The organism is Methylobacterium platani (assembly GCF_001653715.1).
Classification (GTDB): Bacteria; Pseudomonadota; Alphaproteobacteria; order Rhizobiales; family Beijerinckiaceae; genus Methylobacterium; species Methylobacterium platani.
The window spans coordinates 1-57,671 of the sequence record NZ_LWHQ01000059.1 but is presented as its reverse complement, the minus strand read 5'-3'; the positions used below and the strand labels follow the sequence as shown (position 1 = coordinate 57,671).

43 protein-coding genes (1 of these 43 running past the window's edge) are annotated in these 57,671 nt (G+C 70.8%); 23 read left to right on the top strand and 20 right to left on the bottom strand.

All coding sequences use genetic code 11. The features are described 5' to 3' along the window. Positions 1-566 carry the beginning of a tRNA guanosine(34) transglycosylase Tgt gene (gene tgt / locus A5481_RS26260; protein WP_048434971.1) on the bottom strand. The gene continues 568 nt to the left of window position 1, outside the view, so 566 of the gene's 1,134 nt are visible here — the first part of the coding sequence; it begins with the start codon at positions 564-566; the stop codon falls past the left edge of the window. Further along, positions 563-1,651 carry a tRNA preQ1(34) S-adenosylmethionine ribosyltransferase-isomerase QueA gene (queA, locus tag A5481_RS26255; RefSeq protein ID WP_048434970.1) on the bottom strand — a complete coding sequence of 363 codons (1,089 nt, stop codon included), beginning with the start codon at positions 1,649-1,651 and terminating at the stop codon, positions 563-565. The genes tgt and queA overlap by 4 nt, the downstream gene beginning before the upstream one ends. A gap of 109 nt (positions 1,652-1,760) precedes the next feature. On the opposite strand from queA, the gene A5481_RS26250 reads away from it, so the two are divergent. The 5 genes from A5481_RS26250 (at position 1,761) to A5481_RS26230 (ending at position 4,202) form a co-directional block, all read left to right on the top strand. Beyond that, on the top strand, positions 1,761-2,228 hold the full coding sequence (locus A5481_RS26250; protein ID WP_048434969.1) for a MarR family winged helix-turn-helix transcriptional regulator: 468 nt from the start codon (positions 1,761-1,763) through the stop codon (positions 2,226-2,228). Next, positions 2,225-2,521 carry an antibiotic biosynthesis monooxygenase family protein gene (locus A5481_RS26245; RefSeq protein WP_048434968.1) on the top strand — a complete coding sequence of 99 codons (297 nt, stop codon included), beginning with the start codon at positions 2,225-2,227 and terminating at the stop codon, positions 2,519-2,521. The genes A5481_RS26250 and A5481_RS26245 overlap by 4 nt, the downstream gene beginning before the upstream one ends. A gap of 70 nt (positions 2,522-2,591) precedes the next feature. Next, positions 2,592-2,795, top strand: a complete 204-nt coding sequence (locus A5481_RS26240; protein WP_048434967.1) for a hypothetical protein — start codon at positions 2,592-2,594, stop codon at positions 2,793-2,795. A gap of 142 nt (positions 2,796-2,937) precedes the next feature. After that, positions 2,938-3,825, top strand: a complete 888-nt coding sequence (locus A5481_RS26235) for a cation diffusion facilitator family transporter (RefSeq protein ID WP_048434966.1) — start codon at positions 2,938-2,940, stop codon at positions 3,823-3,825. An 80-nt stretch (positions 3,826-3,905) separates the two neighbouring features. Continuing rightward, positions 3,906-4,202 (top strand): alkylphosphonate utilization protein, encoded by a 297-nt coding sequence (locus A5481_RS26230; RefSeq protein ID WP_048434965.1) that lies wholly within the window; start codon positions 3,906-3,908, stop codon positions 4,200-4,202. 163 nt (positions 4,203-4,365) lie between these two features. Here A5481_RS26230 and A5481_RS26225 read toward each other — a convergent pair whose 3' ends face one another. The 7 genes from A5481_RS26225 to A5481_RS26195 all read right to left on the bottom strand — a co-directional run bounded on the left by A5481_RS26225 (position 4,366) and on the right by A5481_RS26195 (position 22,558). Then, complete coding sequence (locus A5481_RS26225) at positions 4,366-5,583, bottom strand: pyridoxal phosphate-dependent aminotransferase (RefSeq protein WP_048434964.1); 1,218 nt, start codon at positions 5,581-5,583, stop codon at positions 4,366-4,368. Between the two features lie 387 nt (positions 5,584-5,970). Further along, entirely contained in the window at positions 5,971-8,235 is a 2,265-nt protein-coding gene (glgB, locus tag A5481_RS26220) for a 1,4-alpha-glucan branching protein GlgB (RefSeq protein ID WP_156311911.1), read from the bottom strand. A gap of 213 nt (positions 8,236-8,448) precedes the next feature. Next, positions 8,449-11,712, bottom strand: coding sequence for a maltose alpha-D-glucosyltransferase (gene treS, locus A5481_RS26215; RefSeq protein WP_048434963.1), 3,264 nt, complete (start codon positions 11,710-11,712; stop codon positions 8,449-8,451). 151 nt (positions 11,713-11,863) lie between these two features. Next, positions 11,864-15,271, bottom strand: coding sequence for a maltotransferase domain-containing protein (locus A5481_RS26210; RefSeq protein ID WP_048434962.1), 3,408 nt, complete (start codon positions 15,269-15,271; stop codon positions 11,864-11,866). Between the two features lie 65 nt (positions 15,272-15,336). Beyond that, complete coding sequence (locus A5481_RS26205; RefSeq protein WP_048434961.1) at positions 15,337-20,259, bottom strand: malto-oligosyltrehalose synthase; 4,923 nt, start codon at positions 20,257-20,259, stop codon at positions 15,337-15,339. 1 nt (position 20,260) lies between these two features. Next, positions 20,261-22,081 carry a malto-oligosyltrehalose trehalohydrolase gene (treZ, locus tag A5481_RS26200; protein ID WP_048434960.1) on the bottom strand — a complete coding sequence of 607 codons (1,821 nt, stop codon included), beginning with the start codon at positions 22,079-22,081 and terminating at the stop codon, positions 20,261-20,263. 288 nt (positions 22,082-22,369) lie between these two features. Beyond that, complete coding sequence (locus A5481_RS26195) at positions 22,370-22,558, bottom strand: hypothetical protein (RefSeq protein ID WP_048434959.1); 189 nt, start codon at positions 22,556-22,558, stop codon at positions 22,370-22,372. Positions 22,559-22,862: 304 nt separating this feature from the next. Here A5481_RS26195 and parE point away from each other — a divergent pair, with 304 nt between their 5' ends. Further along, positions 22,863-24,992, top strand: a complete 2,130-nt coding sequence (gene parE / locus A5481_RS26190; protein ID WP_082173210.1) for a DNA topoisomerase IV subunit B — start codon at positions 22,863-22,865, stop codon at positions 24,990-24,992. Positions 24,993-25,301: 309 nt separating this feature from the next. Here the strand turns inward: parE and A5481_RS26185 are convergent, their stop codons facing one another. Continuing rightward, the gene (locus A5481_RS26185) at positions 25,302-26,165 is read right to left on the bottom strand and encodes an outer membrane protein (RefSeq protein WP_064504412.1); all 864 of its coding nucleotides are present in this window, start codon (positions 26,163-26,165) and stop codon (positions 25,302-25,304) included. 222 nt (positions 26,166-26,387) lie between these two features. Between A5481_RS26185 and A5481_RS26180 the strand changes: the two genes are divergently transcribed. The 3 genes from A5481_RS26180 (at position 26,388) to A5481_RS26170 (ending at position 29,642) form a co-directional block, all read left to right on the top strand. Next, positions 26,388-26,633, top strand: coding sequence for a hypothetical protein (locus tag A5481_RS26180; protein ID WP_048436008.1), 246 nt, complete (start codon positions 26,388-26,390; stop codon positions 26,631-26,633). Positions 26,634-26,894: 261 nt separating this feature from the next. After that, positions 26,895-28,454: a DEAD/DEAH box helicase gene (locus tag A5481_RS26175; RefSeq protein ID WP_048436009.1), complete on the top strand. Its 1,560-nt coding sequence runs from the start codon at positions 26,895-26,897 to the stop codon at positions 28,452-28,454. Between the two features lie 123 nt (positions 28,455-28,577). Continuing rightward, positions 28,578-29,642, top strand: coding sequence for a GGDEF domain-containing protein (locus A5481_RS26170; protein WP_048436010.1), 1,065 nt, complete (start codon positions 28,578-28,580; stop codon positions 29,640-29,642). A gap of 42 nt (positions 29,643-29,684) precedes the next feature. On the opposite strand, the gene sufA is transcribed toward A5481_RS26170, so the two are convergent. Then, positions 29,685-30,065, bottom strand: coding sequence for a Fe-S cluster assembly scaffold SufA (sufA, locus tag A5481_RS26165; protein WP_048436011.1), 381 nt, complete (start codon positions 30,063-30,065; stop codon positions 29,685-29,687). A gap of 133 nt (positions 30,066-30,198) precedes the next feature. Here sufA and A5481_RS26160 point away from each other — a divergent pair, with 133 nt between their 5' ends. Then, positions 30,199-30,792, top strand: a complete 594-nt coding sequence (locus tag A5481_RS26160; RefSeq protein ID WP_048436033.1) for a Uma2 family endonuclease — start codon at positions 30,199-30,201, stop codon at positions 30,790-30,792. 6 nt (positions 30,793-30,798) lie between these two features. On the opposite strand, the gene A5481_RS26155 is transcribed toward A5481_RS26160, so the two are convergent. The 6 genes from A5481_RS26155 to A5481_RS26130 all read right to left on the bottom strand — a co-directional run bounded on the left by A5481_RS26155 (position 30,799) and on the right by A5481_RS26130 (position 37,404). Beyond that, the gene (locus A5481_RS26155; RefSeq protein WP_082173361.1) at positions 30,799-31,188 is read right to left on the bottom strand and encodes an SUF system Fe-S cluster assembly protein; all 390 of its coding nucleotides are present in this window, start codon (positions 31,186-31,188) and stop codon (positions 30,799-30,801) included. Between the two features lie 7 nt (positions 31,189-31,195). Beyond that, positions 31,196-32,440, bottom strand: a complete 1,245-nt coding sequence (locus tag A5481_RS26150; RefSeq protein ID WP_048436012.1) for a cysteine desulfurase — start codon at positions 32,438-32,440, stop codon at positions 31,196-31,198. A gap of 65 nt (positions 32,441-32,505) precedes the next feature. Further along, positions 32,506-33,825, bottom strand: coding sequence for a SufB/SufD family protein (locus A5481_RS26145; protein WP_048436013.1), 1,320 nt, complete (start codon positions 33,823-33,825; stop codon positions 32,506-32,508). Positions 33,826-33,827: 2 nt separating this feature from the next. Continuing rightward, on the bottom strand, positions 33,828-34,580 hold the full coding sequence (gene sufC / locus A5481_RS26140) for a Fe-S cluster assembly ATPase SufC (protein ID WP_048436014.1): 753 nt from the start codon (positions 34,578-34,580) through the stop codon (positions 33,828-33,830). Positions 34,581-34,689: 109 nt separating this feature from the next. After that, on the bottom strand, positions 34,690-36,159 hold the full coding sequence (gene sufB, locus A5481_RS26135; RefSeq protein ID WP_048436015.1) for a Fe-S cluster assembly protein SufB: 1,470 nt from the start codon (positions 36,157-36,159) through the stop codon (positions 34,690-34,692). Positions 36,160-36,228: 69 nt separating this feature from the next. Further along, the gene (locus tag A5481_RS26130; protein WP_048436016.1) at positions 36,229-37,404 is read right to left on the bottom strand and encodes a cysteine desulfurase family protein; all 1,176 of its coding nucleotides are present in this window, start codon (positions 37,402-37,404) and stop codon (positions 36,229-36,231) included. Between the two features lie 255 nt (positions 37,405-37,659). Between A5481_RS26130 and A5481_RS26125 the strand changes: the two genes are divergently transcribed. Further along, positions 37,660-38,316 (top strand): alpha/beta hydrolase, encoded by a 657-nt coding sequence (locus A5481_RS26125; RefSeq protein ID WP_048436017.1) that lies wholly within the window; start codon positions 37,660-37,662, stop codon positions 38,314-38,316. Between the two features lie 92 nt (positions 38,317-38,408). Here the strand turns inward: A5481_RS26125 and A5481_RS26120 are convergent, their stop codons facing one another. Continuing rightward, positions 38,409-39,362 (bottom strand): polyphosphate kinase 2 family protein, encoded by a 954-nt coding sequence (locus A5481_RS26120; RefSeq protein WP_048436018.1) that lies wholly within the window; start codon positions 39,360-39,362, stop codon positions 38,409-38,411. A 95-nt stretch (positions 39,363-39,457) separates the two neighbouring features. On the opposite strand from A5481_RS26120, the gene A5481_RS26115 reads away from it, so the two are divergent. Together A5481_RS26115 and A5481_RS26110 are read left to right on the top strand one after the other, a co-directional pair. Continuing rightward, complete coding sequence (locus tag A5481_RS26115) at positions 39,458-40,051, top strand: histidine phosphatase family protein (protein WP_048436019.1); 594 nt, start codon at positions 39,458-39,460, stop codon at positions 40,049-40,051. Positions 40,052-40,229: 178 nt separating this feature from the next. Beyond that, positions 40,230-44,312 carry a Pls/PosA family non-ribosomal peptide synthetase gene (locus A5481_RS26110; RefSeq protein WP_048436020.1) on the top strand — a complete coding sequence of 1,361 codons (4,083 nt, stop codon included), beginning with the start codon at positions 40,230-40,232 and terminating at the stop codon, positions 44,310-44,312. Between the two features lie 47 nt (positions 44,313-44,359). Here the strand turns inward: A5481_RS26110 and A5481_RS26105 are convergent, their stop codons facing one another. Then, positions 44,360-44,749, bottom strand: coding sequence for a DUF3775 domain-containing protein (locus A5481_RS26105; protein ID WP_048436021.1), 390 nt, complete (start codon positions 44,747-44,749; stop codon positions 44,360-44,362). 134 nt (positions 44,750-44,883) lie between these two features. On the opposite strand from A5481_RS26105, the gene A5481_RS26100 reads away from it, so the two are divergent. Beyond that, entirely contained in the window at positions 44,884-45,633 is a 750-nt protein-coding gene (locus A5481_RS26100) for a sulfate transporter family protein (protein ID WP_048436022.1), read from the top strand. Between the two features lie 7 nt (positions 45,634-45,640). Here A5481_RS26100 and A5481_RS26095 read toward each other — a convergent pair whose 3' ends face one another. After that, the gene (locus tag A5481_RS26095; RefSeq protein WP_048436023.1) at positions 45,641-46,882 is read right to left on the bottom strand and encodes an NAD(P)/FAD-dependent oxidoreductase; all 1,242 of its coding nucleotides are present in this window, start codon (positions 46,880-46,882) and stop codon (positions 45,641-45,643) included. A gap of 135 nt (positions 46,883-47,017) precedes the next feature. Between A5481_RS26095 and A5481_RS26090 the strand changes: the two genes are divergently transcribed. The 9 genes from A5481_RS26090 to A5481_RS26050 all read left to right on the top strand — a co-directional run bounded on the left by A5481_RS26090 (position 47,018) and on the right by A5481_RS26050 (position 57,419). Further along, positions 47,018-48,640, top strand: a complete 1,623-nt coding sequence (locus tag A5481_RS26090; RefSeq protein ID WP_048436024.1) for an isovaleryl-CoA dehydrogenase — start codon at positions 47,018-47,020, stop codon at positions 48,638-48,640. Between the two features lie 323 nt (positions 48,641-48,963). Continuing rightward, positions 48,964-50,586: an ABC transporter substrate-binding protein gene (locus A5481_RS26085; RefSeq protein WP_048436025.1), complete on the top strand. Its 1,623-nt coding sequence runs from the start codon at positions 48,964-48,966 to the stop codon at positions 50,584-50,586. A 116-nt stretch (positions 50,587-50,702) separates the two neighbouring features. Then, positions 50,703-51,656: an ABC transporter permease gene (locus A5481_RS26080; protein ID WP_048436026.1), complete on the top strand. Its 954-nt coding sequence runs from the start codon at positions 50,703-50,705 to the stop codon at positions 51,654-51,656. A gap of 4 nt (positions 51,657-51,660) precedes the next feature. Further along, a complete protein-coding gene (locus A5481_RS26075) occupies positions 51,661-52,575 on the top strand; it encodes an ABC transporter permease (RefSeq protein ID WP_048436027.1) in 915 nt (304 codons plus the stop codon). Further along, complete coding sequence (locus A5481_RS26070; RefSeq protein ID WP_048436028.1) at positions 52,572-53,612, top strand: ABC transporter ATP-binding protein; 1,041 nt, start codon at positions 52,572-52,574, stop codon at positions 53,610-53,612. Before A5481_RS26075 ends, A5481_RS26070 begins: the two co-directional genes overlap by 4 nt. Positions 53,613-53,619: 7 nt before the next feature. After that, on the top strand, positions 53,620-54,633 hold the full coding sequence (locus A5481_RS26065) for an ABC transporter ATP-binding protein (RefSeq protein ID WP_048436029.1): 1,014 nt from the start codon (positions 53,620-53,622) through the stop codon (positions 54,631-54,633). A gap of 100 nt (positions 54,634-54,733) precedes the next feature. Further along, positions 54,734-55,939: an ABC transporter substrate-binding protein gene (locus tag A5481_RS26060; RefSeq protein WP_048436030.1), complete on the top strand. Its 1,206-nt coding sequence runs from the start codon at positions 54,734-54,736 to the stop codon at positions 55,937-55,939. Positions 55,940-56,043: 104 nt separating this feature from the next. Continuing rightward, positions 56,044-56,376 carry a (2Fe-2S) ferredoxin domain-containing protein gene (locus A5481_RS26055; RefSeq protein WP_048436031.1) on the top strand — a complete coding sequence of 111 codons (333 nt, stop codon included), beginning with the start codon at positions 56,044-56,046 and terminating at the stop codon, positions 56,374-56,376. Further along, entirely contained in the window at positions 56,373-57,419 is a 1,047-nt protein-coding gene (locus tag A5481_RS26050) for a lysylphosphatidylglycerol synthase domain-containing protein (RefSeq protein WP_048436032.1), read from the top strand. Before A5481_RS26055 ends, A5481_RS26050 begins: the two co-directional genes overlap by 4 nt. The last annotated feature ends 252 nt before the right edge of the window (positions 57,420-57,671 follow it).

Here is a 57,671-nt window from a genome sequence, read left to right as displayed (position 1 = left end):
ACGATGCCGAACATCGCCTTGCCCGGCTGGTCGCCGAAGGCGATGCGGCAGCGCTCGGCCCAGCGCAGGGACAGCCGCATCGCGCTCTCGATCGCCGATTCGGGCGCCGGGAGGCGCACGCATTCGTCGAGCTGCATCTGGATGTCGGAGCCGAGCAGGCCCTGGATCTCGATCGAGCGCTCGGGGCTCAGGAGATGCGTCGAGCCGTCGAGATGCGACTGGAACCGCACCCCGGTCTCGTCGAGCTTGCGAAGCCCTGCCAGCGACATGACCTGGAAGCCGCCGGAATCGGTCAGGATCGGGTAGGGCCACTGCATCATGGCGTGCAGGCCGCCGAGCCGCGCCACCCGTTCGGCGCCGGGGCGCAGCATCAGGTGGTAGGTGTTGCCGAGCACCACGTCGGCGCCGAGCGCCTTCACCTGCTCGGGATACATCGCCTTGACGGTGCCGGCGGTGCCGACCGGCATGAAGGCCGGGGTGCGGATGACGCCGCGCGGCATCCGGATCTCGCCGGTGCGGGCGGCTCCGTCGGTCGCCGCCACCGTGAACGTGAAAAGGTCGGTCATCGCGTCTCCGCCCGGAAGAGCAGGCTGCTATCGCCGTAGGAATAGAATCGGTAGCCGCGCGCGATCGCGGCCGCGTAGGCCGCCCGCATCGGCTCGAGCCCGGCGAAGGCCGAGACGAGCATGAACAGGGTCGAGCGCGGCAGGTGGAAGTTGGTCATCAGGACGTCCACCGCGCGGAAGCGGTAGCCCGGGGTGATGAAGATGTCGGTGGCACCGGTCCAGGGCGCGATGGTGCCGTCGGGCGTAGCCGCGCTCTCGAGGAGCCGCAGCGCCGTGGTGCCGACCGCGACGATGCGCCCGCCCGCCGCGCGCGCCCGGTTCAGCGCCTCGGCGGCCTGCGGGGTGATCTCGCCGATCTCCGCGTGCATCCGGTGCGCGTCGGTGTCGTCGGCCTTGACCGGCAGGAAGGTGCCGGCGCCGACATGGAGCGTCACCCGCACCTGCGGCAGGCCGGCGGCGTTGCAGGCGTCCAGCAGTTCGGGCGTGAAGTGCAGGCCGGCGGTCGGGGCCGCCACCGCCCCGGGCTCGCGGGCATAGACCGTCTGGTAGTCGGCGGCGTCCCGCGCGTCGGTCGGGCGCTTGGCGGCGATGTAGGGGGGCAGCGGCAGCTCGCCCAGCGCCGCCACCGCCTCGTCGAGGGCGGGCCCCGCGAGGTCGAAGGCGAAGGTGGTCTCGCCCCCCTCCCCGCGCTCGACGATCGTGGCGTCGAGGCGCGTGAGCGCGCAAGCCTCGCCCTCGCCGGCCTCGCCGAAGCTGACCCGGTCGCCGACCCGCAGGCGCTTGGCCGGGCGCGCGAAGGCCCGCCAGCGATCCGGGCTTTCCCGCAGGTGCAGCATCGCCTCGAGCCGCACCGGCTGGCCGTCCGACCGGTGGCGCAGGCCGCGCAGGCGGGCCGGGATCACCCGGGTGTCGTTGAAGACCAGCACGTCACCGGGGCGCAGCAGGCCGGGCAGGTCGCGCACCACCCGGTCCTCCGGGGGGCGGTCCGGGTACAGCAGCATCAGGCGGGCGCCGTCCCGCGGCACCGCGGGCCGGAGGGCGATGCTCTCCTCCGGCAGGTCGAAATCGAACAGGTCCACGCGCATGCGGCCCTTCAGCCAGGATTCCGCCGCGGGATCAATGGGGCACGGCACATCCGCCAATTGACAACATGTTGTCGTATCGGCATCATGATGTCGAAATCGAGGGGAAGCCATGTCCCGGGTCGAGGCCGCCACCGCGTTGATCCTGGAGGTGTTCCGCCTCAACGGCGCGCTGCTGGCCGCCGGCGACGGCCTCACCCGCGACCTCGGGCTCACCAGCGCCCGCTGGCAGGTGCTGGGTGCCGTGGCGCTGGCGGGCCGGCCGCTCACGGTGGCGGGGGCGGCCCGCGCCATGGGGCTGACCCGGCAGGCGGTTCGCCGGCTGGTGACCGAGCTGGCAGCGGACGGGTTCGTGGTGCTCGCACCCAACCCGGACCATCGCCGGGCCGCCCTGGTGGTGCTGACGGAGACCGGGCGGCGCGCCTTCGCGGCGGTCCAGGAGCGGCAGGCCGCCTGGGCGGAGCGCATCGCGGAGGGCTGCGCGCCCGCCGCCCTCGGCGAGGCGACGACCCTGCTCCGGCGCCTGCGCGCCGCGCTGGAGCGGGATGAGGAGCACGGCGCCGCGGAGGCGGAGTCATGAGCGACGTGGTGCTGATCAATTCCTTCGAGGTCGCCCCCGGGGACGAGGCGGCGGCGATCGCCTATTGGGAGCGGGCGGCCGAGCATCTGCGCCGCCAGCCGGGCTTCATCGACACGCGGCTGCACCGGACCGTGGCGCCCGGCGCCCGCTTCCTGCTCGTCAACGTCGCCACCTGGCGCTCGGCCGAGGATTTTCGGGCGGCGACGGCCGACCCCGCCTTCCGGGCCCTGGTCGGGCCGGAGATGGGGCGCTTCCCGCACCATCCGGGTCTCTACGAGGTGATCCGCACCTGAGGGCGCGGCGGGTGGCGCTTCCGGCTCCCGCGCCCCATCTGGAACGGCGTCGTCTCAGGAGTTCGCCGCCATGTCCAGCCATCCGACCCTCGATGCCGAGCTCGTCGTCTGGTGGGAGTGCGAGGCGGAGCGGCTGGAGAGCCTCGCATCCTCGGCCCGCTTCGGCGTCATGCGCCGGCACTACGCCCGCAAGGCCGCCGCGGCCCGGGCGCGGGCGCAGGTGAGCCGCCTGCGCGAGCAGGCCCGCGCCCCGGCCCGTCCGGTCTCGACCTGACGCAAAGGGAGCGGCCCGAGGCCCGAGGGTTTTAGCCCGGGCTATGACCTGTGCCGTGGCCTTCCGGCCCACGCCGCCTTATGGGAGCCGCGCCGCGGCGGCGTCCGTCGCGCCGCGGCCCAGATCTAGCCGGAACATCGTCATGGAACGCGCGCAAGCCGCCGCCCTCGCCAGTGCCGGGGTCGGTCTCCTGGTGCTCGCCCTCAAGTTCGGGGCCTGGTGGATCACCGGGAGCCTCGCGCTCTACTCGGACGCGCTCGAGAGCATCATCAACGTGGTGGCGGCGATGACGGCCTTCGTGGCCCTGCGCGTCGCCGCCCAGCCCGCCGACCAGGACCATCCCTACGGCCACCACAAGGCCGAGTACTTCTCGGCGGTGATCGAGGGGGCGCTCATCATCGTGGCGGCGGTGGTGATCCTGCGCGACGCCTACGACGCGCTGCAGGCGCCCAAGATGCTCGACGCCCCGCTCATGGGCGTCGCGGTGAACGGGCTCGCCACGGTGATCAACCTGGTCTGGGGCGTGATGCTGGTGCGACGCGGCCGCGACTGGCGCTCGCCCGCCCTGGTGGCCGACGGCAAGCACGTGCTCGCCGACGTGTTCACCTCCGGCGGCGTGCTGATCGGGCTCGGCCTCGCCACCGCCACCGGGTGGGCGATCCTCGATCCGGTCATCGCCGTGGTGGTGGCCCTCAACATCCTGTGGTCGGGCGGCGCCATGGTGCGCGATTCGGTCAACGGCCTGATGGACCAGGCGGCGCCGGCCGAGATGGTGACGCAGATCCGCCGCCTGATCTCGGAGCACGGCGAGGGCGCGCTGGAGGCCCACGACGTGCGCACGCGACATGCCGGCCAGGTCACCTTCATCGATTTCCACCTCGTCGTGCCGGGCGAGATGACGGTGGCGGAATCGCACGCGATCTGCGACCGGCTCGAGGCAGCGATCGAAGGCGCGGTGGCGGGCGCCGTGGTGACGATCCACGTCGAGCCGGGCGAGGAGGCCAAGCAGCGCGGCTTGCCGGTGATCTGACCCGGGCTCCTTACCCCAGTCCTCTTGCGGCGGACCGCCCGGACCGGCGACAAGGCTGACGCAACGGAGGACGACCGAGCGTGACGGGTGCCGACGACGATTACGTGTACGACGAGGCGACGGGCGAGTGGCGCCCGGCGGGTGAGATGACGCAAGCCGCGACCCGTGAGGTCCGCGACGCTTCCGGCAACGTGCTGACCGACGGCGACTCCGTCACCCTGATCAAGGACCTGAAGGTCAAGGGCGCGAACCAGACCCTCAAGCAGGGCACGGTGATCCGCTCGATCCGGCTCACCGACAACGACGACGAGATCGATTGCCGGCACGACACCATCAAGGGGCTGGTTCTGCGCACGGAGTTCGTGCGCAAGCGGTGAGCTGTCTCCGGATTTTCGAGATTTCCAAAGGGTACGAGACCGGACTTACCTGATCGGTTGCCGGCTCGTCCCAGTGATAACCTCATCCTGAGCGGTCAGTCCATCTGCGATGAACCGACACCTCAGGACGAGGGCGAGTGTTGGACAGGATTCGCTGTTCGAATCAAAGATTCGCGCCGCCGTCCAGCACCGGCACCATCCGGCGCATCGCCTCGGTGAGGTCCGCCGCCGAGCGTGCGAAGCACAGACGCAGAAAGCCCTCGCCGCCGGGCCCGAAGGCCGAGCCGGGGGCGAGCCCGACATTGGCCTCGTCGACGATGCGCTTCGCGAGGCGGATGTCCTCCGGCTCGGACGGCACCCGCGGGAAGGCGTAGAACGCCCCGGGAGGCGCCGGCAGCTCGACGCCCGGCAAGGCACTCAAGGCGTCGCAGACGATGGCCCGCCCGGCGCGGGCCTGCGCGACCTGCTCGGCGATCAGCGGTTCGCCCTCCCGGATCGCCGTGATCGCGGCGTGCTGCAGGAAGGTGGCGACGCCGGACGTGCCGTAGAGGACGAGCCCGTCGACGATCCGCCCGATCGAGGCCGGTCCCTCCAGCCAGCCGACCCGCCAGCCGGTCATCGCCCAGTTCTTCGAGAAGGTCTGGACGAACAGCACCCGGTCGCGGTCCTCCGGCTGCCAGACGTCGCGGATCGAGGGCGCGCGACCCGTCGCGTCGTGCGCGGGATCGAAGCAGAACCGGCCGTAGATCTCGTCGGCGACGATCCACAGGTCGTGGCGGCGGGCGATCTCGAGCACCGCCGCGAGGTCGGCCCGGGTCGCGACCCAGCCGGTCGGGTTCGCCGGGGTGTTGAGCACGATGGCCCGGGTCCGGGGCGTGATCGCGGCGGCGATCCGGGCGATATCGAGGCTCCAGCCGTCGCGCGCCCCGAACTGCATCGGCACCGGGACGGGCCTCGCCCCCTGCATGGCGACGGCGCCGAAGAAGTTCGACCACGTCGGGGTCGGCAGCACGATCTCGTCGCCGGGCTCGGCGGCGATGCGGATCGCGGTATGGAAGGCGTGCATGCCGCCGACCGTCACAAAGAACCGCTCGGGCCCGACCGGATCGCCGTAGAGGCGCGTGACGTATTCCGCCAGGGCCTCGCGGAGCGGCGGGATGCCGAGCATGCGGGTGTAGAAGGTGGCGCCGTCGCGAAGCGCCCGCTGCGCCGCCTCGCAGATGAAGGCCGGCGTCGACCGGTCGCCCTCCCCGACCCAGAGCGGGATCAGGCCGGGGCGCTCGACGCCGTAGGCCACGAGTTCGCCGATGCCGCTCGGCCACACCCCGGCCGCCTCGCGGCTCACCGGCGGCAACGTGTCGGGCAGGGGCGTGACGGACATGCGAGCCTCAACCATCGTGACGGAGAGACTGAGGCATCGCAAGCGCGACGCTCCGGCGCAAGCCGGAGCTGTGGCAAGCGGGACGCTTCGGTGCAGGCCGGAGCTGTGGCAAGCGGGACGCTCCGGCACGAGAAGGAACGCCCCGCGTCTCAATCGCTGAAGGTTCGCAGTGGATCGCAGGTGCGGGGCCCAAGCGGCCTCGGTTTTCCGGTCAAGCGCTCCCGGTGCGGAAAGGCGGAGAGCGCGGGACTTCCGTCAATATTCTGATGAGAGATGCTGGACTGATCTACGATCTGTCTGTCGATCCATGACAATGACAAAATGCGGGATCCTCTCTCTCGTGCTGGAGAGAGGATCCCGCATCATGTTTCTACTTCCGTATCTTTGTCACCCCTGCCGCACCAGGATCAGCGTCGCCAGCGGCGGCAGCGACAGGGTCAGCGAGTGCTCCTGCCCGTGCGACGCCTCCGCCACCGCATCGACCCCGCCGTAATTGCCGACATTGCTGCCGCCATAGCCTTCGGCGTCCGAGTTGAACGCCTCGCGGTAATGGCCGGCCATCGGCACGCCGATGCGGTAGCCGTGCCGCACGACGGGGGTGAAGTTCGAGACCACGATCGCGATCTCACCCGGCTCGCGGCCCTTGCGGGCCCAGGCGATGACGTTGTTCTCGGCATCGTCCGAGACCAGCCACTGGAAGCCGGCCGCCTCGGTGTCGCGGGCGTAGAGCGCCGGCGTCGCGGCGTAGAGATGGTTGAGGTCGCGCACCAGGGCCTTGAGACCGGCGTGGAACGGATCGTCCAGCAGGTGCCAGTCGAGGCTCTGGTTGTGGTTCCACTCCTTCTCCTGGCCGAACTCGCCGCCCATGAACAGCAGCTTCTTGCCGGGATGGCCCCACATGAAGCCGAAATAGGCGCGCAGGTTCGCGAATTTCTGCCAGCGGTCGCCCGGCATCTTGCCGAGCAGCGAGCCCTTCCCGTGCACCACCTCGTCGTGGGACAGCGGCAGGATGAAGTTCTCCGAGAAGGCGTAGAGCAGCCCGAAGGTCAGGTCGTGGTGATGGTAGCGGCGATGCACCGGCTCTTTCGAGATGAACCGCAGGGTGTCGTGCATCCACCCCATGTTCCACTTGAAGCCGAAGCCGAGGCCCCCGGTATAGGTCGGGTGCGAGACGCCGGGCCAGGAGGTCGATTCCTCCGCCACCGTCATCGTGCCGGGGGCGTGGCTGTAGGTCGCCTCGTTGGTCTTGCGCAGGAAGTCGATGGCCTCGAGGTTCTCGTTGCCGCCGTACTGGTTGGGGATCCACTCCCCTGCCCGGCGCGAATAGTCGAGGTAGAGCATCGAAGCCACCGCATCGACCCGAAGACCGTCGAGGTGGTAATGCTCGAGCCAGAACCGGGCGTTCGAGGCGAGGAAGGCCGAGACCTCCGTGCGCCCGAAATTATAGATGTAGGTGCCCCAGTCCTGGTGGAAGCCCTGGCGCGGGTCGGCATGCTCGTAGAGGTGGGTGCCGTCGAACTGCCCGAGCCCGTGGGCGTCGAGGGGGAAGTGGCCCGGCACCCAGTCGAGCAGGATGCCGATACCGGCCTCGTGCGCCGCGTTGACGAATTCCGAAAAATCCTCCGGCGAGCCGAAGCGGCTCGTCGGCGCGTAGAGCGAGACCGGCTGGTAGCCCCAGGACCCGTCGAACGGGTGCTCGGTGATCGGCAGGAGTTCGATATGGGTGAAGCCCATCTCCTTGGCGTAGGGGATCAGCCGCTCGCCCAGTTCGCGGTAGGTGAGGTAGCGGTTGCCCTCCCCGGGCACCCGCGCCCACGAGCCGAGATGCACCTCGTAGATCGAGATCGGGCCGTGGCGGTGATCGAGGGCGTTCAGGCTCTGCATCCAGGCCTGGTCGCGCCAGACCGGTGACGGCAGCCCTTCGAGGCGCGAGGCGGTCTCGGGCGGCTGCTGGGCGGCGAAGGCGACCGGATCGGCCTTGAGAGGCAGGAGCGCGCCGTCGGGCCCGCGGATCTCGAACTTGTAGTGGCCGCCCTTCTTCAGCTCGGGGATGAACAGTTCCCAGACGCCGCCATCCTGCCACAGCCGCATCGGGTGGCGCCGGCCGTCCCAGTCGTTGAAGTCGCCGACCACCGAGACCCGGCGGGCATTCGGCGCCCAGACCGCGAAGCGGAAGCCCGACGTGCCGCCGATCTCGACGGCGTGCGCGCCCAGCACCCTGTGCACGGCGTCGTTGCCGACGTCGCGCAGGAGGGCGATCTCCGGCTGGTCGAGGGTCGCGCCGTACTCGTAGGGGTCGCGGCGGGTGCGCTCGGTGTTGTCCCAACCCTCGACCGCGATGCGGTAATCCGGCCGCTGCGGGTGCGCGAAGCTCGCCACGAAGAAGCCGGCCGGGTGGCGCCGCTCCATCGGCACGCGGGTGTCGCCGACCACCACCGTGGCGGCGCGCGCCTCGGGCAGCACCGCGCGGACCTCCCACTGGCCCTCGCCCGTCTCGTGCGGACCGAGCACCGCGAAGGGATCGCCGTGCTCGGCCCGCATGATCGCCTCGACGGCGTCGGGATGGACCGCGTAGGCCCGGCCCGGCACCGGCGGCCGGGCCGGCCGGCTCGGGGCCGGCCCCGAGACCCGCGGCGAAGCCGCCGCCTGCATGGCGGCAACGCGCAGCGAGACGGTCTTCGTGCCGGCCGTCTTCGCCGCCTTCCCCGTCTTGCCGGCCGTGGCCTTGGCGGTCACCGGCGTCACCAGGGCACCCTTCGGGGCTTTCGGGGTCTTCACGGATTCGGTCACGCGCGTCTCAAGGTTGCGGTCGGTGGGGCGCCGGCGAGCGGCCGGCTTCCGGGCGCTGGTCTCGTCGTCCATGGGTCACGCACCTCTCTGGTCTTCCAGGATGGCCAGCACGCCGCGGGCCGGGATCTCGATCCAGTCCGGACGGTTGTTGGCCTCGTAATCGATCTCGTAGAGCGCCTTCTGCAGCAGGCAGAGGCGCAGCAACCGCTCCCGCGTCGCCTCGTCGGTGACGGCGGCGCGGCTGCCCTGCACGGTGGCGGCGTAGGCCTCGAGGAACGCCCCGCTCACCATCGCCCGCCAGGCCGCGACGGCGGTCTTCGCCCGCTCCTCGGCCTCGGCGAAGCGCGAGGCGACCTCGCGGGTCACCGTCTCGCCGCCATAGGCGAACGAGCGCAGGATGCCGGCGACGTCGCGCAAGGGCGTCGACTTCGCCCGGCGCTCGTCGACCGGCCGCGACGGCTCGCCCTCGAAGTCGACGATGATGAGGTCGTCCTGCGAGGCGAGCACCTGGCCGAGATGGTAATCGCCGTGGATGCGGGTGCGGTGCGCCCCCGTCGGCGCCTCGCGGCTGAGCGACGCGACCAGCGCCTCGATCTCGGCGCGAGCGGCGACGATCGCGCCGGCCGCCTCGCGGGCGCTCTCGGACGCCGCGGCACCGAGCGCGGTGCAGGCCCGCAGGGCCTTCTCGGCCTGGCGCCGCGTGTCGGCGGCGAGCGCCGCGAGGTCCTCGGCCGTGAACGGCTCGGCGGCGAAGGCCCGGTCCGCGGTCTCGGTGGCGAGCGCCCGGTGCATCTCGGCGGTGCGCTGGCCGAGCAGTCCGGCCCAGCGCAGGTGGGTGGCGAAGGTCTCCTCCGGCGAATGCGCCTCGCTCTCGGGCACGAGCACGATCGTGTCGAGGTCGCGGCGCAGGTATTCGAGCATCAGGGTCCAGGCGTCGCCCTGGTTGCGCACGAAGGCCTGGAGCAGGCCGAGCGCCGTGGCGGTGCCGTCGGGCCCGACATGCTCGATGATGCCGAGGAGCGCCGGGGTGTTCTTGAACCCGGCCTCCTCGGTGAGGAAGCGGCCGACCTCGACCTCCGGATGGGAGCCGGGCTGGAGGCGGCGCAGGAGCTTCAGCATCGCCCGCGAGCCGAAGGCGATCGAGGTGTTGCTCTGCTCGGCCGAGAGCCGGCGGATGTCGGCCGGATCGAGCTCGAGTTCGGGATCGAAGGCCGAGGTCGCGGTGAAGCGGATGCTGCCCTTCTCCGAGGCGATCTCGCGGTTGTTGCGGATCGCGTCGACCATCGCGAGGGCGAAGTCGGGCGAGGACGCGGCGCCGTAGAGGAGGCCCATCCGCGGGCCCCGGCGCACCCGGGCGACCGCGTGGTCCATCAGCGACTCGTCCTCGCGGCCCTCGTCGACCGCGAGCGGCACGAAGTATTCCTGCGTCTCGCCGTTGGCGAGCGAGACCGCGATGCGCGGCAGCAGGAAGCCGTTCGAGCCTTCGAGCCGGGGCAGGATCGCGCTGTCGACGACCTCGACCCCGCGGATGCGCGAGCCCTTGGCGCCGAACCAGCGCCGCGAGCCGATGAAGCGCGGCGCCACGGTGCGCTCGAAGGCCTGGCGCTCGCGGCCCTTCATCAAGGTCTCGACGCCGCCGGTGAGGACCAACGTGAACAGTTCAGGCGCCTCGGGGCTCGGGCCCATCGTGCCGGCATTCGCGGTCGAGAGCGAGAACCAGTAGAAGCCGTAGGCCGGCATGGTCAGCAGGTACGGCAAGTCGCCGATCGGCGGGAACGAGGTGCCGCCGGTCAGCTCCACCGGCACCGCGGTGCGCAGGTCCGACAGGTCGAGCTGCACCGCCTGCGGCGCCCGCGACAGGTTGGCGACGCAGAGCACGCGCTCGTTGTCGTGCTCGCGGATCCAGGCCAGCACCTTGCGGTTGTCCGGATAGAGGAACCGCAGGGCGCCGCGCCCGAGCGAGACGTGGTTGTTGCGGATCGCGATCATCCGCCGGGTCCAGTTGAGCAGGCTGGTCTGGGCGCGGGCCTGCGCCTCGACGTTGACCGCGTCGAAGCCGTAGATCGGGTCCTGGATCGTCGGCAGGAACAGCCGGGCCGGGTCGGAGCGGGAGAAGCCGCCGTTGCGGTCCGGCGACCACTGCATCGGCGTGCGCACGCCGTCGCGGTCGCCGAGATAGATGTTGTCGCCCATGCCGATCTCGTCGCCGTAATACAGCACGGGAGTGCCGGGCATCGAGAGGACCAGGAACTTCATCAGCTCGATCTTGCGCCGGTCGTTCTCGAGCAGCGGCGCGAGGCGGCGGCGGATGCCAAGGTTGATGCGGGCGCGCCGGTCGGCGGCGTAGAAGCTCCAGAGGTAGTCGCGCTCCTTGTCGGTCACCATCTCGAGCGTCAGCTCGTCATGGTTGCGCAGGAAGATCGCCCATTGGCAGCCGTCGGGGATCTCCGGCGTCTGCCGCATGATGTCGGTGATCGGGTGCCGGTCCTCCTGCGCGATCGCCATGTACATCCGCGGCATCAGCGGGAAGTGGAACGCCATGTGGCATTCGTCACCGTCGCCGAAATACTGCGCGGTCTCCTCGGGCCACTGGTTGGCCTCGGCGAGCAGCATCCGGTCGGGGTAGGATTCGTCGAGGGCGGCGCGGATCTTCTTGATGACCGTGTGGGTCTCGGGCAGATTCTCGCAATTGGTGCCGTCGCGCTCGATCAGGTAGGGGATCGCGTCGAGGCGCAACCCGTCCACCCCCATGTCGAGCCAGTAGCGCATCACCTCGATCACCGCGTCCAGAACCTTCGGGTTGTCGAAGTTCAGGTCGGGCTGGTGCGAGTAGAAGCGGTGCCAGTAATACGCCTTGGCGACCGGGTCCCAGGTCCAGTTCGAGGCCTCGGTGTCGAGGAAGATGATGCGGGTGTCGGTGTACTTCTCGTCGGTGTCCGACCAGACGTAGAAATCGCGCCACTCCGAGTCCTTCGGGGCGTTGCGGGCCTGCTGGAACCAGGGGTGCTGGTCCGAGGTGTGGTTGATGACCAGCTCGGTGATGACCCGCAGGCCCCGGGCATGGGCCTCGTCCACGAAGGTGCGGAACTGGTCCATCGTGCCGTAGGACTGGTTGATGTCGCGGTAATCCGCGATGTCGTAGCCGTCGTCGCGGAGCGGCGAAGGATAGAACGGCATCACCCAGATCGCGGTCACGCCTAGGTCGCGGATGTAGTCGAGCTTCGCGGTCAGGCCGTCGAAATCGCCGATGCCGTCGTTGTTCGCGTCGAAGAAGGACTTGACGTGAACCTGGTAGATGATGGCGTCACGGTACCATTGCGGATCGGTGCGATCGATCATCGCGTCAGAGCCTCATTCGATCGGGTCGTGGCGCCGGGCTGAAGGCCTTTGCGGCTGTCGCCATGCTCGGGCTCAACGCGGGGCACCGGGGAGAGTTCGGAATGCCTGCCGGCGCGGACGGTCGCCCGCCCGCGCCTGATACGCACTTCGGCTAGGCCGAGCCGTGCTGCCACGCGCCGCCCGCCGCCGCAAGCCGCTCGGGCCGGCGAAGCCGCCAGATCACCACCGAGCGCTCGGCCGGATCGAGGGCGATGCGGTGGGTCTTGCCGCGCAGCTCGAACTTGTAGCCCTGCAACAGGTCCTCGACCTCCACGGCACCGTCGTCGGGCAGGCCGAGCTGCCAGAGCGGCACCTCGTAGGTGCATTCCTGGCGGTTCCTCGGATCGAGGTTGACCATGCAGAACACCGCGTTGTCTCCGGACGGCGTCATCCGCAGGTAGGCCAGGATCTGGTCGTTCCAGGCCGGGGTGAAGACCACGTTGCGGAAGTCCCAGAGGGCCGGGTTCTCGCGCCGGATGCGGTTCAGCGCGATGATGTGGTCGCGGATATTGCCGGGGCGGTAGTAATCCCAGGCCTTCAGCTCGTACTTCTCGGAGTCGAGGTACTCCTCCTTGCCCGGCACCGGCGCGGCATCGCAGAGCTCGAAGCCGTTATAGATGCCGTAGACGCTCGACAGGGTGGCGGCGAGCGTGCCGCGGATGACGAAGCCAGGCCGGCCGCTGGTCTGGAGGAAGACCGGATTGATGTCCGGCGTGTTGGCGAAGAAGTTTGGGCGGTAATACTCGCCCATCTCGCCGGCGAGTTCGGTCGCGTAGGCGGCCAGCTCGTCCTTGGTGTTGCGCCAGGTGAAGTAGGTGTAGCTCTGCTGGAAGCCGGCCTTGGCCAGCTTCTTCATCATTTTCGGCCGGGTGAAGGCCTCGGCGAGGAACAGCACGTCGGGATAGCGGTCGTTGACGTCGCGGATCATCCAGTCCCAGAACGGGATCGGCTTGGTGTGCGGGTTGTCGACCCGGAAGATCTTGACGCCCAGCTCGACCCAGCCGACGATGATGTCGCGCAGCTCGATCCACAGCGACGGGAAGGCGCCGTCGCGGTAGAAGTCGACGTTGACGATGTCCTCGTACTTCTTCGGCGGGTTCTCGGCGAACTTGATCGTGCCGTCGGGCCGCCAGTCGAACCATTCCGGGTGCTGCTTGATCCAGGGATGGTCCGGCGAGCACTGGATGGCGAAGTCGAGGGCCACCTCCATGCCGTGGGCGTGGCTCGCCGCGACGAGGCGGCGGAAGTCGTCGAGAGACCCGAGGTCGGGATGCACCGCCTCATGGCCGCCCTCCTCCGCACCCACGGCGTAGACCGAGCCGACATCGCCCTCTTGCGCCTTGAGCGAGTTGTTCTTGCCCTTGCGGTTGGTGCGGCCGATCGGGTGGATCGGCGTGAAGTAGAGCACGTCGAAGCCGAGTTCGCGGATCTCGGGCAGGCGCGCGATCACGTCGTCGAAGGTGCCGTGGCGGCTCGGATCACCCGATTGCGAGCGCGGGAAGATCTCGTACCAGGCCGAGAACCGGGCCGCCAAGCGGTCGGCGAAGACTTCCAGCACCACCGGATAGCGCGAGAGGTTCACCCGCTCCGAGTTGCGGTGGATGAGCGCCGTCTGCTCGAGCAGCCGGTGCAGCTGGGCGGCGGAGCCGGGCTCGTCGGATTCGAGCGCCGCCACGAGACCGTTCAGCGCCGCGGCGTCGCTGCCCTCGGCGAGCGCGGCGGCGCGCTTGACGAGGCCGACGCCCTCCTGCGTCTCGAGATGCACGGCGATGCCGGCCTTGCGCTTCTTCTCGAGGCCGCGCAGCCAGGACGAGAAGTCGTCGCGCCACGCCTCGACGGTGTACTCGTAGCGGGCGTTGCGGGTGAGCGGGAAGTGGCCGTGCCAGCGGTCGTTGTCGACGAACAGCATCGGGTCGCGGCGCCACTCGGTCTCGCCGGCGAGGCGCGAGAGAACGGCGGCGTTGATGACGTCGTGCCCGTCGGTGAAGATGTCGGCCTCGACGTGGAGCTGGTCGCCGACGACGCGCTTGATCGCCGAGCGGCCGCCGTCGATCTCCGGGCTCACCGCCTCGATGACCACCCGCCCCTCCCCGTCCGGGGTGGTGCGGCGGGGGCGGCGCATCGCGCCGATGCGGCGGGCGGCGAGGATGCGCACCGCCCGCGGCTCCAGGCCGATCGACTGGTCGGCCCGGAAGACCAGGGGCGCCACCTCCGGCGTCAGGTCCTGGAACGGCCCGAACTCGCCGCCGGTGCCGGCGATCAGCGGCGCCGGATCGACGGCGACCGGTTTGTCCGTCGGGTTGTGCAGCACCATCACGGCGTTCTCGGCCGAGCCGGGATGACCGGTATCGATCCGGATCAGCGCGACGAAGCCCGCATCCGGGGCCGAGAGGCGCCACTGCGCGCCCTCGACATTGGCCGCCGGCAGGTCGGCCCGCAGGCGGTTCACCGCCGCGATGAAGCCCGAGATGTCGATGCCGGTATGGTGCTCGCGGCTCTCCGGGGTGGTGTCGACGACGTGGAGCGCCTTGGCGTAGCCCCACTCGTAGCCGATCGGCAGCAGCACGCCGGCCGAGAAGAAGGCGGCGAGGGCGTAGCGGCTCTTCAGTTCCGCCGCTACCGCCTCGGGCCCGCCGTCGAGCGAGGCCGCGAGGCGCTGCATGTCGTGGTTCTCCGGGAAGGCGATCGACGGCGCCAGGATGCGCAGGCGCTCGTACTGCTCCAGCGCCCAAGGGGCCTTCAGGTCCCACCAGGCGAAGGAGTTGAACAGGTAGTCGAACCCGGCCTCGGCGGTGGCCCGCGCCTCCTCGAATGTGCAGCCAAGCGTCTCGGCGGCGAAGAGCGCGGCGTGGTCGCGTTGCTTGGCGGCGCCGATCAGGCTGCGCCACACGTCCGGCGGCACCTTGTAGGCGGCATCGCAGCGGAAGCCGGCGACGCCGAGGCCCTGGAGCCGGGCAATGTAGCCGTTCCACAGCTCGGTCAGCGCCGTGCGCGGGGCGGCGGCGACGTAGTCGAACTCGGCGAGGTCGCCCCAGACGGTGATCTTCGTCGGATCGTCGGGATCGACCGCGTGCGGGCTCACCGGTGCGCCGGAGGCGTCGCGCACGAACAGGTCGGGACGCTCGTGGGCGAGCCTGCCGTCATTGGCGGCGTGGTTCACCACCAGGTCGGTCATGATCTTGAGGCCGTGCCCGGCGGCGGCCTCGCAGAAGCGGCGGATCTGCTCGTCGTCCGGCGTGCCGTCGAGGTCGCGCAGGCGCTCGTCGAGGCGGTCGGTGTCGGCGACCGCGTAGAGCGAGCGCGAGCCGCCGGCCTGGTGGAACGGATTGAGGTAGATCCAGTCGAAGCCGAGCTCGGCGATGCGGGGGAGTTCCGCGGTCCAGGCCGACACCCGGCCGACCAGAAGGGGAAACAGGTTGTAGATCCGCGGTCCGGCCGCCAGCGGCGCCAGGGTGGCCGGCAGCGGCGTCACCTCGCGGGTGCGCTTCGCCGGCTTCGTGCTGGTGCGGGGTACGTTCATCGGCCCGATCCTGCCTGCTCTCTCTCGTCCAACGGGCGCGGGGCGGTGAGCCCCGCGCCGGGGTCTCAACTGGCGGAGTGGCGCAGAACCGCCAGGGGGAGGCGCGCGAAGAGTCGCTCGATCGACACGCGCCCGCCCTCGGACCGCACCTCCTCGCCCGTCAGCAGGTCGCGCCAGACGCTGTCCTCCGGCACCGGCAGGCTCGTGCCCGCGAAGGTGTCGGCGAGGCGCGTGCCGTCCTCGACGGCGACGCGCCGCGGCACCGCCACCAGCAGGTCGCCAGCCTCCGAGCCCGCGGAAGCATCCTGGCGCAGGAAGGCGACGACGCGGTCCGCGCCGAGCCCGTCGGCGGCGACCGGGGTGTAGTCGGCCTCGGCGTAGAAGCCCGGATAGGCCGCGCGGTCGGCGAGCAGCCGGGCGAGGACCGCCTGCTTGATCCGCCCGTCCGGCCAGGAGGCCAGCAGGTCTTCGAGCGGCACGTCCTGCCGGAGCGCCGCCTCGCGCTCGGCGTAGTCGACCGGGCGGCGGTTGTCGGGATCGACGAACGAGAAGTCCCAGAACTCCGTGCCCTGGTAGATGTCGGGCAGGCCCGGCAGGGTGCATTTGAGCGCCGAGCGGGCGAGGCCCGTCACCATGCCGACCCGCGCCAGCCGCTCCGCGAAGGGCCGGAATTCCTTCAGGAAGGCCGAGCCCGGCGCCACCAGGGCGTCGAACAGCTTCGCGACCGCGCCCTCGTAGGCCTCGTCGACGTTGACCCAGCTCGAACGGCGCTTGCCCTCGCGCATCGCCTTCTCGGCATAGGCGCCGAGCCGCTGGCGGAACGCCTCGACGGCCGATGGGTCCGGCGTCTCGGTCAGCAGTTCAAGCGGCCAGGCGCCGAGGATCGCCTGCAGGAACATCCACTGGTCGTTGGCGTCGGGGGCCACCTCGCCCTCGACCTCCGACAGGTGCGGCTTCACCAGCTCGCCCCACAAGGCCCAGGCATCCGCCCATTCCTCGGGGAGCTCCGACAGGGCGAGGAGCCGCGTCCGGGCATCCTCGCCGCGCTTGGTGTCGTGGGTGGCCGTGGTGATCATCGCGTTCGGCCAGTCGCGGGCGCGGGCGGCCTGGAGCGCGTGGAAATGCTCGGCCGACAGGCCGTACTCGCCGGGATCGCCCCCGACCTCGTTGAGCCCGAGCAGCTCGACGAAGCGGTAGAACAGCGTGTCCTCGAGGCTCTTGGCCATCACCGGGCCGGTGAGCTGCTGGAAGCGGCGGCGGAAGCGCCGCACCACTTCCGGGTCGGGCCGGCCCGGCCCCTCGGTGTCGAGACGTCCGAGCAGCACCCGTTCGGCGAAATCGTGCACCGAGCGGTCGGGCAGGCTGGACCGGCGCTTGGCCTTGCGCACCGTGTCGCCGATGAGCTTCAGGTCTTCCGGCTCGATCTCGCTCTCGTCGAGCTCCTGGGGCAGGTAGCTGCGATAGACCGGGAAGCGGGCGATGATCTCGGACAGGGCCTGGCGCAGGGCGTTGACCGAGAAGTCGCGGGTGCGCCGGTCGGCGTCGGCCACCTGCTTCAAGTCCGAGGTCAGGACTTCCAGCTCGCTGGCGAAGCTGGTCTCGAGGATCTCGCCCTTCACGGTGCGCAGGAGCCACGGATAGGGCTCGTCCATGCCGGTCGCCCCGGCATAGAGCGTCGCCACCGCCTCGCGCTTGCCCTGGTCGACGAACAGCCCGTCGATCTGGTTGAGCACGTCGTAGCCGGTGGTGCCGGCGATCGGCCAGGGCCGGAGCTTCTCGCCGGGTTCCAGGATCTTCTCGACCACGATGTAAAAGCCCGGGCCGAGCGCCGCCTGCAGCGCGCGGGCATAGCCGGCCGGATCGGCGAGCCCGTCGATGTGGTCGATGCGCAGGCCGTCGATCCGTCCCTCGCGGATCTGGCGGAAGAGCATCGCATGGGCGCCCTCGAACACCCGCCTGTCCTCGACCTTGAGCCCGGCCAGCGAGTTCACGTCGAAGAAGCGGCGGTAGTTGATGTCGCTCGCCGCGACCCGCCAATGAGCGAGCCGGTAGGCCTGGGCCTCCAGGATGCGGTGGAGCGCCCCGAAGCTGTCGGGATGGCCCTTGAAGCCGTTGACGAGCGTCACCGCCCGGTCGATCGCCGCCTTGAGGTCGCCCGAGGCCGCGACCGCGTGGGCGAGACGCCTTTTCAGGCCCTCCGCCTCGTCATGGAAGGTGGCCATGCGCTCGGGATGGGTCTCGTCGCCCATCCGGCGCAGGCGCTCGGAGATCGACAGAACCTCCGCCGAGGCCTCGTCGCCGACCTCCGTGAGCGCCGCGAGCGCCCGGTCGAGGATGATCGGGTAGCTCAGGGGGTTGACCGGGAAGCGGTGCTCGAAATGCCAGACGCTGAAGCCGCCCTCCTCCAGATCGAAGGCGAGCTTGAGGTCGCCCTTCTCCAGGGCCTCGCCGTAGCGATCGCCCAGGAACGGCACGACGAGCTTGTTGCGGGCACCCAGCCGGCCCCAGTCGATGTCGAAGGCGTCGGCCGCCGGCGACAGCGCGCCCCATTCGAGCACCGAGAGCCACCACGGGTTGTCGGCGCCGCCGACGCCCATGTGGTTGGGCACGATGTCGAGCAGGAACTTCAGGCCGTGGCTCTTCAGCGTGTCGCTGAAGCGGATGAACGCCTCCTCGCCGCCGAGCTCCGGGTTGATCTCGCGGTGGTCGACGATGTCGTAGCCGTGCATCGAGCCCGGCCGCGCCTTGTGGATCGGCGAGGCGTAGACGTGGCTGATGCCGAGCTTGGCCAGGTACGGGACGATCTTCGCCGCGTGGTCGAAGGTGAAGTCCTTGTGGAATTGCAGCCGGTAGGTCGCCCGCGGCGGCGGCGAGGCGAGGCGCGCGGCGCCCGAGCGGGGCCCGCGCTCCTCGGCCGAGAGCGAGGCGGCGAGCTTGGCGAGCGGCCCGCCCGGCGCGGCGATCGCCGCGAGGTCGCGGTCGAGCTTGCGGCGCCAGTTCGGGTAGCCCTCGGTGACGCCCGGCATGTTGGCCTGGCTCACCTCGCCGAGGATGTCCTCGTACTGCACGGCCGTCAGCACCGACGGGGCGCGGGCGAGGAAGCGCACCGCGGCCTCGAAGGGCGGCTGGTCCGGTACCTCCGCCGAGGGAACCAGCCCTTCCTGGTTCAGCGCCTCGGCGAGGCGCCGGCGCTCGTGCACCCGCTCGTCGCGCTCGCCCCCGGCCCGGTCGGCGTCGTAGAGGCCCAGCGACTGGCGCAGTTCCGTGTCGACCCCGCGCCACCAGCCGACGAAGGTCGGCAGGTCGTGGGTCGTGATGGCGCAGAGCGCGTCGCGCGGGTACTCGGCCGGCCGCTTGAACGTGCCGCCGTCACCGCGCTCGAAGGACAGGATGCGGTAGCTCAAGATACCGGCCTGCATCAGCGCATCGGAGAAGCCGGCCGGTGCGGTACCGAGATCCTCGGCGATGACGAGGCACTTCGCCCGGTGGCTCTCGAGGCGCAGGACCGCCAGCATCGCCTCGAACGGCATCGCCACGTAGGCGCCGCCCTTCGCGCCCGTGCCGACCGGGATCAGGAACAGCCGGGCGAGCTGGAAGGCGTGGTCGATCCGGATCGCGCCGGCGTGCCGCATGTTGGCCTGGACCAGCGCCCGGAAGGCCGCGAGTCCGTCGCGCTCCAGTTCCAGCGGGTCGAAGGGCGGCAGGCCCCAATCCTGGCCGCTCGGCGCCAGGACGTCGGGCGGCGCGCCGATCGACAGGCCGGCGGCGAAGCGCTCGGGATGCGACCAGACCTCCGAGCCGCCGCGATCGGCGCCGACCGCGAGGTCGCGGTAGAGCCCGAGCCGCATGCCCGAGGCCAGCGCCTGCCCGGCGGCGCGGGCGAGCTGCCGGTCGGCGAGGAATTGCAGCCAGGCGTGGTAGGAGACCCGCTCCTGGTGCTCGGCCGCGAATGTCAGGACCTCCGGCGTGCCGTTGCGGCGGTAGGCCTCCGGCCAGTCGCCGAGCCAATTCGCGCCCGTCGCCGAGAAGTGCTCGGCCAGGGCCTCGAAGATGGCGTGGGCCTCCAGGTTCTCGCCGGAGGCGGCGCGGAAGGCGAGGAACTCCGTGTCCCGTCCGGCCCGGGCCGGCGAATCCTGCCAGAGGGCTTCGAGCACCGGGCTCAGGACCTGCCAGACGCCGGCATGGTCGACGAGGGAGGCGTCGCGCAGGCGGGCGATCTCGGGCGCGGCCTCCGTCAGGAGACGCTCGGCCGGGCTGCCGGCGAGGCCCGGCAGCGTCGCGGGATCGATGAACAGCGTCTCGAGGAACAGCCGCGAGGACGGCGAGTAGGGCGAGACCTTCTGGCGGTCGGTCGAGAACAGGGCGTGGACCGGGCTCAAGCCCAGGAAGGCCGCGCCCCGGGCGCCGGCATCGACGGCGGCCCGGCCGGCATCGGCGTAGGTGCCGATGCCGAGATTGGTCTCGGAGCGCAGACCGTAGAGCTGCGCGGCGAGGCCCCAGTCGCGCGCGCCCTCGTCTCCGAGCGCCCGCGGGCGCCAGCAGCGCTGGGGCGCGGCGATCACCGTCGCCTCGGCGCGCCGGTCGCCGAGGGTGACGGTAAGGCGGTGGTAGCCCGGCGTGAGCGGCGGCAGCTCGATCGCGTCGGCCTCGGGCCCGAGCGCCACGCGCCCGTCGCGGGCAATGCCGCGCTCGTCGACGATGCGCCAGCTCACCGTGCCGGACGCCTCTCCCGGCCGCACCGGCACCCGGGCGGCGCGGCGCGCCTCGACCGGGATCAGCGGCGGCACCAGGCCGTGACGCAGGGAGCGGATGCGCTCCAGGCTCGACCGCGCCTCGTCCTCGGTCCCGGCCGGCAGGCCGAGGGCGGCGAGCAGGCCCCGGCGCACGTCGAGCGGGGTCTCGACGCGCTGGCCGAAGGCGTCGGTGTAGTCCGCGGCGATCCCCGCCTCATCGGCGAGCCGCGCGACGACATCCTCGGTCACGGCCATCTCAAAACACCTCTTTCACGAACACGCCCGACCAGGCGGGCAGGACCAGGGACCCGTCGTCGCCGTCCGAGACCGTCGGCGAGCGCCAGATGACGCGTCCGGGCAGCGGCCCCGGCGCGTAGGGCTCGCCGCCGAACACCCCGACGAAGCGCAAGCGCCCGCCGGCGTAGGACCAGGTGACGTCGACCACGTCGGGCCGCGGCAGCGTGGAGGAGCCGCCCTTCCAGGCGGTCTTCGTCAGCGGCACCACCTCGCGCTGGCGCAGGCGCAGGAGCGCGGTCGTGTCGGCCAGGACCTCGCGATGGCCGGGGCGGTCGCGCTCCGCCCAGTCGAGGACCGAGCGCCGGAACGTCGCCTCGGCGGTCGGGTCGGGAATCGTCTTCGCCTTCTCCTCGTCGGAGAAGGCGGCGAAGCTCTTGAACTCGCGCCGCCTCCCGTCGCGCACCGCCTTGTTCAGCTCCTCGTCGGGGGCGAAGTCGACGAAGAACAGGAACGGCGTCGAGGCCGACCATTCCTCGCCCATCCACAGCATCGGGATCTGCGGGCTGAGGAGCAGCCCGGCCCGCGCCAGCGCCAGCTTGCCGGGATCGGTGAGATGGCTCAGCCGCTCGCCGAGCGCCCGGTTGCCGACCTGGTCGTGGTTCTGCAGGAAGGTGACGAAGGCGGATGGCGGCAGGTGGCCCGAGGGCTCGCCGCGGGGATGGTCGTCGAGGGTCTTGAACGGCTCGCCCTGGTAGGCGAAGCCTTCCGCTAGGCTGCGGGCGAGATGCGCCGCCGGCTTGTCGGCGAAGCTCTCGTAGTAGCCGGCCTCCTCGCCGGTGAGCAGGATATGCCAGCCGTGATGGGTGTCGTCGGCCCATTGCGCGCTGTGCAGGATCGGCTTGCCGGCGCCATCGCGCTCAAGCCAGCGGGCCTGGTTGGCCTCGTTCTCCAGCATCAGGTGGATCGGGCGCTCCGGATGGGCGGCGCGGATTCGCTCGGCCAGCTCGGCGAGGAAGTGTTTTTCGGAGTCGTCCAGGATCGCGTGGACCGCGTCGAACCGCAGTCCGTCGATGTGGAACTCCTCCAGCCAGTACAGGGAATTGTGGACGAAGTAGTCCCGCACCACCTGGCCGCTGGTCTTGCCGTCGAAGTTGATGCCGGCACCCCAAGGAGTCTGGTGACGCTCGGTGAAGAAGGTCTTGGCGTAGGCGTGGAGGTAGTTCCCGGCCGGTCCGAAGTGGTTGTAGACGACGTCGAGGAAGACCATCAGGCCGAGGGAATGGGCCCGGTCGACGAGACGGCGCAGGTCGTCGGGGGTGCCGTAGGCGGAATCCGGCGCGTAGGGCAGGACGCCGTCGTAGCCCCAGTTGCGCGTGCCCTTGAAGTCGGCGAGCGGCAGGAGTTCGATCGCCGTGACGCCGAGGTCGCGCAGGGCGTCGAGCTTGTCGGCCAAAGCCGCGTAGGTCCCCTCCGGCGTCGCGGTGCCGACATGGCACTCGTAGATCACCGTCTCCTCGAACGGCCGGCCGGCCCACGTCCCGTCGGTCCACGCGAAGGCGCCCGGGTCGATCACCTCGGAGAGGCCGGACACGTCCTCCGGCTGGAAGCGCGAGGCGGGATCGGGCGCCACGAGGTCGCCGTCGATCCGGTAGCCGTAGCGGGCTCCGGCCCGGATGCCCGGCAGCGTCGCGCGGCGCCAGCCCTCGCCGCGGTCGTCCAGCGGATGCTCCTGCCCGTCGACCACCAGGGCGACGGTCTTCGCGGTCGGGGCCCAGAGGGAAAAGCGCACTCCCTCCGGTCCGATCTCCGCACCGAATGGCATGCTGTGGGCGCGCCGCATCGGGCCACCATCCTTCGAAAGCGAGGTTGAGCGAGCGGCGTGGGGAGCCGCTCAGGAAAGTCGGTCGGCGTGGCCCGGTTCCGCACTGCGGAAGGACCGCCTCGCGGCGGGAGCTAAGGCGGCGGGGCTGTCCGGCAATGCCGGTCCTGGCACCCGCTGTGGACGGCCGCGTTCCGCCGCGTCGGCGCACGACAGCGGCCGCCCCCTCGCGCGGCGCCCGGACGGCCGGTCAGGTCTTGCCGAGTGAGGCGTTGCAGGGCCCGACCTCGCCGGGAGCGGCGGGGCCGGTCAGAGCGCCCAGGCCAGGGTCGCCGCGAAGGCCACCACCACGGCGGCGCCGGTCGCGGTCATCGCCACCCGGCCGAACCCGGCCGCCGCCGCGGCGGCACCGTCCTCGGCGAAGCCGAAGGCCTGGCCCGCGGCCTGCTCGGCACGGGCGAGAGTGAGGTGGCGGGCGTGGCGGCTGACGGCTCTCATCGTCTGAACGCTCCTGCGGGGCGGGCCGTCCCGTCGGCACGAGGGACTGCCGCTCGGACAACGGTCGGTCACGGCCGAGGTTCCGGGGGGTATCGCGCGGGTCACCACCGTTTAAGGGAGTTTGTTTACGTCTCGGTGACTCTGGTACGGGTTCTCATGCGCGGCGCGTCCGCGCCGACCGACCACGCCGGATTGCCACGCCCGACGCCGCGCGAAACCGCTTTTTGTTCCGCGTTTGTTCCGGTATAGGGAGAGGATGACCTCGAATGCTGCCAGAGCCCTTCCCCCATCGCGAGGCCGTCGCGTGAGCGAGGCCGCACGAGACCTGTTCGGACCGGGAGGGAAGCCACCTGCCGGCAAGGACAACGCAGGCAAGAACCCGGCGGTCAAGGATCCGGCAGGCAGGGATCCGGCCGGCAAGCCGCTGGACCCGCTCAAGGCGGACGCCCTCAGGCGGTCGAAGCCGGTCGCCGTGCCCCCGCCCGCGGACGCCGCGGAGGCCGGCTACGACGCTTCCGCGATCGAGGTGCTGGAGGGCCTGGAGCCGGTGCGGCGCCGGCCGGGCATGTATATCGGCGGCACCGACGAGAAGGCGCTGCACCACCTCTTCGCCGAGGTGATCGACAACTCGATGGACGAGGCGGTGGCGGGGCATGCCAGCTTCATCGAGGTCGAGCTGGAGGAGAGCGGCTGCCTCGTCGTGACCGATAATGGCCGCGGCATCCCGGTCGACCCGCACCCGAAATTCCCCGGCAAGTCGGCGCTCGAGGTCATCATGACCACGCTGCATGCCGGGGGTAAGTTCGATTCGAAGGTCTACGAGACCTCCGGCGGCCTGCACGGCGTCGGCATCTCGGTGGTCAACGCGCTCTCGGACGTGCTCGAGGTCGAGGTCGCCCGCAACCAGACCCTCTATCGCCAGACCTTCTCGCGCGGCCACGCGCAAGGACCGATCGAGACGATCGGCCGGGTGCAGAACCGGCGCGGCACGCGGGTGCGCTTCCATCCCGATGCCCAGATCTTCGGCGAGCACAGGTTCGACCCGCGCCGCCTGTTCAAGATGGCGCGCTCGAAGGCCTACCTGTTCGGCGGGGTCGAGATCCGCTGGCGCTGCGCGCCCGCCCTGCTGGAGGGCGTCGAGAACGTGCCGGCGGAGGCGGTGCACCGCTTCCCGGCCGGCCTGAAGGACTATCTCGGCCGCGAGATCGACGGCAAGGAGCTGGTCGCCGACAACGTCTTCGCCGGCAAGGTGACGAAGCCCGGCAGCCACGGTTCGCTCGAATGGGCGGTGGCGTGGCTGGCCAACGACGACGGCTTCTCGTCGTCCTACTGCAACACCATCCCGACGCCGGAGGGCGGCACCCACGAGAGCGGGATGCGGGTGGCGCTGCTGCGGGCCTTGCGCGACCACGCGGAGCGGGTCGGCCAGGTCAAGCGCGTGCAGTCGGTCACCGCCGACGACGTGATGGCGACCTGCGCGGCGATGCTCTCGGTGTTCATCCGCGAGCCCGAGTTCCAGGGCCAGACCAAGGACAAGCTCGCGACGCTGGAGGCCTCCCGCATCGTCGAGGCGGCGATCCGCGACGCCTTCGACCACTGGCTCGCCGCCTCCCCGGCCCAGGCCAACAAGCTCCTCGACTGGGTGATCGACCGGGCCGAGGAGCGGCTGCGCCGACGCCAGGAGAAGGAGGTCGCCCGCAAGTCCGCGACCCGCAAGCTGCGCCTGCCGGGCAAGCTCGCCGACTGCTCGAAGGCGGGCGCCGCCGGCTCCGAGATCTTCATCGTCGAGGGCGATTCGGCCGGCGGCTCGGCCAAGCAGGCCCGCGACCGCGCCACCCAGGCGATCCTGCCCTTGCGCGGCAAGATCCTCAACGTCGCCTCGGCGAGCCGGGACAAGCTCGGGGCGAACCAGCTCCTGTCCGACCTGATCCTGGCGCTCGGCTGCGGCATCGGCAAGCAGTACCGTCACGACGACCTTCGCTACGAGAAGGTCATCATCATGACCGACGCCGACGTCGACGGCGCCCACATCGCCTCGCTGCTGATCACCTTCTTCTACCGGCAGATGCCGGAGCTGATCGAGCAGGGACACCTCTATCTCGCGGTCCCTCCCCTCTACCGGCTGACGCAAGGCGCCAAGAGCGCCTATGCCCGGGACGACCGGCACAAGGAGCAGCTGCTCAAGACCACCTTCAAGTCGGGCAAGGTCGAGATCGGCCGCTTCAAGGGCCTCGGCGAGATGATGCCGGGCCAGCTCAAGGAGACCACGATGGACCCCAGGAAGCGCACGCTGCTGCGGGTCGAGGTGGTGGAGGAGGCCCGCGACGCGACCGGCGACACCGTCGAGCGGCTGATGGGCAACAAGCCCGAGGCCCGCTTCGCCTTCATCTCCGAGCGGGCGGTCTTCGCCGACGAGATCGAGCTCGACATCTGATACCCGGACGCCTTCGCATCGACACGTCGGTGCGAAGGCGTCCGGCGCTCCAGCGCCGGCGCCCCGTTCGGGCTTGGCCAGCGCCCTCGCGTTCGAAGGCGCGGCGATACGATCCGGGCAGCGGCGGGACGCTTCGTCCCCGGGCTCTCTCGAACGCGAAGAAGGCCCGGTCGCTCGCGCGGCCGGGCCTTCTTCGTACGGTCGTGACCGGCCGGCGCGGCAGCCTTGCATTCCGCCTTGCGTCCCGACGCGAAAAGCCCGGCCGTGAGGCCGGGCTCCGCGCTCCGTCGGTCTGACGGAACGTGACGACTAGAAGCCGTTGAACTTGTAGTTCAGGCCGGCGCGGACCACCGCGAACTCGGTGTCGCGACGGTCCTGGCCCGGGTTCACGACGACCACGCCCCGCGAGGCGGTGGTGATCACGGTGCCGGCGTTGTTGATCGCGAAGGCGCCGTTGTTGCGGTTGCCCTGGTCGAGGTTCACGTACAGGCCTTCGACCTTGAGGGTCACGGCCGACGAGCGGAAGAAGTTCAGGAACGAGTCGGTGGGCAGAGCGTACTCGACGCCGCCGCCGACGACCCAGCCGGTCTGGAACTCGTCACGCGAGCTGTTCGGCAGGCCGAAGTCGCGACCGCCGCCCGAGCCGTAGGCGAAGCCGCCGGTGCCGTACACGAGGGTGCGGTCCCAGGCGTAGCCGAGGCGGCCGCGCACGGTGCCGAAGTAGTCGAGGCCCGAGATGCCGGTCGGGTTGAAGACCTGCTGGGCGGCGATCGGGCCGGTGGCGGCGAAGCGGTTCCGGTCACGGCCGAAATCGACGTACTGGGCGTCGGCCTCGATGCCGACCACGACGCCCGAGCCCGGGGTGAACTGGTAGTTGTAGCCGACCTGGCCGCCGCCGACGAAGCCGTCCGCCGAACGCTGGCCCGGGAAGGCGATCACGGTGGGGGTGGCGACGAGGCCGGTGGCCGGGCCGACGCCGATCACGGGGCCGGCGCGACGATCATCGGTGCCGAAGCCGTAGCCGGCGTTGAAACCGGCGTAGAAGCCCGTCCACGTGAAGACCGGCACCGGGGTGAAGACCGGCGGCGGGGCGACGCGACGCGGCAGGTCGGCAGCCGAGGCGGCGGCGGACAGGCCGACGAGGGCCACGGAGGCGAGGAGGATCTTCTTCATTGTCTGACTGGTCCTGATTGGCGAGAGCCGGCGCGCTTCTATCCCCGGTCGGTCACCCGGTCTGTCGCATTCCTGCAACGAGGACAGGGTTTACCCGCCCACCCGTCAACGAAACGTGAATCGGCGGCGACCGCCGTCGCGAAAAATCGAGCCGCCACGGTCACTTGCCATTAACCATGGTGCCGCAGCCTCACGGCTCGCACCATCAGCCGAGAGACCGAGATGTCCCCATCCGGGCGTGAACCCGCGCCGCCCTCCCTGCTCCGGCGCACCTGGCGGATGGCCCTGATCGCGGTCGCGACGTCCCTGGCGGCGACCCACTACCTCGCCTCCCGGCAGTCCCGAGGCCCGGTCCAGGAGACGGTCGCGTCGTTGCGCGGCCTCGTCGAGCCGGAGACCACCGGGTCGATTACCGGCAGCGCCGCGCGCACGCGCCTGGATCCCTGCGCCGCGGCGCCGCGTCCCTGACCCGGCGCGCCCCCGGCGGCCATCCACCGGACCAAAGGCCAGGGTGGCGGACAAATCCCGGTCAGCCCTTGACAAATGGGCTCGCATCGGGCGTGTCCTGCGGGCGGTCGCGTGCCCGACGCGACGGAGCAATGGCGTGAACGTCCCGCCCCGGCACCTCCGGCGCGAAACGGCCTCGAAACGACTTTGCCTCCCCGGCCGTTGCCGCGACGGTGTCTCCGCGCCGGCCCGATCCGCCCGCGCGCAACGGTTCTCTTCAGGATGTCATTCGCCGAACTGGGTTTAAGCGAGAAGGTCCAGCAGGCCGTCGAGGCCGCGGGCTACACCACGCCGACCCCGATCCAAGCCCAAGCCATTCCGCACGTGCTCGCGCGGCGCGACGTTCTGGGCGTCGCCCAGACCGGCACCGGCAAGACGGCGGCGTTCACGCTGCCGATGCTCACCCTGCTCGAGCAGGGCCGGGCCCGGGCCCGGATGCCGCGCACGCTGATCCTCGAACCGACGCGCGAGCTCGCCGCGCAGGTCGAGGAGAACTTCGAGCGCTACGGCAGCAACCACAAGCTCAACGTTGCCCTGCTGATCGGTGGCGTCTCGTTCGCCGACCAGGACCTCAAGATCACCCGCGGCGTCGACGTGCTGATCGCGACGCCCGGGCGGCTGCTCGACCATTTCGAGCGCGGCAAGCTGCTTCTCACCGGCGTCGAGCTCCTCGTCATCGACGAGGCCGACCGGATGCTCGACATGGGGTTCATCCCCGACATCGAGCGGATCGTGAAGATGGTGCCGTTCACGCGCCAGACGCTGTTCTTCTCGGCGACGATGCCGCCGGAGATCCAGCGCCTCGCCGACGACTTCCTGCACAACCCGGTCCGCATCGAGGTGGCACGCCCCGCCTCGACCGCCGCCACCATCACCCAGCGGCTGGTCGCGACGGGGGCGGAGGGGCACCAGAAGCGCAAGACCCTGCGCAAGCTGATCCGCGCGGCGGAGGAGCTGAACAACGGCATCATCTTCTGCAACCGCAAGCGCGACGTCGCGCAGCTGCAGAAGTCGCTGTCGAACCACGGCTTCAACGTCGCGGCCCTGCACGGCGACATGGACCAGCGCGCCCGCATGGCGGCGCTCGACGCCTTCCGCTCGGGCGAAGTGCCGCTGCTCGTCGCCAGCGACGTGGCCGCCCGCGGCCTCGACATCCCGGCGGTGAGCCACGTCTTCAACTTCGACGTGCCCCATCACGCCGAGGACTACGTCCACCGGATCGGCCGCACCGGCCGGGCCGGCCGCACCGGCACCGCCCTGACCCTGATCGGGCGCGGCGACGAGAAGTCGCTCGCCGCGATCGAGACCCTGATCGGCCAGCCGATCGCCTGGGCGGACGGCGACCTTGCCAGCCTGCCCGAGGACGAGCCGGGCGAGGCGACCGAGCGGCGCGGCCGTGGCGGCCGCGGCCGCCGGGACGAGGGCCGGCGCCAGGACGGACGGCAAGCGCAGGGCGGCAAGGACCGCGGCGGCCGGGACGAGGGCGGCAGCAGCGAGGGACGTCGCGACGAGACGCGCCGCCGCCGGGCTTCCCGCAATGCGCGCTCCGAGGAGACGGCGCCGTCGCCGCGCAACGGCGAGGCGCCGCGGGTCCGCGAGGACCGTCGTCCGGTGCAGGAGGAGCGGCGTCCGCAGGACGAGCGCGCCCCCGCTCGCCGCAACGACCGCGGCCGCCACCGGGACGACGATGCGATGCCGGAGGCCGAGATCGGCATGGGGGCGCACGTCCCCGCCTTCCTGCTGCGCCCGGTCGTGCTGAAGAAACGCACCGAGGGCGAGTAAGCGCCCGAAACCGGTCCCGTTAGCGCTTGGCGGTCGTGCGCTTTAACTGCTTCTCCACGGACCTCGCTTAGAGGTCTGTGAGAGGCGCCGGCCAGTAGCCGGCGCCCAGCGCGGAGACGTTCGATGCCTGACCTGAGCAGCGCCGAGCTTGATCGGAGCTTCCTGTTCGGTCAGCGGGCGATGGAGCTGATGAAGGCGTACCGCTCGCCGGCGACGCCCCGCAGCTATTCCGTCTGGTATACCTACGTCGCCGGTCTGAACCCGCAGCTCACCGAGGCGGTGAAGCGGATCACCGCCGAGCACGGCGCCCTCCCCGACAAGCACATCGACCAGCTGTTCGAGACCTACCTCGACGGCCGCCGGCTCTCGACCGAGACCGAGCGGGCGAGCACCGGGGTGATCGCCGAGATCGAGCAGATCATGGAGATGCTGGATACGGCGCTCGGCTCCACCGCGCGCTACGGCGCCTCGCTCCAGGCCTTCAGCCAGGACCTCGCGGGGCCGGCCGTGAACCGCGCCCGGGTACGGGAGATCGTTTCCTCCCTCGTCGTCACCACCCGGGACGTGGCCGCCAACAACCGCACCCTCGAGGCGCGGATGCGCGAGAGCCGCAACGAGATCGAGACCCTGCGCGAGACCCTCGAGGCGGTGCGCGTCGAATCGCTGACCGATCCCCTCACCGGCATCGGCAACCGCAAGCACTTCGAGGAGATGCTGCACAAGGCCGTCGACCACGCCGCCGTGCAGGGTCAGCCGCTCTGCCTCGTCGTGCTCGACATCGACCATTTCAAGCGCTTCAACGACCTCTACGGCCACCTCACCGGCGACCAGGTGTTGCGGCTGGTGGCGATGACGATGCGGGAATGCGTCGAGTCGCGCACCACCATCGCGCGGTTCGGCGGCGAGGAGTTCGGCATCATCCTGCCGGACAACGACCGGTCCGCGGCACGCGAGGTGGCCGAGAAGGTCCGCACCAGCGTGATGGGCCGCGAGCTGGTCAAGCGCTCCACCGGGGAGAGCCTCGGGCGGATCACGATCTCGGTCGGCCTCGCCAGCTATCGCCGCGGCGATACCGCGGTGTCGCTGCTCGAGCGCGCCGACCACTGCATGTTCACGGCCAAGCGCTCGGGCCGCAACCGGGTCGTCGACGATTCCGCCTCGGTCGACACCATGAACGACGTCGCCTGAGCGGGATCGGGCGGCGCGCGGACGCGCCGCCGCTCCCCTGCGTCAGGCGTGGGCAGCCGTCAGGGCGTTCGGATCGGCGGGCGTGATCGCGACCGACTCGCCGCAGCCGCAGGCGGAGGTCTGGTTGGGATTGTTGAACACGAACTGCGACGCCAGCTTCGTGGTCTGGAAATCCATCTCGGTGCCGAGCAGGAACAGCACCGCCTTCGGATCGATGAAGACGCGGACGCCCTTGTCCTCGATCATGTCCTCGCCGGCTTTACGCTCCTCGGCGTATTCCATCGTGTAGCTCATGCCGGCGCAGCCGCCGTTCTTGACCCCGACGCGCAGGCCCGCGATCGGGCGCTCGGCGTCGGCCATGATGCCCTTGATCCGCGCGGCGGCGGCCTCGGTCAGCGACATCACCTTGAAGCTCGGTGCCATTGTGAAAACTCTCTCCGACGGCCGGGTTCAAGGCCCGGGCGGTTGAGGCGTGACGTTACCGACGCAAGATAAGCATCCCGGCGCCCGCGGTCCACCGCGGGACGTGCTAGGATGGAGTGTGACGGAGGCGGCGATGGCGGATGCGGCGCGCCGGCGGATGACGCCGGAGGAGTTCTTTCACTGGCAGGAGGGCCAGGACGAGCCGTTCGAGCTCGTCGACGGCGTCCCGGTCCCGAAGCACCGGATGATGACAGGGGCGAGTGTCCAGCATGACCGGGTGACGGTGAACGTCATCATCACGCTGGGCAATCAGCTTCGCGGATCCGGCTGCCGGCCGACGACCGACGACGTCTCGCTGCGGACCAGCATCACCACGATTCGGCGGCCCGACGTCACGGTCGAGTGTGGCGAACTGGTCTACGACACCCACGAGTCCCGCGAGCCGCGCCTCGTCGTCGAAGTGGCGTCCCCCTCCACGACCACCGTCGACCGGACGGTGAAACTGGAGGAGTACAAACGCCATCCGACGCTCCGGTACATTCTGCTCCTCGAGACCGTGGCCCCGGTCGCCCTGCTCTACCGCCGCGAGGCGGAGAGCTGGCAACCGGAGCTGTTCGAGGGGCTCGATGCCGTGATCGATCTGCCGGAGCTCGGCGCGAGCCTGGCACTGGCTGAGGTCTATGGTGGCCTCGCCTTCCCGCCCCGCATCACCGACGCGATGCGCTGAGCGCCCTCACCACATGTCCAGCGCGATGCGGGCCTCGTCCGACATCCGGCTCTGGTCCCACGGCGGGTCGAACACCATCGTGACGCTGCAGCCGGCGATGCCCGGCACCGCCGCGACGGCGTTCTCGACCCAGCCCGGCATCTCGCCGGCGACCGGGCAGCCCGGCGCGGTCAGGGTCATGTCGATGGCGACGTTGCGGTCGTCGGCGATGTCGACCCGGTAGATCAGGCCGAGCTCGTAGATGTCGGCCGGGATCTCCGGGTCGTAGACGGACTTGAGCGCGGCCACGATGCCGTCGGTCAGGCGGTCCATCTCCTCCGGCGGGATCGCCGCGGCGTTCACCTGGGCGTTCAGCGGCGGGGTATTCGCGCCGCTCGCGGCGGGGGTATCGGTCATGGTGTCCTCACGCGAACATCCGTTCGGCCCGGGTCAGCGCCGAGACGAGGGCGTCGATCTCCGCCGTCGTATTATACAGGCCGAACGAGGCGCGACAGGTCGAAGTGGTGCCGAAGCGCTTGAGCAGCGGCATGGCGCAGTGGGTGCCGGCCCGCACCGCGACGCCCTGGCGGTCGATCACCGTCGCGACGTCGTGGGCATGCGCGCCCTTCATCTCGAACGAGATCACCGCGCCCTTCTCCCGGGCGGTGCCGATGATCCGCAGGCTGTTCATGCCGCGCAGAGCCTCCTGCGCGTAGGCCAGCAGGTGCGCCTCGTGCGCGGCGATGCGCTCGCGCCCGAGGCTCATCATGAATTCGAGCGCCGCGCCGAGCCCGATCGCCTCGATGATCGCCGGGGTGCCGGCCTCGAAGCGGTGCGGGGGCGCGTTGTAGGTGATGCGCTCCTCCTCGACGATCTCGATCATCTCGCCGCCGCCCTGGTAGGGCGGCAGGCGCTCCAACCACTCCTTCTTGCCGTAGAGCACGCCGATACCGGTCGGCCCGTAGACCTTGTGGCCGGTGAAGACGAAGAAGTCGCAATCGAGGGCCTGGACGTCGATCGCCTGATGGACCGCGCTCTGGGCGCCGTCGAGCAGCACCGGCACGCCGCGGGCGTGCGCGATGCGGACGATCTCGGCCGCCGGCGTCACCGTGCCGAGCACGTTCGACATGTGGCTGATCGCCACCATCTTGGTCTTCGGCGTGAAGAGTTTCTCGAACTCCTCGACCAGAAAGTTGCCCTCGTCGTCGACGGGGGCGAATTTCAGCACGGCGCCGCGGCGCTCGCGCAGGAAGTGCCAGGGCACGATGTTGGAATGGTGCTCCATGATCGACAGGATGATCTCGTCACCCTCGCCGATCAGCCCGGCCCAGCCCATGCAGGTCGCAACTAAGTTGTAGGCCTCGGTGGCGTTGCGGGTGAAGATGATCTCGTCGGTGGAGCGGGCGTTGAGGAATTGCCGCGTGGTCTCGCGCGCGCCCTCGAAGCCCTCCGTCGCGGCATTGGCCATGAAGTGCAGGCCGCGATGCACGTTGGCATAGGCCGTCTCCATCGCGCCCGACATCGCGTCGATCACGGCCTTCGGCTTCTGCGCCGAGGCGGCGTTGTCGAGATAGACCAGCGGCTTGCCGTAGACCTGCTGCGACAGGATCGGGAATTGCGCCCGGATCGCCTCGACGTCGTAGGGGGGCTGGAGGACGGGTGCGTTCATCTCGGGCTCTCGTGCAGGGGCGTGAGAGAGGGCCGGCCCGTGGGCCGGCCCATCAATGGCGGATATCAGCCGCGGCGGGCGAGCCACGCCTCGGTCTCGGCGATCATCGCCGCGCGGGCGCCCTCGTGGGTGACCGCCTCGATCGCCTCGCCGAGGAAGGCCTGGACCAGAAGGCTCTCGGCCTGGGGCCGCGGCAGGCCGCGGGCCATCAGGTAGAACAAGAGGTCCTCGTCCGGCGCGCCGCAGGTGGCGCCGTGGCCGCAGGCCACGTCGTCGGCGAAGATCTCCAGCTCCGGCTTGTTCATCATCTGCCCCTCGTCGGTGAGGAGGAGGCAGTCCGACTTCATCTTGCCGTCGGTCTTCTGGGCGACCTGGCGGACGATGATCTTGCCCTGGAACACGCCGGTGGCGTCGCCGTCGATCACCGTCTTGAACTGCTCGCGGCTGATGCCGCCGAGCGCCGCGTGGTCGGCCAGCAGCGTCGAATCGGCGAGCTGGCCGTCGCGGATCATCGCGGCGCCGTTGACGGTGGCGGTCGCGTCGTCGCCCGCGAAATGCAGGTAGAGCTGGTGGCGCGACAGCACCGCCCCGGTCACCACGTTGACGGTCTCGATATGCGAACCGGCGCCGAGGCGGGCCGAGATCGTCGAGAGCGCGATCGCCGCGTCGCCCTCGATGTTGAGCCGGCTGTGCAGCACGCGGGCGCGGTCGCCGATCACGACGTCGAGGACGTCGTTGGGCTGATAGGCGATCCCGTCCGGGCCCTCGTGGCTCTCGAGGATCGTCACCTCGGACTCGGTCCCGGCGACGACCAGCACGCGGGTCGCGGTCGAGAACGGGGCGTTGCCCGTGCCGACGAAGCGCAGGTGCAGGGCCCGCTCGACCTTGGTGCCGTCGGCGACCCGGATCACCACCCCGTCCGCCATGAAGGCGGCGTTGAGCTGGTAGATCGGGTTCTCGCGGGTCTGCTCGACCGGAGCGAGATGATCGAGGAGCGGGTGGCCCTCGGCCATGGCTTTCGCGAACGGCACCACCTCCAGGCCCTCGGGGAGGCCGGCGAGGTCGGAGAGCGCCGCGACCAGGTGGCCGTTGACGAAGGTGACGCGCGCGGCCTCGATCCCGGCAAAGCCCCGGGCGGCCTTGACCGCGTTGCGGGCGGTCTCAGGCTCCGGCGCGTCGGCCGGCGGGGCCGCCTCGCGGACGGCGGCGCGCAGGTCGGTGTACTTGAACGCCTCGACGCGGCGGTGGGGCAGGCCCGCCGCCTCGAAGTAGCGGAAGGCCTCCTCGCGGGCGATGGCCGCCCCCGGGAGCTTGAGCCGCTGCACCTCGAACAGCTTCGACAGCCCGGTCTCGGCGGCGGTGCGGAGGGTCGTGACGTCGGCCATGGTCACGCGGCCTCGCTCGACCGGTACTCGGCGTAGCCCGAGGCCTCGAGCTCGAGAGCGAGCTCCTTGCCACCGGACTTCACCACCCGGCCCTGCGCCATCACGTGCACGGTGTCGGGCACGATGTGGTTGAGCAGGCGCTGGTAGTGGGTGATGACGAGGAAGCTGCGGTCCTTGCCGCGCAGCGCGTTCACGCCCTCGGAGACGATGCGCAGGGCATCGATGTCGAGCCCGGAATCGGTCTCGTCGAGGACGCAGAAGCGCGGCGACAGCAGCGCCATCTGCAGGATCTCCATGCGCTTCTTCTCGCCGCCGGAGAACCCGACGTTGAGGGCGCGCTTGAGCATGTCCTTGTTGATCTCGAGCTTGTCGGCCGCGGCGTAGACCTGGCGCATGAAGTCGGGCGTGGTCAGCTCGTCCTCGCCGCGGGTCTTGCGCTGGGCGTTCATCGCCGCCTTGAGGAAGGTCATGGTGCCGACGCCCGGGATCTCCAGCGGGTACTGGAAGGCCAGGAAGATGCCGGCGGCGGCACGGGCATCCGCCTCCATCTCGAGGATGTTCTCGCCGTCGAGCAGGATCTCGCCGTCGAGGACCTCATAGTCCTCCTTGCCGGCGATGACGTAGGACAGGGTCGACTTGCCGGAGCCGTTCGGCCCCATGATGGCGGCGACCTCGCCGTCGTTGACGGTCAGGCTCAGGCCGTTGAGGATGCGCTTGTCCTCGATGTTGACGACCAGGTTCTTGATTTCCAGCATGGTAGAATAGTCCTGACGGGAGCGCGGGCCGACCGTGCGGCGCCGCGTCCGTTGAGAATGATGTCGAGATCGGGTGCTCCCGGCGGTCCGCCGGGAGCGTGGGGAGGGATCAGCCCACCGAGCCTTCGAGGCTGATCGAGATCAGCTTCTGCGCCTCGACGGCGAACTCCATCGGCAGCTGCTGCAGCACGTCGCGGACGAAGCCGTTGACGATGAGCGCGGTCGCCTCCTCCTCGGAGAGGCCGCGCTGCTGGCAGTAGAACTTCTGGTCCTCGGAGATCTTCGAGGTGGTCGCCTCGTGCTCGAACACCGCGGAGGCGTTCTTCGACTCGATGTAGGGCACGGTGTGCGCGCCGCACTGGTCGCCGATCAGCAGCGAGTCGCAATTGGTGAAGTTGCGCGCGCCCTTGGCCTTTTTATGGGCCGAGACGAGACCCCGGTAGGTGTTCTGCGACCGGCCGGCCGAGATGCCCTTCGAGATGATCCGGCTCGTCGTGTTCTTGCCCAGATGGATCATCTTGGTGCCGGAATCGACCTGCTGCATGCCATTCGACACCGCGATCGAGTAGAACTCGCCGCGAGAGTTGTCGCCGCGCAGGATGCAGGACGGGTACTTCCAGGTGATCGCCGAGCCGGTCTCGACCTGCGTCCACGAGATCTTCGAGTTCGTGCCGCGGCAATCGCCGCGCTTGGTCACGAAGTTGTAGATGCCGCCGCGGCCTTCCGCGTCGCCCGGGTACCAGTTCTGCACCGTCGAGTACTTGATCTCGGCATCGTCGAGGGCGACGAGCTCGACCACCGCGGCGTGGAGCTGATTGTCGTCGCGCCGCGGGGCGGTGCAGCCCTCGAGGTACGAGACGTAGGAGCCCTTGTCGGCGATGATCAGCGTGCGCTCGAACTGGCCGGTGTCACGCTCGTTGATGCGGAAGTAGGTCGACAGCTCCATCGGGCAGCGCACGCCCGGCGGGATGTAGACGAACGAGCCGTCGGAAAAGACTGCCGAGTTCAGCGTCGCGAAGTAGTTGTCGGTGACCGGGACCACCGAGCCGAGGTACTTGCGCACCAGCTCGGGATGCTCGCGCAAGGCCTCCGAGATCGGCATGAAGATCACGCCGGCCTTGGCAAGCTCGGCCTTGAAGGTGGTGGCGACCGAGACCGAATCGAACACCGCATCCACGGCGACGCGGCGCTCCGGGGCGATGCCCTCCAGCACCTCGACCTCGCGCAAGGGGATGCCGAGCTTCTCGTAGGTCTTCAGGATCTCGGGGTCGATCTCGTCGAGCGACTGCGCCGCCTTGCGCTTCGGCGCGGCGTAATAATACAGCTCGTCGTAGTTGATCTTGTCGTACTCGACCCGCGCCCAGTTCGGCTCCTGCATGGTGAGCCAGCGGCGATAGGCGTCGAGGCGCCATTCGAGCATCCACTCCGGCTCGTCCTTCTTGGCCGAGATGAAGCGGATCACGTCCTCGGAGAGGCCCTTCTCGGACTTCTCCATCTCGATCGTGGTCTCGAACCCGTACTTGTACTGATCGACGTCGATGGCGCGGACGCGATCGACCGTCTCCTGCACTGCAGGCATACCCGTCTCCTACCGCTTACGGCTTCAAGGGCCGCGAGGTGATGACACGGCCGGTGGCGGGGGGCGCGATCACGCGGCCCGCTCCCGGCGCTTATATAGGGACGAAACCAGCCGATCGAAGGCCGCGAGGAACCTTTCCCCGTCGTCTTGCCGGCTGTTCCACCCCAAACTCACGCGCAGCGCCCCCGCGGACAGGGCGGACTCGACCCCCATCGCCGCGAGCACGCCGGAGCGCGAAACCTTGCCCGAGGCGCAGGCCGCCCCGGACGAGACGGCGACGCCGTCGAGATCGAGGGCGATCAGCGCCGTCTCGGCCTTGAGCCCCGGCACCGCGAAGCAGAGCGTGTTGGGCAGGCGCTCGGTCCCCGCCCCGAACACCACGGCGTCCGGCGCCCGCGCCCGCATGCCGGCCTCGATCGCGTCGCGCAAGGACGCGAGGCGGATCGCCTCGGCCTGCAACGCCGCCTGCGCGATCTCCGCCGCGAGGCCGAACCCGACGATGCCGGGCACGTTCTCGGTCCCGGCCCGCAGGCGCGCCTCCTGGCCGCCGCCGCGGACGAGGGCTGCGTCCAGCGTCGCGCCCTCCCCGAGCACGATGGCGCCGATCCCCTTCGGGGCACCGAGCTTGTGGCCCGACAGCGTCAGCGCGTCGATGCCTTTTATATTGCGCGCGACCGAAACCCGTCCAGCGGCCTGAACGGCATCGCTGTGGAGCAGCGCGCCGTGCTGGCATGTCAGCGCCGCAACCCTCGCCAGGGGCTGGACCACCCCGGTCTCGTTGTTGGCGGCCTGCACCGTGACGAGAGCGGCCACGCCCTCCGCCGCCAGGGCGGCGAGCCGGTCCTCGAGATGGTCCAGGCGCACCACGCCGTCGGCATCGACCGGCAGGGTCTCGGTCGCATCCGCGGGAAAGCCGTGTCCCTGCAGGCCGCACGGATGCTCGGTCGCACCGATGAGCAGCCGCGTCGGAGCCGGCAGGCCGCGGCGGCGCAAGGATCCCGACAGGACCGCGTTCGCCGCCTCGGTACCGCCGCTCGTGAACACCACCCGGGCGGGCGCCGCTCCGACGAGGGACGCGACCTGCGCCCGTGCGGCCTCGATGGCCGACCGCGCGGCCCGCCCCTCGCGATGAACCGAGGACGGGTTGCCCGGCAGCGTGACGAGCGCGCGCGCGACCGCCTCCGCAACCTCGGGCCGCACGGGCGAGGTGGCGTTGTGGTCGAGATAGGCGCGCTCGCGCTCCATGCGCTGAATTCCTTTGCCTTTCCCCCCGGGGGCCGTGCTAAGGCCCGCCCCGGACACACGTAATCAGATGGTGCGTGCTCGCCGGCGCGAGGCGCGGGACTGCGGCACCCGGTTGTTTAGAACGGTTCTAATCATTTAGAACCGTTCTAAGGGTGCTTTTATGGGAGACGGACCCCGAGTCAAGCATCGGGTCCGGGCTTCCCGCCTGCTCCATCGCCGCGCTCACGCACCGTTGAAGCCCGAAAGAGGTCGTTCATGCCCGAGGTCATCTTCGCCGGTCCGGCCGGTCGGCTGGAGGGGCGCTACCAGGCGCCGAAGCAGAAGGGCGCCCCGATCGCCATCGTGCTGCATCCGCACCCGCAATTCGGCGGCACGATGAACAACCAGATCGTCTACAACCTGTTCTACACGTTCGCGAATCGCGGCTTCGCGGCCCTGCGCTTCAACTTCCGCGGCGTCGGCCGCAGCCAGGGCTCGTTCGACCACGGCGTCGGCGAGTTGTCGGACGCCGCCGCCGCCCTCGACTGGGTGCAGGCGGTCAACCCGGAAGCGCGGGCCTGCTGGATCGCCGGCGTGTCGTTCGGCTCGTGGATCGGCATGCAGCTGCTGATGCGCCGCCCGGAGATCGAGGGCTTCATCTCGATCGCCGCGATGGCCAACCGCTACGATTTCAGCTTCCTCGCCCCCTGCCCCTCCTCCGGCCTGTTCGTGCACGGCTCCGAGGACCGGGTCGCGCCGGCCCGCGAGGTGATGCCGGTGATCGAGAAGGTGAAGACCCAGAAGGGCGTCATCATCGAGCACCAGATCGTCGAGGGCGCCAACCACTTCTTCGACGGCAAGGTCGACGAGCTGACCCAGACGGTCGACACCTACCTCGACAAGCGGCTGGGGAAGCGCGACGAGGCGGCGTAGCCGCAACCTGGAATGCACCGTTCGCTCCCACCCATGAGCTCGTCCGGAGGTCATGGGTGGGATGAAGTCTCGGATGCGGCCGGACGATTGCATCAATCCGGCACCGTGATCCCGCTCAGATCCGCCTTCGGCGCCGGGAATTGCGGGTCCATCGCCTCCAGGGTGTCGGCGATCAGCCGCGCCACCGCGAGGTTGCGGAACCACTTCCGGTTGGCCGGCACCACGTGCCAGGGCGCCAGCCGCGTGCCGCAGAGGGTCAGGGCATCCTGGAACGCCGCCTGGTAGGAGCCCCAGGCTTCGCGCTCGACGAGGTCGGCGGGGTCGAACTTCCAGTTCTTGGTCGGATCGGCGAGCCGGCTCTCCAGCCGCTCCTTCTGCTCCGCCTTCGAGATGTGCAGGAAGATCTTGAGCACCGTGGTGCCCGACAGGGTGAGCAGGCGCTCGAAGTCGTTGATGAGGTCGTAGCGCGGCCGCCACACCGCCTCCGGCACCAGCTGCTTCACCCGGACGATCAGCACGTCCTCGTAGTGGCTGCGGTTGAACACCCCGATCATGCCGCGGGCCGGCGCCTCGCGGTGGTAGCGCCACAGGAAATCGTGGTCGAGCTCCTCGGCGCTCGGCGTCTTGAACGACGAGACCCGGCACCCTTGCGGGTTCACCCCCTCGAAGACGTGCCGGATGGTGCCGTCCTTGCCGCCGGTGTCGATGGCTTGCAACACCACCAGCAGGCTGCGCTTGCGCTCGGCGTAGAGCCGCTCCTGCAAGGCCTGGATCCGGGCACGCACCTGCGCCAGCTCGCCTTCCGCTGCGGCCTTGCCGTCGGAGGAACCCGGCGCGTCGGGGTCGATCTCGGCGAGCCGGCACGGCGCCTCGGGCCGGCACTGGACCACGCCCGGCGGTGGGACCGGGATCGTCGCGCCGTGCTCCGCGAGGAAGCCCGGGCTCGCCGCGGCCAGCGATCCGGCCTCGCTCGCCCAGGCGGCGGAGGACGGGCGCGGATGGCCGGGACGCGAAACCGGCTTGTCTTTCGGGTTCTTCTTCGACATCGGGAAGCTGGGGGCTCCGGCGGGGATGGCGGCGTGCGACGGATCGGGATGAAGATAACGACGGCCAAGCGGGGCCGTTCCGAGAGGGACTCCCGATGAGCCGGGCGCCGCTCTACTTCGTGCGCCACGGCGAGACCGACTGGAACGCCGAGGGCCGGCTGCAGGGCCAGCGCGACACGCCGCTCAACCACAGGGGCCACGCTCAAGCCGGGGAAGCGGCCGAGCGCCTGCGCGGCCTTCTCGGCGCGGATGTCGGCGCCCTGCCCTTCATCGCGAGCCCGCTGGAGCGCACCCGGCACACGATGGAGGGCCTGCGCCGGGCCCTGGGCCTCGATCCCGCCGGCTACACCCTCGATCCGCGCCTGCGCGAGATCGGCTTCGGGGCCTGGGAGGGCCTGACCTGGAAGGACGTGCGCCGCAGCGATCCCGCCCGGTCGCAGGCGAGGGACCGCGACCGCTGGGGCTATTGCCCGCCGGGCGAGGGCGCCGAGAGCTACGCCATGGTGGCCGAGCGGGTGCGCCCGCTCCTCGAGGCCCTCGATCGCCCGACCGTCGTCGTCGCCCATGGCGGCGTCGCCCGCGCCGTCATGGTGGCGCTCGGGGCGGCGAACACCGAGGATGCGCCCCATCTGGAGATCCTGCAGGGGCGGATCCTGGTGCTCGAGGCCGGGACCCGCCGCTGGGTCTGACGCCGCGTTTTGTTCCCGGCCGTGCCTTGAACCGGCCCCGGTTCTCGTCCACCTCCCGCCTGTCCGCCCCCGGGGGGACGCGCGATCGAAAACCCCGTCCGCACCGGAATCCGGTGATGCCGGTCTCGACCCGGCCCCCTCGAGCTCAACGGCCCGCCCGGGCCAGCGGAGTCGCTTGATGAACCACACCGCCGGGACCGTCCGCCCGTCGAGCCACGCGGCGAGCCAGCCGGCTCTCCCGCCCGCGGGAGCGGCGGTGCTGCGCGGCCCCGTGCGGCCGGACCTGCTGCGCGACGAGGTCCTGGCCGAGGTCTTCCGGGACACGGCGCGCCGCCGGCCCGACCATACCGCGCTGATCGACGCGGCGAGCGGCCCCGATTCGGCCTCCCGCACCCGGCTCTCCTACGCCGAGGTCGACCGGCGCTCCGACGCCGTCGCGGCGGGCCTCGCGGCGCGGGGCGTCAAGCCCGGCGACGTCGTCGGCCTGTGGATGGCGCGCTCGCCCGACCTGCTGGTGGCGCAGATCGGCATCACCAAGGCGGGCGCCGCCTGGCTGCCCTTCGACGCCGAGGCGCCATCCGACCGCGTCGCGGTCTGCCTGAAGGATGCCGACGCCAAGGCGCTCGTCGTCTCGGGCGCCCTCAAGGAGAAGGCACCGACCGAGACCTGCCCGGCCCTGACGCCGGACGAGATCGCGGGCGCGGCGAGCGGCCCGGCGCCGGACCTGCGGGCGGCCGGCCTGACGCCGGAGCACCCGGCCTACCTGATCTACACCTCGGGCTCGACCGGCGTGCCGAAGGGCATCGTCATCAGCCACCGCAATATCTGCCACTTCCTGCGCTCGGCCAACGACCTCTACGGCGTCGTCGGCGACGACGTGGTGTTCCAGGGCGCCTCGGTCGCCTTCGATCTCTCGATGGAGGAGATCTGGGTTCCGTATCTCGCCGGCGCGACCCTGTTCGTGGCGAGCCCGGCCCAGATGGGCGATGCCGAGGCCCTGCCCGACATCCTGATCGAGGCCGGCATCACCGTCCTCGACACGGTGCCGACCCTGCTCGGGCTGATGACCAAGGACGTGCCCGCCTTACGGCTGATCCTGCTCGGCGGCGAAGCGCTGCCGGAGCCGCTGATCGCCCGCTGGGCGACTCCCTCCCGAAAACTGTTCAACACCTACGGGCCGACCGAGGCGACCGTGGTGGCGACCGCCGCCGAGATGAAGCCGGGCGATCCGGTCACCATCGGCGGGCCGATCGCCAACTACACCGCCTACATCGCCGACGAGGGCCTGAACCTCGTCGGGCCGGGCGTGCAGGGCGAATTGCTGATCGGCGGGCCCGGCGTCGCCAAGGGCTACCTCGCCCGGCCGGAGCTGACGGCGGAGAAATTCGTCGCCAACCCGTATGGCGGCGACGGGTCCGACCCGGTGCTCTACCGCTCCGGCGACGCGGTCTCGCTCGATCACGCCGGCCGCATCGTGTTCCACGGCCGCATCGACGACCAGGTCAAGGTCCGCGGATTCCGGGTCGAGCTCGGCGAGATCGAGTCGCGGATCCGGGTGCAACCCGGCATCGCCTCGGCGGCGGTGGTGCTGCGCCAGGACGACGGCGTCGACCGGCTCGTCGCCTTCGTGGTTCCCGAGCGCGGGGCCGAGTTCGACCGGGGGCGCCTGCGCGCGGCGCTCGCCGAGACGATGCCGCCCTACATGATCCCGGCGCATTTCGAGGTGGTGGAGAGCCTGCCGGTGCTCGCCGCTTCCGGCAAGGTCGACCGCAAGGCCCTGCGCGCCGCCCCCCTCGCGGTGGTCGAGGCGTCCGGCGAGCAGGAGGAGCCGCGCGACGAGACCGAGGCGGCGCTGCTCGCCGCCGCCCACAAGGTGTTCGGCAACCAGCCGATCCCGTTCGAGGCCGACTTCTTCGGCGATCTCGGCGGCCACTCGCTGCTCGCCGCCCGCTTCGTCTCGGCGGTGCGCGAGGTGCCGGCGCTCGCCGCCATCACCCTCCAGGACGTCTATAACGGCCGCACGCTGCGGGCGATGTCCGAGGCACTGATCGCCCGCACCGGTGGCGCCGGCGCGGCGGCCACGACCCACGATCTCTCCTTCGCGCCGCCGCCGCTGCTGCGGCGCTTCCTGTGCGGCCTCGCCCAAGCGGTCGTGCTGCCCTTCGTGATCGCGCTCGCGACCGCGCAGTGGCTCGGCATCTTCGTCACCTACCTGCTGATCACCGGCGGCGAGCTCGGCTTCTTCTCCGAGATGGCGGTGCTGTTGCTGGTCTATATCGGGCTCAACGCCGCGACGGCTCTGATCGCCATCGCCACGAAATGGCTGGTGCTCGGGCGGACGAGGCCCGGGCGCTACCCACTCTGGGGCACCTACTATTTCCGCTGGTGGCTGACCCAGCGCCTGACCCCCCTCGTCCACGTCAAGTGGCTGCAGGGCTCGCCGATGATCCGCATCTACCTGCGGCTCCTCGGCGCCAAGGTCGGCGAGGACGCGCTGATCTCCGACATCGAGATCGGCGCGCCGGACCTCGTCAGCATCGGGCGCGGCGCCTCGCTCGGCGGCCGCCTGACGCTGGCCAATGCCGAGGTCGTCGGCAACGAGCTCGTCATCGGCCGGATCGCGATCGGCGACGACGTCGCCATCGGCACCTCCTGCGTCGTCGGGTACGACACCCGGATCGAGGACCACGCGGAACTGGCCGACCTGACGACGGTGCCGTCGGGCACCGTGGTCGGCCGCGCCGAGGCCTGGGACGGCTCGCCCGGCCGCAAGGTCGGCACCGTCGACGTCGCGCACCTGCACGCCGTGCCGGAGGCGTCGCGCGAGCGCCGGGCGGTGTTCTTCGTGATCTACGCTCTCCTGCTGGCAGCGATCCCGGCGGTCGGCCTTCTGCCGATCTTCCCCGCCTTCTACATCTTCGACCAGATCAGCGACACGCTGGCGACGATGACCGACGTGGACTACCACTGGTACCTGCCGCTCCTGACCTGGCCGACCGCGATGCTGATGACCGCCGGCACGGTCGGGCTGATCGCCGGCATCCGCTGGGCTGTGCTGCCGCGCCTGCGCGAGGGCAGCTACTCGATCCACAGCGGCACCTACCTGCGCAAATGGGCGGTGGCGCTCGCCGCCGAGGTGACGCTCGAGACCCTCTCGTCGCTCTTCGCCACGGTCTACATGCGGGCCTGGTACCGGCTGATGGGCGCCGGGATGGGCCAGGGTGCCGAGATCTCGACCAACCTCGCCGGCCGCTACGACCTGGCGGAAGTGGGCCCGCGCAACTTCATCGCCGACGAGGTCGTCTACGGCGAGGAGGAGGTGCGCCGCGGCGTGATGGAGCTGGCGCCCGTCCGCACCGGCGCCCGGGTCTTCGTCGGCAACGACGCGGTGGTGCCGCCGGGCGCGATCATCCCCGACGACGTGCTGATCGGCATCAAGTCGAAGCCCCCGGCCAACGACCGCATGGCGCCGGGCGAGACCTGGTTCGGCTCGCCGCCGATCAAGCTGCCGGTCCGCCAGAAGGTCGATCTCGGCCAGGCCCAGACCTTCGAGCCGGGGATCTGGCCGCGGGTCCGCCGCGGCGTGTTCGAGGCGTTCACCTCCTCGTTCTCGCCGATGCTGTTCATCACCTTCGCCATCCTGGCGATCGACTTCGTGTTCTACCCGGCGATCCTGGCCGGCGACTGGGGCGGCCTCGCCCTCAGCTTCGTCGCGGTGAGCGTGGTGATCGCGGTGCTGCAGACCCTGGTGGTGATCGGCGTCAAGTGGCTGCTGATGGGCCGCTACGAGCCCGGCATGCACCCGATGTGGTCGTGGTGGGCGATGCGCACCGAGGCGGTGGCGGTGATGTACTGGGGCCTCGCCGGCAAGGTGCTGCTCGAGCACCTGATGGGCACGCCGTTCCTGCCCTGGGTGCTGCGGCTGTTCGGCACCCGCACCGGCGAGGGCGTGTGCATGCTCGCCACCGACATCACCGAGTTCGACTGCGTCACGATCGGCGACTTCGCGTCGATCAACCGGATGTCCGCGCTGCAGACCCACCTCTACGAGGACCGGGTGATGAAGGTCGGCCGGGTCGAGGTCGGCCGCGGCGTCAGCGTCGGCGCCTTCGCGACGGTGCTCTACGACACCAAGGTCGGCGACTACGCCCAGTTGCGCCCGCTCACCATCGTGATGAAGGGTGAGACGATTCCCGCCAATTCCCGCTGGGAGGGCGCGCCGGCGGTGCCGGTGGTCCATCTGGCGGCCGCCGCGGAGTAGCCGGTTGACCCGGCGGGGCCATGCCGCCGCCGGGTCGTCGGACAGCGTCAGACGTTGCAGCTCAGCCCCAACGCCGCCAGCCCCTCGTCGAGGAGGTCGCCGACATTCGGGATGCCGAGCAGGTAGTCGGCGGTGCGGGTACCGGCGGCCTCGCGCTCGCGGGCGAGGCGGACCGCGTCGGGAAACTCCTCCGGCTCCATGTCGCCGCGGCCGACGAACAGGATCGCCACCAGCTCGGCGCGCTCGTCGTCGTTGAGGCCGGCGATCATCTCGCGCAGCTCCTCCTCGGTCGCGTCGTCGGTGCCGTCGACCAGCACGTCGCGGGCGCCGTCGTCGATCGGGTTCGAGCCGGAATCGGGATCGCTCAACCCCTCCTTCACGTCGAGGGCCCTGGCCCGCAGGATGAACTCACAGACCTTGTCAACGGCGATGTCCATCGGTCGAACCTCCTCATCAAGACGCACGCGGCACTCGGTGCAGCCTCAACCCGCGAAGCGGGGCCGGGTTCGCCTCTGGAATGCGGCGGCCTTCGCCATCACCTGACGGTCATGCATCCACGCCCGAGGTCCCGATGCTCATCAACGCCGCCTTCGCGGCCCTGCGGCAGGTCTTCTCCCGTCCGCTGCGCGCGATCCTGTGGAAGTCGCTCGGCCTCACGGTCGGCCTTCTCGTCCTGGTGTGGTTCGGCCTCACCAAGGGCATCGCGGCGCTGATCGCCGCCCACCCGATCTCCACCGACTACGCGATGGTCAACGCGGTGGCGTCGTTCCTGGCCGGGGCCGGGCTGTTCGTCGGCCTCGCCTACGTCCTGCCGGCGGTCTCGATCCTGGTGGCGGGCTACTTCCTCGACGACGCCGCCCTGATCGTCGAGCGCACCGACTTCCCCGACGAGGTGCCGGGCCGGGCGATGCCGTTCGGCCAGGCGATGCTCTACACCCTGCGCTTCGCCGGCCTCGCGCTGGCCGTCAACCTGGCGGCCCTGGCGCTGCTGCTGGTGCCGGGCATCAACGTCGCGGCGTTCTTCCTCGCCAACACCTACCTGCTCGGCCGGGAGTATTTCGAGCTCGCCGCCGCCCGGTTCCGGCCGTTGCCCGAGGCCGGCGCCATGCGCCGCTACCACAGCGCGACCGTGATGCTCGCCGGCGCGCTGCTGGCCGGGCTGATGCTGGTGCCGGTCGTCAACCTCGTCACGCCGCTCTTCGGCATCGCCCTGATGGTCCACGTCCACAAGGGCCTGAGCCGGGACCGGCTGCTGAAGGCACCGGCGGCCCACCCGCCCCTGGCGATGGACCGCGACCGGCTCGACGCCGGTCCCCGGTGAGCCGGCATCAGCCCGGGGCCGGGCGGGCCTGGATCACCGGGGCCGCGGCGGCGAGGATCGCCGCACGGTCGCGGCCGGGGGGCGGGTAGATCCGGCTGCCGTTGATCGTGCGCTTGACGGCCTTGGCCGCCGCGCCGACCGAGACCAGGTGCTCGCGCGCCCACCCCGCCGTGTAGGCGGCGCCCCAGGGGCCGAGATCGAGGATCGTGACGTAGTCCGGTGCCTCGAAGGACAGCCGCTCCTGCGGGTGCCCGGCGAGGTCGCAGACGGCGTTGTGGCCGGCGATCCGGCCCATCGGCCGGGCGTGCTGGCACGACATCACGGTGCGGTGGCCGGCGGCATCGGCCCGCGCCACCGCGATGTCGCCGGCCGCGAAGAGTCCCGGTACGCCCTCCACCCGCAGGAACGCATCGACCGGCAGCCGGCCGAGCGGGTCGAGGGGAACCCCGAGCGTCCCGGCGAGCGGGCTCGCCCGCAGGCCGGTGGCGAGGACGACCGTCAGGGCGGGCAGCCGCGCGCCGTCGGACAGGGTGACCCCGGCCGCGTCGATCGCCGCGACCCCGGCGCCGCCGCGATACCGCACCCCGGCGGCCGCCAGGGCCTCGCGGATCGCCGGGCCCGCCGCCCCCATCGCCGCCCCGGCCTGCGCGGCGGGATCGACCAGGGTCGTGCCGACCGGCCCGGCGTCGCCCGCCTGGTCGCGGGCCCGCGCGAGGCGCGCCGGCAGCTCGCAGGCGATCTCGAGCCCGACGAGGCCGCCGCCGATCACGACCGCGTCCCAGCGCCCGGCCTGGCGGCTGCCGGCCGCCGCGCGGACGAGCCGCTCGAGATGGGCGGCGAGGCGCTGCGCCCCCGCCAGGGTGTCGACGTCGAAGGCCGCATCGGCCCCGGGCACGTCCGGGCGCCGCAGCGCGCTCCCGGCGGCCAGGATCAGGCGATCGTAGCCGAGGGAGACGGGCGTCTCGCCCACCGGATCGGGCTGCAGCACCACCCGGCGCCCGACCGGATCGATCGCCGCGACCGTCGCGTCGACCTGCGCGACCCCGATCGGGCCGAGCACGTCGTCGTAGGGAACGCGGATCGGCGCGAGGTCGGTCTCGTAGCAGCGCACCCGCACGACGTGCGACCGGCCGGGCGCCACCAGGGTGACGGCGTCGTCGCGCCCGAGAAGGTCGCGGGCCCGCGCCGCCGCCGCGGCCGCCCACAGGCCGGCGAACCCACCTCCCACCACGACGATGCGCCCCGCCATCGCGGATTCCTCCCCGCCGGACCGGCCGGTCGCGCCGGCCGCACGCCATGGTAGCAGCCCGGCACCGGCCGCCTCATCACCGCCGAAAGGCGAGGGACCGTTGCGCCCTCCGCGGCCCCGGGGCACCATCGCCCGATGACGGCCGAGCCCTACGAGGTCCTCAACCAGAGCCCGCCCTTCGGCGACGCGAACCTGTTCGCGATCGATGCACCCCTGCGCGGAGCGCTCGCGGCCCTCGGGGAAGCGGCGGAGGCGGACGGGCTCGCGGCGTTCGGCGCCGCCTGGGGCTCGGCCGAGCGCCTCGACCTCGGCCGCCTCGCCAACGCGCATCCGCCGGTCTTGCACACCCACGACGCCCGCGGGCACCGGACCGACCGGGTCGCGTTCCATCCGGCCTACCATGCCCTGATGGCGGCGAGCGTCGCCGACGGGCTGCACGCCGCGATCTGGGACGGGGCCGACCCGGGCCGGCCGCGGGCGCACGGCCACCTCGCCCGGGCGGCCAGGGTGTTCATGGCGGCCGGGGTCGAGAGCGGGCATCTCTGCCCGATGACCATGACGAGCGCGGCGGTGGCGGCGCTCGGCCACGCGCCCGACCACCTCGCCGCCTGGCTGCCGCGGATCGCGAGCCGGCGCTACGACCCGTCCTTCCGGCCCTGGTACGAGAAGGCCGGCGTCACCCTCGGCATGGGGATGACCGAGAAGCAGGGCGGCACCGATGTCCGCGCCAACACAACGCAGGCCGCGCCGACCGGAGGCGACGGCTACGCCCTCACCGGCCACAAGTGGTTCTTCTCGGCGCCGATGTCCGACGGCTTCCTGGTGCTGGCGCAGGCCCCCGGCGGCCTGACCTGCCTGCTGGTGCCGCGCCACCGGCCGGACGGCAGCGTCAACGCCCTGCACCTGCAGCGGCTCAAGGACAAGCTCGGCAACCGCGCGAACGCCTCGTCGGAGGTCGAGTTCCGGCAGGCCCTCGGCTGGCGGGTCGGCGAGGAGGGCCGCGGCGTCGCGACCATCCTGGCGATGGTGCAGCTCACCCGCCTCGACTGCGCTGTCGCCTCGGCGGGCCTCGCCCGCATGGCCCTGGTGCTCGCCCTCCACCATGCCCGCCACCGCCGGGTGTTCGGCAAGCCCCTCGTCGACCAGCCGGCGATGCGCCGGGTGCTGGCCGACCTCGCCCTCGACGGCGAGGCGCAGACGGCGCTCACCCTCCGCCTCGCCGCCGCCTTCGACCGGGGCGAGACCCTGCGCACCCGGCTCCTCACCCCGGCGGTGAAGTACGCGGTCTGCAAGGCCGCGCCCGGCTTCGTCTACGAGGCGATGGAGGCTCTCGGCGGCAACGGCTACGTCGAGGAGAGCCCCCTGCCCCGGCTCTACCGCGAGGCGCCGGTCAACGCGATCTGGGAGGGCTCCGGCACTGTCATGGCCCTCGACGTGCTGCGCGCGGCCAGCCGCGCCCCCGAGGCGGTCGTCGCCCTCGTCGCCGAGCTCGCCGACGAGGCGGAGGGGCTGCCGGGCGTGCGCGAGGCCGCGGCCGACATCGTCGCTGCGCTCCAGGCCCCCGACGCCGAGGCCCGCGCCCGCTTCGCCACCGGCCGCCTCGCGACCCTGGCCGCCGCGGCGGCGCTGGCGACCTGCGCACCCCCGGCCCTCGCCGAGGCCTATGCGGCGACGCGGCTCGCCCGGGAGCGGGCGACCTACGGGGCGAACGGCATCGGGGCGGTGACCGAGACGGTGCTGGAGCGGGCCTTGCCGTAAGGGGTCATCCGAACACGACGTGCCCCATGATCCGCCCGGGCATCAGCGTGAACAATCCGGTGATCACCAGCGCCCCGAGAGAGGCGCCGATCATGGACCAGAGGCGAGGCCGGGTCCTGGACCACCACCCTGTCCACCTCGCCGCCACGCAGGCCGAGGCCTGCCTGTCATGACATCACCACTGCCGTGGATCGTTCGCCTTCGAATGAGGCAGCCTAAAATTTAGGCACCTTTGCCGCGTGGCATCCGGCGTCCCGCCCCCGGGCAAGTTGGCAGGGCTCTTGCAGCCCCCTCCCCGTCGATCACCACGGGGATGTCCCACGATGCCGCTGCTCACCCGCCTGCCCCTGCGCCCGCTCGGGCGGACCCTGTCGGGGCTCGCCCTCGCCCTCGCGCTGACAGGGACAGCGAGCGCGCAGGGCGTGCTGCGCATCGGCATGACCGCCTCCGACATCCCGCTGACCACCGGCCAGGCCGACAATGGCGGCGAGGGCATGCGCTTCACCGGCTACACGGTCTACGACGCGCTCATCAACTGGGACCTCAGCCGGGCCGACAAGGCCTCCGAGCTGACGCCGGGCCTCGCCACCTCCTGGACGATCGACCCGGCCGACAAGACCCGCTGGACCTTCAAGCTCCGGCCCGGGGTCACCTTCCACGACGGCTCGGCCTTCGATGCGAACGCCGTGGTGTGGAACCTCGACAAGCTCCTGAAGTCGGACAGCCCGCAATTCGACCCGCGCCAGTCGGCGCAGGGCCGCACCCGCATCCCGGCGGTCGCCTCGTACAAGGCGGTCGACCCGATGACGGTCGAGGTCGTCACCAAGACCCCCGACGCCACCTTCCCCTACCAGATCGCCTGGATCCTGATGTCGTCTCCCGCCAACTGGGAGAAGCAGGGCAAGAGCTGGGACGCGGTCGCCAAGGCCCCCTCCGGCACCGGGCCGTGGAAGGTGACCGGCTTCGTGCCGCGCGAGCGCCTGGAGCTGGTGCCGAACACGACCTACTGGGACAAGGGCCGGGTGCCGAAGCTCGATCGCATGGTCCTGGTGCCGCTGCCCGAGGCCAATGCCCGGGTCGCCGCGCTCCGCTCCGGCCAGGTCGACTGGATCGAGGCGCCGGCGCCGGACGCGGTGCCCTCGCTCAAGGCCGCGGGCTTCGCCCTCGTCACCAACCTCTACCCGCACAACTGGACCTGGCACCTGTCGCGCGCCGAGGGCTCGCCGTGGAACGACGTGCGGGTGCGCAAGGCCGCGAACCTCGCCATCGACCGCGAGGGCCTGAAGGAGTTCCTGGGCGGCCTCGCCACCCCGGCCGAGGGCTTCCTCACCCCCGGCCATCCCTGGTTCGGCAAGCCGAGCTTCAAGCTCTCGTACGATCCGGAGGCGGCCAAGAAGCTCCTCAAGGAAGCGGGCTACGGCCCGAACAAGCCGCTGACCACCAAGGTGCTGATCTCGGCCTCGGGCTCCGGCCAGATGCAGCCGCTGCCGATGAACGAGTTCCTGCAGCAGAACCTCGCCGAGGTCGGCATCAAGGTCGATTACGAGGTCGTGGAGTGGAACACGCTCATCAACATCTGGCGTGCCGGCTCCAAGTCCGACAGCGCGCGGGGCGGTACCGCGATGAACTATTCCTACCTGATCCAGGATCCGTTCACCGCCTTCATCCGCCACGCCCAGTGCAACCTGGCGCCGCCGAACGGCACCAACTGGGGCTATTACTGCGACCCGGCGATGGACAAGCTGTTCGACGAGGTCCGCACCACCTTCGAGCCGAAGGACCAGGTCGCGGTGCTCCAGAAGATCCACGAGAAGTTCGTCGACGACGCCCTGTTCCTGATGGTCACCCACGACGTCAACCCGCGGGCGATGAGCAAGAAGGTGCAGGGCTTCGTCCAGGCCCAGAGCTGGTTTCAGGACTTCTCGCCGATCACCATGGCCAAGTGATCACCATGGCCAAACGATCACCGGACCGAGTGAGCGTCTGACCGATCTCCCGCCCGGCCCGTGCCGGGGGGGACCACGACACCGACAACCGGCGCAGCCCCGGGATCCTCTCGCTCATGATCCTCTTCATCCTCAAGCGCATCGGCTACGCCGCCCCGGTCGCCCTCGGCGTCAGCCTGGTGTGCTTCCTCCTCGTCCACCTCGCCCCCGGCGATCCCCTGAGCGCGATCCTTCCCGTGGACGCCACCGCCGAGATGCAGGCGCAGATGCGGTCGGCCTACGGCTTCGACAAGCCGTTGCCGGTGCAGTACGGCCTGTGGCTCTGGAAGGTGCTGCACGGCGACCTCGGCACCTCGATCGCCACTGGCCGCCCGGTCCTGGCGGAAGTCGGCCGCGCCGTCGGCAACAGCCTCATCCTCGCCTCCATGGCGACGCTGATCGGCTTCACCTTCGGCACGTTCTTCGGCTTCGTCGCCGGCTACGCCCGCGACTCCTGGCTCGACCGGGTGGCCTCGTCGATCGCGGTGTTCGGGGTCAGCGTGCCGCATTACTGGCTCGGCATCGTGCTGGTGATCGTGTTCTCGGCCACCCTCGGCTGGCTGCCGCCGACCGGCGCGGGGCCGCAGGGCTCGGGCAACTGGGTCCCGGACATCGAGCACCTGCGCTACATCCTGTTGCCCGCCATCACCATGTCGGTGATCCCCATGGGGGTGATCTCCCGCACCGTCCGGGCGCTCGTCGGCGACATCCTGCACCAGGACTTCGTCCAGGCGCTGCGCGCCAAGGGCCTGTCGGAATTCGGCGTCTTCCGCCACGTGGTGAAGAACGCGGCGCCGACCGCCATCGCCATCATGGGCCTGCAGCTCGGCTACCTGCTCGGCGGCTCGATCCTGATCGAGACCGTGTTCGCCTGGCCGGGCACCGGCTTCCTCCTCAACGCCGCGATCTTCCAGCGCGACCTGCCGCTGCTCCAGGGCACGATCCTGGTCCTGGCGATGTTCTTCGTCACCCTCAACCTCCTGGTCGACGTGGTGCAGACCGCCCTCGACCCCCGCATCGAGAGGGCCTGATCCGATGTCGATCCAGACCTCCCTCGCCACCGGCGACCCCGTCGCGGCGGTGGCCGCCCCCGAGATCCCGGCCGTCGCCTCGCGCGGCTACTGGGGCAGCGTGCTGCGCCGCCTCGTGCGCGATCCGGTGGCGATGGCCGCGGCCTGCGTCATCCTGGCGATCGTGCTGGCGGCGATCTTCGCGCCGCTGATCGCCCCGATGGACCCGTTCAAGGGCTCGATGGTCCGGCGCCTGCGCCACGTGGGCGACGCGACCTACTGGCTCGGCTCGGACGAGCTCGGCCGCGACATGCTCACCCGCCTCCTCTATGCCGGCCGCCTGTCGCTGTTCATGGGCGTGCTGCCGGTCGTCATCGCGTTCTTCGTCGGGTCGGGCCTCGGAATCCTGGCGGGCTATGCCGGCGGCTGGGTCAACACGCTGATCATGCGCGTGGTCGACGTGTTCTTCGCCTTTCCCTCGGTGCTGCTCGCCATCGCGCTCTCGGGCGCGCTCGGAGCCGGCATCCTGAACTCGATCGTGTCGCTGACCGTCGTGTTCGTGCCGCAGATCACCCGCGTCGCCGAGAGCGTCACGGTGCAGATCCGCAACCGCGACTACGTCGAGGCCGCCCGGGTCTCGGGCGCGAACCCGTTCACGGTGGTGCGGGTGCAGGTGCTCGGCAACGTGCTCGGGCCGGTCTTCGTCTACGCCACCAGCCTGATCTCGGTCTCGATGATCCTGGCTTCCGGCCTGTCCTTCCTCGGCCTCGGCGTGAAGCCGCCGGAGCCGGAATGGGGCCTGATGCTCAACACCCTGCGCACCGCGATCTACGTCAACCCGGTGGTCGCGGCTTTGCCCGGCGTGATGATCTTCATCACCTCGATCTCGTTCAACCTTCTGTCGGACGGCCTGCGCTCGGCCATGGAGGTGCGCCAGTGACCGATCTCGACCCGCGCGACCGCGGCGGCCCGGCCCAGCCGCTCCTCACCGTCGACGGCCTGGTGAAGCATTTCCCCGGCAAGGGCGGTTTCCTCGGCAAGGGACCTGCGGTTCGCGCCGTCGACGGCGTCGATTTCTCGGTGATGAAGGGCGAGACGCTCGGCGTCGTCGGCGAGTCCGGCTGCGGCAAGTCGACGACGGCGCGCCTGCTGATGCAGATCGCCAGGCAGGACCGGGGCGACATCGTCTTCGACGGCGAGCTGCTGGGTTCGCGCGCCCTCGACCTGAAGGCCTATCGGCGCCAGGTGCAGATGGTGTTCCAGGATTCCTACGCCTCGCTCAACCCGCGGCTCACGGTCGAGGAATCGGTGGCTTTCGGGCCGAAGGCGCACGGCCTGTCCGCGGCGGCGGCGCTCTCGCGCGCCCACGACCTGCTGCGCCGGGTCGGCCTCGAGCCGCGGCGCTTCGGCGGGCGCTATCCCCACGAGGTCTCGGGCGGCCAGCGCCAGCGGGTCAACATCGCGCGCGCCCTGGCGCTGGAACCGCGGCTGCTGATCCTCGACGAGGCGGTCTCCGCCCTCGACAAGTCGGTGGAGGCGCAGGTCCTGAACCTGCTCACCGACCTCAAGCAGGAATTCGGCCTGACCTACATCTTCATCTCGCACGACCTCAACGTCGTGCGCTTCATGTCCGACCGGGTGATGGTGATGTATCTCGGCCGGATCGCCGAGATCGGCCCGGCCGACGCGATCCTCGGGGCGCCGCGCCATCCCTACACGGCGGCCCTGCTAGCCTCCCAGCCCTCGACCGACCCGGAGGCGCGGCTGGAGGAGGCGCCGCTGACCGGCGACCCGCCGAACCCGATCAACCCGCCCCCGGGCTGCCGCTTCCACACCCGCTGCCGCTTCGCCGCGGAGGTCTGCCGCACCCGCGAGCCCGGCCTCGACCCGGTGGCGGCGGCCCATTTCGCGGCCTGCCACATGGCGTCGCCGGGCTCCGGCCACCCGGACGCTCCTCCGGTCCCGATGGCGGCGTGAGGCCCTCATGAACGCACCCCTGCGCAACCCCGAAGCCGCCGCCGACGACGCCCTGATCGAGGTCCGCGGCCTCACGGTCGATTTCCTCGGCGGCCGAAAAGCCGTCCGGGCGGTCGGCGGCGTCGATCTGTCGATCCGCGCCGGCGAGGCCCTGGCGCTGCTCGGCGAATCGGGCTCGGGCAAGTCCGTGACCCTGCGCGCCCTGATGCGCCTCCTGCCGGAATCCCGCACCCGCATCGCCGGGCACCTCCGGGTCGACGGCCACGACGTGCTCGCCCTCAAGCGCAAGGCGCTGTCGGCCTATCGCGGCGGCACGGTCGCGATGATCTTCCAGGATCCGGGCCTCGCCCTCGATCCGGTCTACCGCATCGGCGACCAGATCGCCGAGGCCGTGATGCGCCACGAGGGCGTGTCCCGCGCCGCAGGCCGCGCCCGGGCGCTGGAGCTGTTCGAGCGCGTCCACATCCCCTCGCCGGCCCGGCGCCTCGACGCCTACCCGCACGAGCTGTCCGGCGGGATGCGGCAACGCGCCATGATCGCGCTGGCGCTGGCGTGCCGGCCCAAGGTGCTGCTCGCCGACGAGCCGACGACCGCGCTCGACGCCACGGTGCAGATCCAGATCCTGCTGCTCCTGCGCGAATTGCAGCGCGACCTCGGCCTCGCGGTGATCTTCGTCACCCACGATGTCGGCGTGGCGGTGCAGGTCGCCGACCGGGTGGCGGTGATGTATGGCGGGCACCTCGTCGAGGTCGGGGCGAGCGGCGACGTGATCGGGGCGCCGGCCCACCCCTACACGCAGGGGCTCTTGGCCTCCCGCATCACCCCGGATTCGCCGAAGGGCGTGAGGCTGCCCACCATCCCGGGCTCGCCGCCGGACCTCGCCGACCCGCCCCCCGGCTGCCCGTTCGAGCCTCGCTGCGCCTTCGCGGTGCCGGCCTGTCGCGAGGGCCTGCCGGCCAGCCTGGCGGCTGGCCCGAGCCACGCCGCCCGCTGCATCCGCCTCGGCGTGCCGGCCGCCTGAACCGTGCAGGAGATCGGCGCATTCCTTCGTCGCGCTTGACGACGCCTCCCGGGTGGCTCCTACTGCGCCGATAACAAGCGTAAACCGGGAGGATGTCTTGATGGGCGTGAAGCGACTTCTGTTGTCGGCGGGTTGTCTCCTGCTGTCGTTGGCACCCGTGTCGGCCCAGACGAACGTCAAGGTCGGCATCCTCAACGATATGTCGGGTGTCTATTCCGATATCGGCGGCAAGGGATCGGTCGTCGCGGCGCAACTCGCGGCGGAAGACTTCGCGGCGATCGACAAGAATGTTCACGTCGAGATCGTCTCCGCCGATCATCAGAACAAGCCGGATGTCGGCGCCGGCATCGCACGGCAATGGTACGACCGCGACGGCGTCGACGCGATCTTCGACGTGCCGACCTCCTCGGTGGCGCTCGCGGTCAGCCAGGTCACGCGCGAGAAGAACAAGATCTTCATCAATTCGGGCGCCGGCACCACCGACCTGACCGGCTCGCAATGCTCGCCCAACACGGTTCACTGGACCTACGACACCTACGCGCTCGCCAACGGCACCGGCGGCGAGATGGTCAAGCGCGGCGGCAACACCTGGTTCTTCCTCACCGCCGACTACGCCTTCGGGCAATCGCTGCAGAACGAGACCGCGGCGGTCGTGACGCGCAACGGCGGCAAGGTCCTGGGCTCGGCCAAGGTGCCGTTCCCGGCCAGCGACTTCTCGTCCTTCCTGCTCCAGGCTCAAGGATCCGGCGCCAAGGTGGTCGGCCTCGCCAATGCCGGCGGCGACACCATCAACGCCGTCAAGCAGGCGCACGAATTCGGCCTCACCGAGGGCGGGCAGAAGCTCGCGGCCTTGCTGTTCTACGCCCAGGACGCCAAGGCGCTCGGCCTCGAGACCGCCAAGGGGCTGGTGCTGACCGAGGCGTTCTACTGGGACCTCAACGACGGCACCCGGGCCTTCTCGCAGCGCTTCGCCAAGCGGGCGAACGGCAACATGCCGAGCATGAACCAGGCCGGCGTCTACGGCGGCATGATGCACTACCTCAAGGCGGTCTCGGCGACGAAGTCGAAGGACCCCAAGGTCGTGATGGCGTGGATGAAGGACAACCCGACCGACGACCCGCTGTTCGGCAAGGGCATGATCCGCGCCGACGGCCGCACGATCCACGACATGTACCTGTTCGAGGTCAAGAAGCCGTCCGAGTCGAAGGGCCCGTGGGACGTCTACAACAAGCTCGCGACGATCCCCGGCGACCAGGCGTTCAAGCCGATGAACCAGGGCGGCTGCCCGCTCGTCGGCAAGAGCTGATACCGCGGGGGGACGCGACGCCGCGTCATGCCGCGTTGCACCCGTCCCGGCCGGAGGATAACCCCGGCCCGGACACGGGTCGCGCGACGGGAGACGGGAACGCGGTGAGCAAGGCGACGACGACGAAACGCGGGCCCGCCAAGGCGGCGACCGCCCCCTTCGCCGAGATCGTGATGGTGTGCGCGAAGTGCGCCAAGCGGCAGGGCCTCGGCGCCAAGGCGGTCCGGGGCGGGCTGAAGCGCGCCCTCAAGGCGGACCCGCGCGGCCGCAAGGTGCGGGTGGTCCAGACCGGCTGCCTCGGCCTGTGCCCGAAGCGCAGCCTGACGCTCGCCACCGCGGGCTCCCTCGGGGCCGGCCGCCTTCTGGTGCTCGACCCCGCCCTTGAGCCGGCGGCGATGATCGACGCCCTGCTGCCGGCGCGGACCGACCGGCCGTGACCGCGCCAGGCCCCGGCCTCGGCCGCCGCCTGCTGCGGCGGGTGCCGCTCCTCGGCGCCGCCTTCGGGATCGTGCTGGCGCTCTGGCTCGTCGCCGCCAACGACGTCGGCGCGGTGGCGGACGCCTTCGGCCGCGTCGGCGTGCTCGGCATCCTCGCGGTGGTGCTGGTGCGGGTCGCGATCATCGGCCTGTGCGGCCTCGCCTGGGCCCGGGTGCTGTCCGGGCTCGTGGCGGTGGCCTCCGGTCCCTTCGTGGTGCTGCGCTTCGTGCGCGAGGGCGTCAACGTGCTCCTTCCCGTCGCCTCGGTCGGCGGCGAGGTGCTGGGGGCGCGCCTCCTCACCTTCTGGGGCGTCACCGGCGCCGCGAGCGCGGCCGGCATCCTGGTCGACATGTTCTTCCAGGTCTTCACCCAGGCGCTGTTCGCCCTGACCGGCGTGGTGCTGCTGTCGCGGATCGAGGGCGAGGAGGCCGCGACCCTCACCGCCTGGTGCGCCAAGGGCCTGGTTCTCACCGGCCTCGTGCTCGCTGCCTTCTTCGCGGTGCAGCGCTACGGCGGCGCGGCCTTCGTCGAGCGCCGGGTCACCGCGCTCGCCCGCCGCTTCGCCGCCGAGGGCGGTGCGGCCCCGGGCGGCGGCGGGGTGCAGGCGGCCCTCGACGCGGTCTGGGACCGGCGGCGCTGGTTGCCCCTGACCCAAGGCTTCGCGCTCCACCTCGCGGCGTGGTTCCTCGGCGCCCTCGAGATCTGGATCGCGCTGCAATGCATCGGCGTCCAGGGCGTGACACTCGCCGAGGCGGTGGTGCTCGAATCGCTCAGCCAGGCGATCAAGTCCGCCGCCTTTCCGGTCCCGAGCGGGCTCGGGGTTCAGGAGGGCGGCTTCGTGCTCCTCGGCAGCCTGTTCGGCATCGATCCGGGCACGGCGCTCGCCCTCTCGCTGGTCAAGCGGGTGCCCGACGTGGTGCTCGGCGTGCCGGCGCTGATGGCCTGGCAGGCGATCGAGGCCCGGCGCGGGCTGGTCGCAAAGGCGGTGCCGCCGGTTCCCTGAGCAGACTTGCGTTGGCAGGCCACACGGTACACGACACCGCGACCTCGGCCCGACCATAGGGGCGGACGATCCTCGTGAGTCTCCCCCCTTTCCCGGACGACTGAAACGACGTGGAAGGAGATCCGGGATCCAGCGGAAAAAGTGCCGCGAAGCGGCTCGATAGTCTGCAGCGTTGCAGACAGGCGGACGCTTCGCGACGTGTCATGCTGGATCCCGGATCTCCTTCCGCTGACGCTCCAGTCGTCCGGGACA

Coding starts and splice junctions, on each gene's coding strand:
- queA (WP_048434970.1), bottom strand. CDS start 1,651: ATGCGCGTGGACCTGTTCGATTTCGACCTGCCGGAGGAGAGCATCGCC.
- A5481_RS26250 (WP_048434969.1), top strand. CDS start 1,761: ATGTCCCGGGTCGAGGCCGCCACCGCGTTGATCCTGGAGGTGTTCCGC.
- A5481_RS26245 (WP_048434968.1), top strand. CDS start 2,225: ATGAGCGACGTGGTGCTGATCAATTCCTTCGAGGTCGCCCCCGGGGAC.
- A5481_RS26240 (WP_048434967.1), top strand. CDS start 2,592: ATGTCCAGCCATCCGACCCTCGATGCCGAGCTCGTCGTCTGGTGGGAG.
- A5481_RS26235 (WP_048434966.1), top strand. CDS start 2,938: ATGGAACGCGCGCAAGCCGCCGCCCTCGCCAGTGCCGGGGTCGGTCTC.
- A5481_RS26225 (WP_048434964.1), bottom strand. CDS start 5,583: ATGTCCGTCACGCCCCTGCCCGACACGTTGCCGCCGGTGAGCCGCGAG.
- glgB (WP_156311911.1), bottom strand. CDS start 8,235: ATGCAGGCGGCGGCTTCGCCGCGGGTCTCGGGGCCGGCCCCGAGCCGG.
- treS (WP_048434963.1), bottom strand. CDS start 11,712: ATGATCGATCGCACCGATCCGCAATGGTACCGTGACGCCATCATCTAC.
- A5481_RS26210 (WP_048434962.1), bottom strand. CDS start 15,271: ATGAACGTACCCCGCACCAGCACGAAGCCGGCGAAGCGCACCCGCGAG.
- A5481_RS26205 (WP_048434961.1), bottom strand. CDS start 20,259: ATGGCCGTGACCGAGGATGTCGTCGCGCGGCTCGCCGATGAGGCGGGG.
- treZ (WP_048434960.1), bottom strand. CDS start 22,081: ATGCGGCGCGCCCACAGCATGCCATTCGGTGCGGAGATCGGACCGGAG.
- A5481_RS26195 (WP_048434959.1), bottom strand. CDS start 22,558: ATGAGAGCCGTCAGCCGCCACGCCCGCCACCTCACTCTCGCCCGTGCC.
- A5481_RS26185 (WP_064504412.1), bottom strand. CDS start 26,165: ATGAAGAAGATCCTCCTCGCCTCCGTGGCCCTCGTCGGCCTGTCCGCC.
- A5481_RS26180 (WP_048436008.1), top strand. CDS start 26,388: ATGTCCCCATCCGGGCGTGAACCCGCGCCGCCCTCCCTGCTCCGGCGC.
- A5481_RS26175 (WP_048436009.1), top strand. CDS start 26,895: ATGTCATTCGCCGAACTGGGTTTAAGCGAGAAGGTCCAGCAGGCCGTC.
- A5481_RS26170 (WP_048436010.1), top strand. CDS start 28,578: ATGCCTGACCTGAGCAGCGCCGAGCTTGATCGGAGCTTCCTGTTCGGT.
- sufA (WP_048436011.1), bottom strand. CDS start 30,065: ATGGCACCGAGCTTCAAGGTGATGTCGCTGACCGAGGCCGCCGCCGCG.
- A5481_RS26160 (WP_048436033.1), top strand. CDS start 30,199: ATGGCGGATGCGGCGCGCCGGCGGATGACGCCGGAGGAGTTCTTTCAC.
- A5481_RS26155 (WP_082173361.1), bottom strand. CDS start 31,188: ATGACCGATACCCCCGCCGCGAGCGGCGCGAATACCCCGCCGCTGAAC.
- A5481_RS26150 (WP_048436012.1), bottom strand. CDS start 32,440: ATGAACGCACCCGTCCTCCAGCCCCCCTACGACGTCGAGGCGATCCGG.
- A5481_RS26145 (WP_048436013.1), bottom strand. CDS start 33,825: ATGGCCGACGTCACGACCCTCCGCACCGCCGCCGAGACCGGGCTGTCG.
- sufC (WP_048436014.1), bottom strand. CDS start 34,580: ATGCTGGAAATCAAGAACCTGGTCGTCAACATCGAGGACAAGCGCATC.
- sufB (WP_048436015.1), bottom strand. CDS start 36,159: ATGCCTGCAGTGCAGGAGACGGTCGATCGCGTCCGCGCCATCGACGTC.
- A5481_RS26130 (WP_048436016.1), bottom strand. CDS start 37,404: ATGGAGCGCGAGCGCGCCTATCTCGACCACAACGCCACCTCGCCCGTG.
- A5481_RS26125 (WP_048436017.1), top strand. CDS start 37,660: ATGCCCGAGGTCATCTTCGCCGGTCCGGCCGGTCGGCTGGAGGGGCGC.
- A5481_RS26120 (WP_048436018.1), bottom strand. CDS start 39,362: ATGTCGAAGAAGAACCCGAAAGACAAGCCGGTTTCGCGTCCCGGCCAT.
- A5481_RS26115 (WP_048436019.1), top strand. CDS start 39,458: ATGAGCCGGGCGCCGCTCTACTTCGTGCGCCACGGCGAGACCGACTGG.
- A5481_RS26110 (WP_048436020.1), top strand. CDS start 40,230: ATGAACCACACCGCCGGGACCGTCCGCCCGTCGAGCCACGCGGCGAGC.
- A5481_RS26105 (WP_048436021.1), bottom strand. CDS start 44,749: ATGGACATCGCCGTTGACAAGGTCTGTGAGTTCATCCTGCGGGCCAGG.
- A5481_RS26100 (WP_048436022.1), top strand. CDS start 44,884: ATGCTCATCAACGCCGCCTTCGCGGCCCTGCGGCAGGTCTTCTCCCGT.
- A5481_RS26095 (WP_048436023.1), bottom strand. CDS start 46,882: ATGGCGGGGCGCATCGTCGTGGTGGGAGGTGGGTTCGCCGGCCTGTGG.
- A5481_RS26090 (WP_048436024.1), top strand. CDS start 47,018: ATGACGGCCGAGCCCTACGAGGTCCTCAACCAGAGCCCGCCCTTCGGC.
- A5481_RS26085 (WP_048436025.1), top strand. CDS start 48,964: ATGCCGCTGCTCACCCGCCTGCCCCTGCGCCCGCTCGGGCGGACCCTG.
- A5481_RS26080 (WP_048436026.1), top strand. CDS start 50,703: ATGATCCTCTTCATCCTCAAGCGCATCGGCTACGCCGCCCCGGTCGCC.
- A5481_RS26075 (WP_048436027.1), top strand. CDS start 51,661: ATGTCGATCCAGACCTCCCTCGCCACCGGCGACCCCGTCGCGGCGGTG.
- A5481_RS26065 (WP_048436029.1), top strand. CDS start 53,620: ATGAACGCACCCCTGCGCAACCCCGAAGCCGCCGCCGACGACGCCCTG.
- A5481_RS26060 (WP_048436030.1), top strand. CDS start 54,734: ATGGGCGTGAAGCGACTTCTGTTGTCGGCGGGTTGTCTCCTGCTGTCG.